This is a genomic window from Halopseudomonas maritima (genome assembly GCF_021545785.1).
GTDB classification, from domain to species: domain Bacteria; phylum Pseudomonadota; class Gammaproteobacteria; order Pseudomonadales; family Pseudomonadaceae; genus Halopseudomonas; species Halopseudomonas maritima.
Genome location: NZ_CP079801.1, coordinates 1,491,322 through 1,545,215 on the forward strand (window position 1 = coordinate 1,491,322; position 53,894 = coordinate 1,545,215).

Here is a 53,894-nt window from a genome sequence, read left to right on the forward strand (position 1 = left end):
CGCCAGACCCGCCGCGGCATCACCCGCGACGGCATGGGCTCGGGCAACTACGCGCTGTTCCGCTGCGATATCGACGACAGCCAGCTGGTCTTCGGCGCCGCCGCCCGCGAGCGTAACCTGCGCGCGCAGGAGCAGCGCCTGCACGATCTGGATCTGCAGCAACATCAACTGCGCCGCGAACTGGAAGGCCTGCGTGAGCTAGCCCGCCAGCTGGGTCAGATTGCCCCGCTCGATTACGCCGCCCGCGCCAGCGAGCTACTCGACAGCCAGCGCCAGCTGCGCGAGGTAGAGCAACAACTGGAAGCACTCGACCTGGGCGCCCACCACGATCTGGAGACGGAGCAGCAGCGCGTTACCCTGCGCCACCGCGAGCTGGAACTGCACGGCAAGGAGCTGGACGTACAGCTCGGCCGCCTGCAGGAAAAACAAGTCAGCATCGGTCAGCGCATTACCCACTTTGCCGACCAGAGCGACGCCCTGCTCGACGCCCGCGACAAGGCCGAACAATACCTGCTGGATGCGGCTGCTCAGGTGCCGGGCCTCGACCCACAGGCGCGCCTGGAGCAACTCGACGCCATGCTGGAGCAGCGCGGCGGCCAGTTCGACTTCATCGCCGACGCCCAGGCACTGACCAGCAGCCTGCACCGCCAGGTCGCCGACCTGCAGCGCGCCATCGAGCACTACAACGAGCAGGCCCAGCCCGCCGATCAGGTGCTGGCCGACACCCCGGCGGAGCTGCACAGCCTGGCGTTCTTCCGCCACGTTGGCGCACTGCATCAGCAGCTCGACAACCTGCACAACCGCCTGCGCAACAACGTGCTGCTGGCCAAGCAGGAGCAGCTCGCCAGCCTGCGCGACAGCTTCAACACCACCTTTGTCAGCGACCTGTGCCACGAGATTCATCAGGCCATCAACGACGGCCGTCGCACACTGGAGCAGCTGAACAAGGAGCTGGAGCACCACCGCTTCGGTGCCGACCGCGAGCGCTTTCAGTTCGACTGGGACTGGCTGCCCGAGTACAAGGCCTACTGGGAGTTCTTCCGCGAACTGATCCAGATGCCGAATCTGGGCGACGGCACCAGCCTGTTCGACGATACCCTGTCCGAGCGCTCGACCGAGGTCCGCGACCAGCTACTCGCCCTGCTGCTGGACGGCGACGAACAGCAGGCCCTACGCGAGCTGGAGCGCATCAGCGACTACCGCCGCTATCGCCGCTACGACATCCTCAAGCACCCAGAGGGCAAGTCTGCCATCCGCCTGAGCGAATACGGCACCGGCTCTGGCGGCCAGCTGGAAACCCCGGCCTACATCATCCGCGCCGCCGCCGTGACCAGCGCCTTCCGCTTCAACGAAGGCGACAGCCACCTGCGCATGGTGATCGTCGACGAAGCCTTTATGCACATGGATGAAATCCGCTCGCGTGAAGTCATCGCCTACCTGACCGAAACCCTCGGCCTGCAGCTGATCTTCATCATGCCGACCAGCAAGGCCGGCCCCTTCCTGGAACTGGTCAGCAACCAGTTTGTGTTCAGCAAGGTGCCCAGCAGCCAGCAGGTCGGCGAGCTGAACACCCGCGTACTGCTCGACCGCCAGCAGCTCAACCGCGAGCGCGTAGCCGAGCTGTGGGCCCAGCATCGCCGGGTGATCCGCCAGCAGGGCGCGCTGGAGTTTATGGAGGACGTGATCTGACCGGTGAACGCGTTGCCGGCCACCCCGGCAACGCATTGCACCAGCAGATGCCAAACGCCGCACATTCACCCGAATAGTCGATTGCCCGACCTGCCAACACCCCGCAGGATCAGCGCAGGCACACCTGCAGCCAGAGGGAATTGGCATGTCCGGCAAACCCGCCGCACGACTCGGCGACCCCATACAATGCCCACAGACCGGCCACGGCGCCCGCGCCATCGCCAGCGGCGCCCCCAATGTGCTGTTCAACGGCAAACCCGCCGCACGCCTGGGCGACAGCACCACCTGCGGCAGCACACTGGCCGGGCAGGTTATCCCCAATGTGCTGATCAACGGCCGCCCCGCAGCAGTGCTCGGCAGCACCGGCAGCCACGGCGACGCCGTGATCGCCGGCTCCGGCAATATCTTCATCGGCACCACCACCGGCGGCGCCAGCACAGCAGTGCAGGCCGTCGACGCCCTGGTGCGTACCCTGCAAGCGCTGTTCGGCGCGCCACTGGCCACCCGCGCTAACATCGCCAACGCCGCCCCGCTAGAGCGCGAGGAAGAAGAGGAGGAAGAAGAAACTGAACTGCCGCAAAAACAGCGCATCACCCTGCGCGTCGGCATGTTCTTCGACGGCACCCTCAACAACCTGCCCAACGCCTCGCTCACCGCCCAATGCCGCCGCGAAGACCTGGCCCAACTCGGCCCCGACGGCCTTGAAACCGTCACCCGCTTCTGCCAATCCCACGGCTACAACGACAGCAACGGCGATGCCTTTTTTGATCAGCGGCCTGATAACAGTTATGGGAATGAGTTGAGCAATGTGGCGTTGTTGTTTCGGTTGTACCGGGATCAATCGAGAATCACCCTCCCCCCCGACGCCAGGGAGGCATGCATCCCTGTCTATATCGAAGGATCTGGCAGCAAAGCCGGCAAGGAAGACGCAACAATGGGCATGGCGTTCGGCCAAGGTGAAACAGGTGTCGTCGAGCGAGTAAGACGTAGCCCCGCTGCAATTCTGGCCAAGCTGCGCCTCTTGCTAAGCAGCAACCAGAACTTTCTAATTGACCAAATCGAATTCGATTTATTTGGTTTTAGTAGGGGGGCAGCAGCCGCACGCCACTTCGCTAATGAGATCGCTAAAGGCAGCAAGGGTGTTCTAGGAGAAGAAATTGACGCTGATGTCCCCGGGCTCGCAGAAGGATTCAGCTGGGACTCAAACACTCAGATCAACTTTATCGGCTTGTTCGACACCGTCGCAGCCATTGGCGCTCCCACGCAAGGACATTTAAGCGTCGGAGACGACTACAACCCGGGCGTCAATCTTTACCTAGATAAAGCCTGCGCCCGCAAAGTTCTGCATCTGACCGCAGCTGACGAGCATCGTCACAACTTTAGCCTGAACGAGGTTAGCGATACTCACGAGCAAGTCGCACTGCCCGGCGTCCATTCGAACTTGGGAGGGGGCTACCCTGCCCTCAGTTATGAAAGGTTGGTGATTGGAAAGCCTCGTCTCTATCGCGGCAACCACTACGCAATGGATGGAGCAGCCCACCAGCAGCTAATCCGATCATACGCCTGGCGGGCTCGCGAATGGGAGGAAGGTGTATTCAGAGACCGAGGCCTTCCGGGCGACGGCAGACTCATTAAGCATGAAACACCAGTTGAAAGATCACCAAACTCAGACATCCTGCTCACATTATCGATTGAGCGTAGCGTTCGAGGGGAGCTCTCTCGCATTCCATTGCGCCTGATGCACATAAAAGCAACGGCACACGACGTTCCGTTCGAGACCATGAGCAGCGGGGCCCCGGAATTCATCATCCCTGCGGACTTGCAAGCCATTGCAGATAAATTGATATCTGCGGTCTTAAACCAGCAGTGTCCAGCGCTGACTGAAAGCGAATACCGTTTTTTACATGCACGCTATATCCACTGTTCAGCAAACTGGGTACCAGTTAAAGGCTTTCTTGCGAACAAGCCGCGCAGCAAATTCCGCAGAGCAATCTATCCAGACACAGATCCACAGGAGGCCGGAAAGTGATCTGGCGCAGCACGTTAACCATCTTGCTACTAGCGCTGGCATCCTGCAGCCAACAGCCTCCCGGCGAGCACATGCCCGCACCAGCCAATCTACCGTTTGAGCGCTGGTATGTCGGCATGTTTGCGCCCGACTACATGGAAGTATGGGTAGAGCAGATTGATGTGACAGATAGGCAAGGGTTTACCTATTACAACGTGCATGGCGGTGTAGCTGCGATCAATACACCACCCGACAACAAAGGAGATCCGACGGGGTGGCCTGACAGAATCAGTTCAGGGAAGACCATGCCAATGATCAATATAGACTTGCCCGCCGGAGTGTCGATTGCGTGGCAGTCTTTGGCCGAGCCACAAGCTTATTACGTGGAGATAGCCATCCCTGAGTGGGTAAGAACCGAGATGCTCACAGAGCGTGAGGCATTTTGCGTATTTGACGGGAAAAATGTGCGCCAGCACCGCGACATTATTTCTATAGGACTAGCGCCAGGAGGTATCGCTAAAGCCTGGCTGGTCGGCCCATGCCTGCGGGCCATTGAGATTACTCGAGTACAGGCCAAAGTCAGAGAGTTCGGCCCCTACAACGGCAAATCCAACGGCGAGTTCTACCGCCCACCCAGCCCAAACGCCCAGCGCTATATCGACACCCACGGCATACCATTTGGCAGCTGGTAAGCGTGCTCAGCCCTTTTTGCCCGGGCGCTGGTCTTTTACCAATAACAGGTTGTTTTCGCGTCGCAGGGTAAACAGGCCGATCCCTTCCACCAACCCGCTGAACTTGCTGTAGCCGTAGTTGCGCGGGTCAAACTCGGGCATCTGCTTGGCCAACTGGCTGCCCACCGGGCCAAGGTTGGCCCAACCTTCGTCGTCAGACGCCGCCTCAATAGCTTGGCGCAGGAGATTGCACAGCTTGGTGTCCTGACGCAGTTCCTGTGCCGAGCGACGCTGAATAACCGTCTCCGCGTTCTCGGGGTGCTGGGTAAAGATTTCGGTGTAGATAAAGCGGTCGCAGGCGGCAACAAAAGGCTTGGGCGTTTTCTTCTCGCCAAAGCCATACACCACCTTGCCCGACTCACGCAGACGCGCCGCCAGCCGGGTGAAATCGCTATCGCTGGAAACAATGCAAAAGCCGCCAAGGTCTGCCGAATACAGCAAGTCCATGGCATCGATGATCATCGCGCTGTCGGTCGCGTTCTTGCCGGAGGTGTAGGCAAATTGCTGAATCGGCTGAATCGAGTGCTCCAGTAGTGAGGCTTTCCATTTACCCAGACTGGGCGTAGTCCAGTCGCCATAAATGCGCTTTACGCTCGCCACACCCAACTTGGCTACCTCGGCCAGCAAGCCTTCAACAATCGCCGGATTGGCGTTGTCGGCATCAATCAACACGGCCAACCGTGTCGGCTCCATCTGTGCTGCCATCGATTCACTCCCCTGTGTGTGCAGCCGACATCTTGGCAGGGGCCCCTGCACGGCGACAAGCCTCTCAGTGGCTTACCAGTTCGCAGAGCTGCCCCACCCCCTCAACAATCGCCGGCGTCGGGCGCACCAGCAGGTCGCTGTCCAGCACGTACAGACGTTGCTGTTCGACGGCGGCCAGTTGTGGGAAGCGGCGCCATTCGTCGAGCCAGCGCTCGGCGGAGATGCCGGCGTCGGCCACGGCAATGATGGTGTCGGGGTTGGCGACCAGCACGCCTTCGCGGCCTACCTGCGGGGCCAGGCCGGTTAGGTTGGCGAATACATTGTCCGCGCCGCAGAGGCTGAGGGCATCCGATAGCATTTGGTCGCCAGCTACGGTGTACAGCGGGTTGTCCCACAGTTGCAGGAACACGCGGGGCTGGTTGACGCTGCGCTGCTGCCGCAATTGATCAAGCTGACTGTTGAAACGGCTGGCCAGTGCGGCCGCTTGTGGCTTGCGCTCTAGCAGCTCGCCCAGCTGTAGGGTCATGTCGTCGATATCATCAAGCCGCTGGGGGTCAAACTCGGCAACCTGAATGTTCCAGCTGCGTAGACGCGCCAGCAATTCGGCAGGGTTGCCGCTGCTCCAGGCAAGAACCAGATCAGGTTTGGTGGCGACAACTCGCTCAGCCGACAGCGTACCGTAGCTGCCGACGCGCGCGACCTTGTCTAGCTCACCGGACAGCTGGCCATCATCCAGCACGCCAACCAGCTGACTGCGGGCATCCAGCTGCAACACCATATCGGTAAGAAAGGGGGCAATGCTAACCACCCGTTCGGCGGCGCTCAGCGGCGCAGCCAGCCAGCACAGCAGGCCAAGGCTGGCCAGCAGGCGCATTCAGTCGACCCAGGCCGCCGGGGGACGGTACAGCAGCATGACGCCAAGACTGACGACTACCAGCAGTACCAGAGGGATAACCTCACCTACGCAGAAGTAATGCACCAGCGCGACCAGCGCTGGCAGGGCCGCAGCACTCAGGCCCAGGCTCTGCAAGCGGTGCAGGCTGGCCCAGGCGCCAGCCGCCTCATCGCTGGTGCCCAGGGCATCGACGCGAATCAGCGCGCGCTTGTACAAGCGGAAGCGCCACAGCGTTAGCAGCAGTGTGGTCATGCCAATGGCGAACAGCGGCACGGCAGCGGCGTCGAACAGGCCGTTCCAGTCACCCAGTACCACCACCAGCAGAATCGGCAGCAGCAATACGGTCAGGCTGAGCATGCGCCAGACGCTGCGCAGGGTGCGCCAGTGGGGCTTGGGGTCAAACATCATCGGGCTCGGTTTCTGCCTGATGCAGCTGGCCCAGCATGTGGCCCAGCTTGCCGGCCTTGGTGGCCAGGTACTTGGTGTTGTGCGGGTTTTTGCCAAACTGCAGCGGCAAGCGTTGGGCCACCTCAACGCCAAAGCCCTGAATCGCTTTGACCTTGCGGGGGTTGTTGGTCAGCAGCTTGAGGCTGGTGATACCCAGGTGATCGAGCATCGGTTTGCAGATGCCGTAGTCGCGCTGATCGGCGCCAAAGCCCAATAGCTCGTTGGCTTCGACTGTATCGGCGCCGCCATCTTGCAGGTGATAGGCGCGAATCTTGTTCATCAGACCAATGCCACGGCCTTCCTGGCGCAGGTACAGCAGCGCGCCACGGCCTTCGTCGGCGATCGCCTTGAGCGCAGCTTCCAACTGAAAGCCGCAGTCACAGCGCAGGCTGAACAGGGCATCGCCGGTCAGGCATTCGGAGTGCAGGCGCCCGAGGACCGGCTGGCCGTCGGACACATTACCCATCGTCAGCACCACATGCTCCTTGCCGGTCGCTTCTTCCAGGAAGCCGTGCATGGTGAATGTTCCCCACTGGGTGGGCAGCTGAGATGAAGCAACAAAGGTGACTGTCACACCGGTCTCCTGTACAGCCTTTGCAAAAAGGGCTGACATATTAGCAGGAGAAGCCCTCGCGGGCGATCTGTGCGTTGCCTGGATAGCTGCGGTGAATGCTCAAGACTGCGCTGAACCGAGCCGGCTCTTGCTTCAGAACTTGCGCTCAAGCAGCAGCAGGTTGTCGCGCTCATCCATACGCACACGGCTGAGCCAGCTCATGCCCAGCAGTACATCCAGGGGATAAGCCCCGTCGAGCACCACGCCCTGCACATTGGTCAGCTCGATTTCGCCCACCTTGACCCGCGCCAGCGAGACCCGGTAGCCATCAACCGCGCCGCTGGCGGTGGTGGCGCGAATCGGCGTGCCGATCAGCTGGTAATCAATGCCCATGCGCCGCGCCTGATTGGCATTCATGGCGACGCTGGTGGCGCCGGTATCGACCATAAACACGGCGTGGTGACCGTTGATGGAGCCGGTCACCCGGAAGTGTCCACCCTCGCCACGGGGGATGCTCACCTGCTGCCGTTCGGCCTGGGCAAAGCCTTCGGTGTACTCGCGCTGCAGGCCGAACTGACGCGTCTGGCCGTCGATACGCAGGGTGGCAGTGTTACTGTCGGCAGCGACCAGCTCAACGCCCTGTACCGCGGGTTTGCCGACACGCAGCATGTGACGTGCGCCATCGATATTGACCACCGCGGCATTGGGGAACAGACCCACAACGCGGACATCGGACGCCGCCTGCAGCGCACTGGCGCCCAGCAGCATGGAGCCGGCCAGCAGGGCCGCCAAGGGAGAAAACCTGCGTTGTTCAGCCATTGAGATGTCCTTTCCGCAATGCCAGAGAAGGGCTACACCATAGCCAATAGCCATTCGCCCAGCAACAGCACCAGCAGCGCCATGACGCCGGCAATCACATCGTCGAGCATAATGCCCAGGCCACCGCCAACCCGGCGATCAACCCAGCCAATCGGCCAGGGCTTCCAGATATCGAACAGGCGAAACAGCACAAAGCCGGCGAGCAACCAGGCCCAGCCGGTTGGCGCCAGCCAGAGCGCAATCCACAAACCGACAAACTCGTCCCAGACGATACCGCCGTGATCGTGCACACCCAGATCCGCTGCCGTGCGATGGCACAACCAGATACCCAGCAGCGTAGAGAGCAGAATAACCAGCGCATAGCCGCCCAGCGGCAGCTGCTGCCAGAGCAGCACAAAGGGCAGCGCCGCGAGTGTGCCCCAGGTGCCCGGCGCGGGCCGAATGGCGCCGCTGCCAAAACCAAAGGCAAGAAAGTGTATGGGGTTGCGCCACACCGAGGCGGGGGTGGATTCGTGCGTGTCAGTCATCCTGACTCCTGAAATGTTGATAGCCGCCGGGGCCGTCTACCGGCCGCATGCCGAGCCCCAGATCCAGCTGCACGCCCTGCCCGGCTTGCACCTGACCAATCACGCTGACCCGCTGCCCGGCTTGGCGCCAGCGCTCGATCTGCCCCCGCGCCGCACGCGGCAAGGTAAAGAGCAGTACGTAATCATCCCCGCCGCGCAGCATCCAGTCCAGTTGCTGAGGTTCTGGCCAGCTGCGCAGCGCATCGGACATGGGCAGTTGCGGGCCGTTGATCTGCAGGCACACGCCGCTGGCCTTGGCGATATGCGCCGCATCGGCCAGCAGCCCGTCGGAGACGTCCAGCCCGGCACTGGCGTGGCCGCGCAGCATGGCGCCCAATGCCAACTGCGGTAGCGGGCGCCAGAAGCGCCGGTGCAGATAGTTCTGCTCGGCAATGGGCAGGCCAGCAGGTAACGACTGGCGCAGTACCACCGCCAGCCCAGCCGCACCATCACCCAGCCGGCCGCCGACGCAGAGCAGGTCACCGGGCCGTGCGCCACTGCGGGTCAGCGCCTGGCCGACCGGCACCTGACCAAACACTGTCACGCCGATATTCAGCGGGCCGCGCGTGGTATCGCCACCGATCAGATTGATACGGCAATCATGGGCAGCATCGCCCAGGCCGGCAGAAAACGCCTGTAACCAGCCCGGTTCGGCCTGCGGCAGGGTCAGCGCTAGGGTAAAGCCCAAGGGTTCAGCGGCCATGGCAGCAAGGTCGCTGACAGCCACGGCAAGGGCGCGGTAACCCAACTCGGCGGGGGGGCAATTAACGGGGAAGTGAACACCCTCGACCAGGGTGTCGGTAGAAATGACCAGCTGCTGACCAGCCGCTGGTTGCAGCAGCGCGGCATCGTCACCGATGCCCAGGGCGACCGCCCCGCTGGCTGCGGCCCGCTGCAGTCGCTCGGTGCGAAAGTAGCGGGCAATCAGGTCAAACTCGTCCAGCGCCATGGCCGGGCGATCAGCGTCCCTTGCGAGCGGCGTTGACCTCAGCCTTGCGCAGACGCGGCGCCAGCTTGTCGAGGATGCCGTTGACGTACTTGTGACCGTCAGTCGCGCCGAAAGACTTGGCCATCTCGATGGCTTCGTTGATGACTACGCGGTAGGGCACGTCGATGCGCTTGAGGAGCTCATAAACGCCGATACGCAGCACCGCCAGTTCGATGGGGTCCAGCTCCTTGATGTCGCGATCCAGCACGACGCCCAGCTCGCCGTCGATGTCGCCGAGATTACGCGGCACACCGGTCAGCAGCTCGTGGAAGTAGGCACCGTCCACCTTGCTGAAGTCGTTGTCGGTGCGAAACTGCGCCTCGATGTCCGATACCGGCAGATCAGCCATATGCCAGGCGTACAGCGCCTGCAAAGCCAGACTGCGAGCCTTGCGGCGGGCCGATGCCTTCGGGCGACCGGCGGTGCCAGAACTCTGCTGACCGTCCATCAGGCCTCCAGCTGCTTGATCACGCTGACCATTTCATAGGCAGACATGGCCGCTTCTGCGCCCTTGTTGCCGGCCTTGGTGCCGGAACGCTCGATGGCCTGCTCGATGCTGTCGACGGTCAGTACGCCGAAGGCGACCGGGATACCGTATTCCAGCGATACCGCGCCAACGCCTTTCACGCACTCACCGGCTACGTATTCAAAGTGCGGTGTGCCGCCACGGATAACCGCGCCCAGGGTAACAATGGCGTCGAACTTCTTCAGATCAGCCACTTTCTTGACCATCAGCGGAATTTCAAACGCGCCGGGTACGCGGATGATGGTGATGTCGGACTCGTTTACGCCGTGGCGCTTGAGTGAATCTACAGCGCCCTCGACCAGGCTCTCGACGACAAAGCTGTTGAACCGGCCAACAACCAGTGCATAGCGGCCTTGGCCAGTTACAAAATCGCCTTCGATGGTACGGATAGCAGTCATGGGCACTCTCTCTCAATTAAAGAACCGGCAGCGCGCTAAGGCGCTGTCGTGAATCAATGCGTTTATTCGCAGGGCAAGTATTCTACTACTTCCAGGTCAAAGCCGGATATGGCGTTGAACTTCATCGGTGCCGACAGCAGGCGCATCTTGCGTACGCCCAGATCACGCAGGATCTGAGAGCCGGCCCCTACCGTATTGTAGGTCGACGGGCGGCGTGGCGCCGATTTGCCCTGACCCAGGTTGGCTACGTGGTCAAGCAACGCCTGCGAATCCACCTGATTACCCAGCAGCAGCACCACACCGCGACCTTCAGCCGCCACCCGGCGCATGGCCTCCTGCAGGCTCCAGCGGCCCGGCTCGGGTACCAGGAACAGATCACGCAGCGGGTCGACATTGTGTACCCGCACCAGCGTCGGCTCCTCGGGCTGGATGTCGCCCAGGGTCAGCGCCATGTGCACCACATCGTCGGTGCGGTCGCGGTAGGCCACCAGGTTGAACTCGCCCAGCTCGCTGCTCAGCAATTTCTCTTCGGCGCGCTCTACCGTGCGCTCATTAAGCAGACGGTAGTGAATCAGGTCGGCAATGGTGCCAATCTTGATGTTGTGCTGCTTGGCAAACTCTTCCAGCTCCGGGCGACGCGACATGCTGCCATCGTCGTTCATGATCTCGCAGATCACAGCCGACTCGCCAAAGCCGGCCATACGGGCCAGGTCACAGGAGGCTTCGGTATGACCGGCACGCGCCAGCACGCCACCGGGCTGCGCCATCAGCGGGAAGATATGGCCGGGGCTGACGATATCTTCGGCCACGGCATTGGCAGCCGCAGCAGCCTGCACTGTGCGTGCGCGGTCGGCAGCGGAAATGCCGGTGCTGACGCCAACCGCCGCCTCGATGGATACGGTGAACTTGGTACCAAAACCCGAGCCATTGCGCTGCACCATCAGCGGCAGCTTGAGGCGCTCGCAGCGCTCCAGGCTCATCGGCATGCAGATCAGGCCACGGCCGTAGCGTGCCATGAAGTTGATGTGCTCGGCCTGGCAGGCCTCGGCGGCCATGATCAGATCGCCTTCGTTCTCGCGGTCTTCGTCATCCATCAGGATGACCATCTTGCCGGCGCGAATATCTTCGATCAGTTCTTCGATGCTGTTGAGTTTCATCCGGCCCTCCGGGGGCAGGTTAATCAGGATTTGAGGAAACCGTTCTCGGCCAGAAAGGCCATGCTGATGCCACCAGCGGTCGGCTCTGCGGCCTTCTCACCGAGCAGCAAACGCTCCAGATAGCGGGCAATCAGATCCACTTCCAGATTGACGATGGTGCCGGGCTGGTAATCGCCCATGACGGTTTCCTGCAGGGTGTGCGGAACAATGTTCAGGTGGAAGACCGCGCCTTCCACGGCGTTGACGGTCAGGCTGGTGCCGTCCACGGTGATCGAGCCTTTTTCGGCGATGTACTTCGCCAGCTCGGCCGGTGCTTCAACGCGGAAGTGCCAGGAGCGGGCATCCTGGTGCAGCGACAGCACCTTGCCGACGCCGTCGACGTGGCCGCTGACCAGGTGACCACCAAGCCGGGTGGTCGGCGTCAGGGCCTTTTCCAGGTTGACCCGACTGCCCGGCTTCAGCGACGCCAGAGCGGTACGGCGAATGGTCTCCTGGCTAACATCAGCCCAGAAGCCGTCACCGGGCAATTCAATAGCCGTCAGGCAGACGCCGTTGACCGCGATGCTGTCGCCCAGTTTGACGTCGCCCAGATCCAGCTTGCCGGTACGCACGTAGAGACGCACGTCACCGCCCTGGGGCTGCATGCTCTGAATCTGGCCAACCGCTTCGATAATACCGGTAAACATGAATTGCCTCGTTTTTGCCGTTGCCGGTCAGGAGACCAGCAGACCCAGACCATAAACAGCGACAAAGCCGAAGGCAAAGGCCATCAGCAACAGTCCAAAGCTGCGCAGGTAGGTCATGAATGTCAGGCCGGGCATCTTGCTCATGGCAACGATACCGGCAGCGGAGCCAATTATAAGCAGGGAACCACCCACACCAACAGCGTAGGTCAGCCCCATCCACTCGGCGATGGTCATCTGCAGGTCGGCCTTGAGCAAGGCGGCGGTCAGCGGCACGTTGTCGATCAGCGCCGAGAGCATGCCCATCAGGAAGTTGGCGGCCATCGGTGGCATCAGGTCGTACAGTGACGTCAGGCTCTGCAGGGTGCCGATGTACTGCAACATGCCGACCAGCAGCAACACGCCGAGGAAGAACAGCAGCGTCTCGAACTCGATGACCCGGATGTATTCCAGAATCGGGTCGTTGTCGATGTCTTCGTTGAAAAAGCGGGCGATCAGGAACATCAGCGCCAAGCCGGTCAGGAAGGTCAGCACCGGCGGAATGGCAAAGAACAGGCTGAGCAGAATGGTCGCCAGAATAGTGACCAGAAACAGCCCGCCGATGACCTGATCGACGCCGCGCAGCTCGTGCAGCTCATTGCGCTCGATGACAACCTCGTCGCCCATGCCGATCGACAGCAGCGCCGCCAGCAGCAGCACGGCCAGCAGTGCCGGCAGGCTCAGCAGCAGCAGATTGGTGATCTCGACCTTGTCGGCCATAAAGATCATCAGCGTGGTCACATCACCGGTGATCATCGCCACACCGCCGGAGTTGACCGCAAACACCACCAGCGTGGCGAAGCGCAGCATCTTGCGCAGCTCAAGGTTCAGGCTGAGTACCAGCGCCACCGACACCAGGGTGGCGGTGATGTTGTCGGCAATTGAGGAGAACACAAAGCAGAAGCCGCCGGTCAAGAACAGCAGTTTGCGCTCGGTAATGCGCCCAGGAAGGATGCGGTAGATGACGTTTTCGATCAGCCCCTTCTTGTTCAGGTAGGCAACGAAGGTCATGGTCGCCAGCAGGAACAGCCAGAGACTGGCGATATCGGTGATGTTCTCGTTCAGCGCCTCATGTACCTGCTCGCGTACCGCCTCGCTGGGCGCGGCGATAAACAGCACCAGCCAGGACAGGGCGCCGAACAGCAGCACCACCTTGGCCTTGTTTACATGGATAACTTCTTCAAGCACCACGCCCAAAAAGGCGATCACTGCCATCGCCAGGAGCAGTATCTGTACGCTGCTTTGCATTGGTTAACACTCTCAGGAAGGGAAAATCGGGCGTGCAGTGATGCGCCAATCCTGGCCTATGGCTCGCATATCGGTGATGGCGACGTCCATCGCCTCGCTCATGCTCTCGAAGGGGAGCTGCATCAGGGGGCGCGCCTGACTGCCCAAGAGGCGCGGCGCCATATACACAATCACTTCATCAACCAGGCCGGCACGCCAGAAGGCGCCCGACAGCCCGGCACCGGCTTCGACCAGTACCTCGTTGCAGCCGCGCGCGGCGAGGGTCTGCAACACGGCCTGCAGATCGACTTTGCCGTCTGCACCGGGGACCGCCAGCAATTCGCTGCCAACGGCCAGATAATCATCGGCGGCCTGCTCAGCGCTGGTGCTGATCACCAGCGTGGGGCCTGCCTCACGGAAAAAACGCTGCTCTAACGGCACCCGGCGCAGGCTGTCGACCAGCACGCGCAGGGGTTGTCGGGCCGCCGCGGCGGCCGCTTCATCATCCGGCAGCCCTAGTTCACTGGCGCGCACGGTCAGCGCCGAGTCATCCAGCAGCACGCTGTCGGCACCGCTCACCACCGCGCCGCTGCGCGCCCGCAGGCGCTGCACATCGGCCCGGGCAGCCGGGCCGGTAATCCACTTGCTTTCACCGCTGGCCATGGCGGTGCGGCCATCCAGGCTCATGGCCAGCTTGACGCGCACCCAGGGCAGACCCTGCTGCATGCGCTTGATAAAGCCGGGGTTAAGCGCCCGTGCCTGCTCTTCCAGCAGCCCGCACTCAACCGCAATACCGGCTTCGCGCAGCCGCTGCAGGCCGTTGCCAGCCACCAGGGGGTTTGGGTCCTGCATGGCGGCGACCATGCGCGACACACCGGCCTTGATCAGCGCATCGGCGCAGGGTGGGGTCTTGCCAACGTGGCTGCAGGGCTCAAGGGTGACGTACGCCGTGGCACCACGGGCTCGCTCGCCGGCCTGTGCCAGGGCGTTTACCTCGGCGTGACCTTCACCGGCACGCACATGCCAACCCTCACCGACCACCTCGCCATCGGCGACCAGCACACAACCCACGCGCGGATTGGGTTCAGTGGTGTACAGGCCGCGCTCGGCCAGCATCAGCGCCCGGCTCATCCAGCTGCGGTCGGCAGCGCTCCACTCAGGCATCGCTGTCGTCCTGCTCGCGGCGCGACAGTCGCTCGATTTCTTCGCGGAACTGATTCAGGTCCTGGAAGCGGCGATACACGGAGGCAAAGCGGATGTAGGCGACTTCATCGAGCTGCTTGAGCTCACGCATCACCATCTCGCCGACAGTCATGGCCTTGACCTCGCGCTCGCCGGTGGCGCGCAGGCGGTGCTTGATATGGCCGATAGCGGCTTCAATCTGCTCAACGCTGACCGGACGTTTTTCCAGCGCGCGCTGAAAGCCAGCCCGCAGCTTGTCTTCGTCAAAGGGCTGGCGACGCCCGTCCTGCTTAATTACCCGGGGCAGCACCAGCTCAGCCGTTTCAAAGGTGGTGAAGCGCTCCTGGCAGGCCAGGCACTCGCGGCGCCGACGAACCTGATCGCCTTCGGCGACAAGGCGCGAGTCGATCACCTTGGTGTCATGGGCGCCACAGAACGGACAATGCATGCAGGTTTTCCCGAGCGGATATAAAAGCGGCCTACATAGTACTCCTTTGTAGGCCGCGGATAAAATGTATCCTTATGTTACCCCTCCCGCCGCAAAACGGCGGGAGGGGGCACTCAGGCAGACGCTTGCAACCAGCTGTCACGCAGCCGACGCTTGGCCACCTTGCCGTTGTCGTCACGCGGCAGCGTCTCGACTACCTCAACCCGCTTTGGCACCTTGTAGCCAGCCATCTGCTCGCGGATAAAGGCCTGCACCTGCTCGGCTGTCACCTTGCCTTCCGGGCTGGCTACCACGGCCATCAACGACTCACCGTACTCGGCATCCGGCACACCGAACACCGCGCAATCAGTGACACCCTCCAGGGTGATCAGCACATGCTCGATCTCGGCCGGGTAGATGTTTACGCCGCCGGAGATGACCATGTCCGACTGACGGTCACAGACATACAAATAGCCCTCGGCATCCAGATAGCCGATGTCGCCAACCGTGGCCAGATCATCCAGCCCGGCCTTGCTGCGCGCGGCGTCGTTATTCAGGTAGGTAAAGTCCGGCACCATGGGCTGGCGCACATAGATCACGCCCGGCTCGCCCACACCACACTCGCGACCGTCTTCGCTGACAATACGAATTCGCGTATCGGCAATCGGCCGGCCCACACTCCCCGGCTTGCGGCGTGCGGACTGCGGGTCCTGCAGGGTGACCATGCCGGTCTCGCTGGAGGCGTAGGTTTCAAAGATTACATCGCCCCACCAGTCGAGCATTGCCTGCTTCACTTCCGGCGCGCAGGGCGCGCCGGTGGAGGCGACAAAGCGCACCGACGAGATATCGTACTTGGCCCGAACCTCTTCCGGCAGACGCAGCAAACGCACATACATGATGGGCACCAGATAGACCACCTCGATACGGTGCTGCTCAATCAGCGCCAGCGTCTGCTCGGCATCGAAACGCGGCATTACCACCAGGGTCTCGGCCTGCTGAATCGCCTGCTGGGTGAAGGAGGTCGGCGCGCTGTGATACAGCGGCGCGGTGACCAAGGCCCGAACACCGGGTGTAATACCCCAGGCGATGCGGCACAGCTCGCGCATGCCCTCAGCCATTCGCTCACGCAGCTCCGGCGGCGGCAGCAGACGCACCACTCCCTTGGGCCGCCCTGTGGTACCCGAGGTGTACGCCATATGGGCGCGTGGCGTGCGCTCCGGGCCGTCATAAGGCGCTTGCCGCGCAAGCCAGCTTTCGTAATCGCAGACATCATCCGCGCCAGCGCCGACCACCAGCACCTGCACACCCGCCGGAATGGCGCCGTCCAGCGTCGCCAGCAGGTCGGCTTCGACGATCAGTACCTTGGCCGCCGAATCGTTCAGCAGGTAGGCCACCTCGTCGGCCTTGAAATGCCAGTTGACCGGGCAGTAATAGCAGCCAGCGGTCAGACAACTCTGGATCGCATCGATAAATACCGGGCCGTTGCGCAGCATCACGGCGATCACATCGCCATCTTCAACGCCCAAACGCGCCAGGCCACCGGCCAGCCGCAGCGCGCGGTCGGCCACCTCATCACCGCTGCGGCGCAGCTCGCCACAGATGAGTTGTGCAGTCATCAGCGTGCTCCAAAGGGCTGGGTGATGCGCGCCATGCGCTCCTGCGCCTCGTGGTACTCGCGCTCCAACTGGGCAACCGCCTCGGCGGTCGAGCTCACCTTGCCAATGCTGCCGACACCCTGGCCAGCGCCCCAGATGTCGCGCCAAGCCTTGCTCTTGCTGCTGCCGCCAGAGCCGAACTTCATGCTGCTTTTGTCACCCTCGGGCAGGTCGTTCGGGTCCATGCCGGCGTTGACGATGCTGGGCTTGAGGTAGTTGCCGTGCACCCCGGTAAACAGGTTGCTGTAAACAATGTCATCGGCGCTGGTATCCACCAGCATCTGCTTGTAGGCCGGATCGGCGTTGGCTTCGTGGGTGGCAATAAAGCGCGTACCCATATAGGCCAGATCGGCGCCCATGGCTTGTGCGGCGAGGATCTGCTCGCCCTTGGCAATGGAGCCGGAAAGGATGATCGGGCCGTCGTAGAAGGCGCGAATTTCAGACACCAGCGCGAACGGGCTGAGCTGACCGGCGTGGCCGCCAGCGCCAGCGCAGACCAGAATCAGGCCGTCAACGCCGGCCTCAATGGCCTTCTTGGCGTGCTTGACGTTGATCACATCGTGGAACACCAGACCGCCGTAGCTATGAATCGGCCCGACCACCTCGTTGGGCGCGCGCAGGCTGGTGATGATGATCGGCACCTTGTACTTCACACAGAGGTCGACGTCGTGCTGCAGGCGGTCGTTGCTGCTGTGCACGATCTGGTTGACCGCAAAGGGCGCCACCTTGGCCTCAGGGTTGGCGGCCTGGTACTCGGCCAATTCAGAGGTGATGCGCTGCAGCCATTCATCCAGCAGCTCGGCCGGGCGCGCATTGAGCGCCGGAAACGAACCGACGACGCCAGCTTTGCATTGGGCGATAACCAGATCCGGGTTGGAGATGATAAACAGCGGGGAACAGATGACCGGCAAACTCAGATTGCCTTGCAGAACGGCGGGCAGACTCATGCGTGCGCTCCTGAATATTGTGCTAGGTGTTGTGGTTGTTCACCGACTATAAAAGCCCGCCTTCTGCTCTACAATGTCCGCACCCAAGCCCAAACTGTTTACTAATAGGCAACAATGTGGACATTAAGACCCTGCAGTATTTCAGCGCCATCATAGAAGCTGGCAGCATGAGTGGCGCGGCACTCCGGCTTGGCACCTCCCGCTCGCATATCAGCCGGCGGCTGAAGGCGCTGGAGCAGGACCTGGAGGTGCAGCTGCTGCGGCGTACTACCCGACGCATCGAACCCACGCAAATCGGCTGGGCGCTGTACGAACACGCCGCGCGCATCAGCCAAGAGTTGAACGCGCTGCAATCCACCGTCGACAATTTAGGCCGCAACCTGCGCGGCCACCTGCGCCTGAGTGTGCCCTCAGCCCTCGGCCAACAGGTGATCGGGCCGCTGCTGCTGGAGTTTGCCAACGCCTATCCGGACGTCAGCCTGCAGCTGACGTTCAGCAACCGCATCTTTGACCTGGTAGCCGAGGAAATCGACCTGGCCATCCGCGTCACCAACACGCCACCCGACACCCTGGTGGCCCGCGACCTGGGCCCGATCGACTGGACCTTGTGCGCCAGCCCCGGCTATTTGCAGCGGGTTGGCGCGCCGCTGCATCCAGAAGACCTGCTGCGCTGCGACATGGTCAGCGTCAAGGTACCGGACCTGCGCTTGCCGCTGGAGCTGTCTGATGGCAAACACAAGCAGGTCCTGACCCTGCGCCCACGCGTGCAGACCGACGATATGCTGTTTCTGCGCCGCGCGGCTGAACAGGGCGTGGGCTGTGTTCTGCTGCCCTACTACGCCGTACGCGAGCAGCTGGAAAGCGGCCAACTGCAGGTCGTGCTGCCCGGTTACCGGGCACGGGTCGACGCCTGGGGCGACCACCTGTATCTGTTGACCGCCCCCAACCTCTACCCCACGCTGGCCACCCGCGCGTTGATCGAGTTTCTGCGTAGCCGGCTGGCGGACATTCCGCTGACACCCAGGCAGCCGCTTGGCAAAATGTCCGACTGAGCCAGGAGCCGACCATGACACTGCAGACACTCACCAACGCCCTTCACCAAGTCCTGCCCGATGCCGAATTGACGCCCACCCGGGTGCCCGGCCTGCCCGAGCTGGAACTCTGGTTGCTGGACCCGGCCAATCTCGACCGCGCCTTCGCCGCCGAGGAAACCCGGCGCCTGCTCGAACACCCGCCCTACTGGGGCTTCTGCTGGGGCAGCGGGCTGGCCCTGGCGCGCTGGGTGCTGGACCACCCCGCCGAGGTGCGCGGCAAGCGTGTGCTGGACTTTGGCGCAGGCTCTGGCGTGGTTGCCCTGGCCTGCCGCATGGCCGGCGCCAGCGAGGTCATCGCCTGCGATCTGGACGCCCCGGCCCTGGAGGCCTGTGCCCTCAACGCACGACTCAATGACATGCGCCTCACCCTGTCGGACGACTACTTTGCGGTCAGCGGTGAAATTGACCTGCTGATCGCCGCCGACGTGCTCTATGACGTCGAAAACCGCCCGCTGCTGGAGCACTTTGCCGGCCGCGCCAGGCAGGTGTTGATCGCCGACTCGCGGGTGCGCGACCTGGTGCACCCCCGTTACCAGCGCAGCGCCGTCCTGCGAGGCCAGACCTGGCCGGATCTGGGCGAGCCGCTGGAGTTTCGCGATGTCAGTCTGTATCAGCTCACCCCTTGACCCCGGCGCCAGCGCCCCCATATAAAGCAGTCCCCCACACTCGCTGCGGAATCGCCTTATGTCCTCGCCTTACCTGTTTGACGCCACCACCGACACCTTCGACCGCTATGTGCTCGAAAACTCCTTCCACAAGCCGGTACTGGTGGATTTCTGGGCTGACTGGTGCGCGCCCTGCAAGGCGTTGTTCCCAGTACTGGAGAAGATTGTCGACAGTTATCAGGGCGAACTGCTGCTGGCCAAGGTCAACTGCGATACCGAGGTGGGCCTGACCGAACGCTTTGGCATCCGCAGCCTGCCCACCGTGGTGCTGTTCAAGGACGGCCAACCGGTCGAGGGCTTTGCCGGCATCCAGACCGAAAGCGCCATCCGCGAGTTGCTGGCCCCGCACGTCGCCGAACCGCAGCCCGAGGAAGAAGCCGCTCCAGAAGCCGATCTGGCCAGCCAGGCCCAGACCCTGATCGACGCAGGCCAGCCGCAGGAGGCGATTGCCCTGCTGCAGCCCGCGCTGCAGGCCGAAACCGATGACGCCCTGCTGCTACTGCTGGCCCGCGCCCTGCTGGCCGACGGCCAACTGGATGACGCCGACCAGGTCATCAATGCCGTACAGAATAAAGACAGCCACAAACAAACGCTAAGCGCGCTCAAGGCGCAGCTCAGCTTTGCCCGTCAAACCACCGATTTCCCGCCACGTGACAGCCTCGGAGCGCGCCTGGCCAGCGATGCGGCCGACAGCGAAGCGCAATATCAACTCGCCTTGCTGGACCTGACCGCCGGCGCCAGCGAGTCGGCACTGGCCGCCCTGCTTGACCTGCTGCAACGCGACCGCAGCTGGGGTGACGGCGCCGCCCAGAAAACCCTGCTGCAGGTTTTCGACCTATTGGGCGGCGACCACCCACTCACCGTGCAATACCGCCGCAAGCTGTACCAGGCGCTCTATTAAGAAAACACGGGGTGATGTAGCGCCCCGCAAGGGGCACCGCAGTCAAGGCAGGGTTGCCATAACGCAAAAATGAAATAAGATAACATTTTCTTATTTCAGCCGGAGTCTCGCCATGCGCCGCACCCTGCTTGCCCTCAGCCTTGCCCTGCCCTTCAGCCAGCCGTTGTTTGCCCACGAGCACCATGACCATGAACACGACAGCCTGGGCGCCCACGAGCACGGCGTTGCCAGCCTCAATCTGGTGGTCGACGGCAACCAGGTCAGCCTGGAGCTGGATAGCCCCGCCGCCAACCTGGTGGGGTTTGAATACCAACCCAGCACAGAAGCAGACCTGGCCACCGTAGCCCGCGTAAAAAGCGAGCTGCAGCAGGCCAACGGCCTCTTCACCTTGACACCCGCCGCTGGCTGCCAGCTGCAACAGGTCGAGCTGGACAGCCCGCTGTTTGCCGCGCATGACCATGACGAGCACGAAGGTCATGATCATGCCGACGATGACCAGGACGGGCATGCCGAGCACGCAGACATCCAAGGTCGCTTTGACTATACCTGCGATGCCCCCGAGCACCTTGAAGCCCTGACCCTGCCATTGTTCAATACCTACCCGGCGATGCAGCGCATTCAGGTGCAGGCCATCACCGCCAGCGGCCAGCACGGCGCCGCGCTGAGCGCCGACCAACCCACCTTGCCACTGGACTGAATCAAGCATGACCACACCACTGCTGCAGGTCAGTGACCTGCAGTTTGCCTGGCCGGGCCAGCCCCTACTGCTGGATATCCCGGCCTTCAGCCTGGAGACCGGCGAGCGCCTGTTTCTCAAGGGGCCGTCCGGCAGCGGCAAGACCACCCTGCTGGGCCTACTCGGCGGCGTGCACCAGCCGCAACAGGGCGCGGTCAGCCTGCTGGGTCAGTCACTGCGACAGCTGTCGTCGCTGCGCCGCGACCGCTTTCGCGCCGACCACACCGGCTACCTGTTCCAGCAATTCAACCTGCTGCCCTACCTCTCGGTGCTGGACAACGTCACCCTGCCCTGTCGCTTCTCCGCCCTGCGGCGTGAACGTGCCCTGCGCCAGCAGCCGGATCTGAATAGCGCCGCCGAACACCTGCTGCGTGAGCTGGGCCTGAGCGACGCCACCCTGCATCAGCGCAGCGCCGGCGTCCTGTCGATCGGCCAGCAGCAGCGGGTAGCCGCCGCCCGTGCGCTGATCGGCAGCCCCGAGCTGGTGATTGCCGACGAGCCCACCTCAGCGCTCGATGCCGACAGCCGCGACGCCTTTCTCAAGCTGCTGTTCGATGAGTGCCAGCAGATGGGCAGCAGCCTGCTGTTTGTCAGCCATGACACCAGCCTGGCAACCCGCTTTGATCGCGCCCTGTCACTGGCCGAACTCAACCGCGCCAGCAAGCCGGAGACACTCTGATGTACCTGTTGCGTCTCGCCCTGCAAAGTCTGGCCAACCGCCGCTTTTCTGCCCTGCTGACGGTGCTCGCCATCGCCCTGAGCGTCACCCTGCTGTTGTCGGTCGAACGGGTGCGTACCGAAGCCCGCGCCAGCTTTGCCAGTACCGTCAGCGGTACCGACCTGATCGTCGGCGCCCGCTCCGGCTCGGTTCAGCTGCTGCTGTATTCGGTATTCCGCATCGGCAATGCCACCAACAATATTCGCTGGGACAGCTTTGAGCAGATCAGCCATCAGCCAAAGGTCAAATGGGCCATCCCCCTGTCGCTGGGCGACTCGCACCGCGGCTTTCGGGTGCTGGGGACCAACCAGGCCTATTTCGAACACTATCGTTTTGGCCGCGATCAGGCGCTGCAACTCAGTGAAGGACAGCCCTTCTCGGACCTGTACGATGCCGTGCTGGGGGCCGATATCGCCCGCGAGCTGGGTTACCAGCTGGGCACCGAGCTGGTGTTAGCCCATGGCGCCGGTGCCGTCAGCTTCGTCAAACATACAGACAAGCCCTTCCACGTGGTTGGCATCCTGGCCAAGACCGGCACGCCGGTAGACCGCACCATCCATATCAGCCTGGAAGGCATGGAGGCGCTGCATGTGGACTGGCAGCAGGGTATGCCGGCTCGCGGCGCCGGCCAGGTCAGCGCCGAGCAGGCGCGCCAGCTGGACCTTACACCCAACGCCATCACCGCCTTCATGCTGGGCCTGGAGCGGCGTATCGACACCTTTGCCCTGCAGCGGCAAATCAATGAATTCAGCGGCGAGCCGCTGCTGGCTATCCTGCCCGGCGTTGCCCTGCAGGAGCTGTGGAGCCTGTTGAGCGTGGCGGAAAAGGCGCTATTGCTGGTCTCGGTATTCGTGGTACTGACCGGGCTGGTCGGTATGCTGACGGCGATTCTCAGCGGCCTGAACGAACGCCGCCGGGAGATGGCCGTGCTGCGTTCGGTCGGTGCCCGGCCGCTGCATATATTCAGTCTGCTAGTACTGGAGGCGGTCAGCCTGACCCTGGCCGGCATCGCGCTGGGTCTGGCACTGCTGTATGCTGGCGTGGCCGCCGCCCGGCCCTGGCTGGAGCAGCAGTATGGCCTGTTTCTGCCGCTTGCCTGGCCAACGCCGAGCGAGCTGAAGCTGCTGGGCGGTATACTCGCTGCCAGCCTGCTGATGGGCTGCATCCCGGCCTGGCGTGCCTATCGACAGGCGCTGCTCGACGGCCTGTCCATCCGCTTGTAATCACCGAGACGACCGATGCATCTGATTCGCCTGTTTGCCCTGTGCCTGGGCCTGCTGCTGACCCTGCCGGCCTGGGCCGCCCGAGAGCTCAGCTGGGATGACCTGGTGCCCGCTGGCAGCGGGCATCTTTACGGCATGCCCCAGGCGCAGCACGACGGCCTGACCTCAGAAGACCAGGCGGCCGGCAACCCGATGGCACAGAGCATGACCAACGCGCCCACGGTCGCCGCACTGGATGGCCAGGAGGTCAAGTTACCCGGCTATGTGGTGCCGCTAAGCGTGGACCCCAACCAGCGCGTCACCGAGTTTCTGCTGGTGCCCTACTTCGGCGCCTGCATCCACGTACCGCCGCCGCCGTCCAACCAGATCGTGCTGGTGCAGAGTGAAATTGGTATCGCGCTGGAAGAGACCTACGTGCCTTACTGGATCAGCGGCATCATGCGCGTCGAGCAAAATAGCAGTGAGCTGGCCAGCGCCGGCTACCGGCTGGAAGCGCTGGAAATCGAGATATTCAGCTACTAGGGCCGGCCGGCGGCTCTTCCGGCTTGGGCAGGGCCGCCTCGGCTGCCAACCTGAGGCTGTGCAACTGACGACGCTGCTGGGCGTTGGCCGGTTGCACGGTTTGCAGGGTGTCCAGAGCAGCCTGCCACTGGCGCTGGTGATACTGCAGCCAGGCCAGCTGCAGACGGTCAGCGCTGCTGCCGTTGCGCGCCACCTGGCCCCAGGCCGCCAGTGCACGCTGGTGATCACGCGCGGTTTGCCACAGGTAGGCCAGACGACGCAGGCGATCAGCACTCCTACTCAGCAGCCCCTCATCCAGCAGCGCCTGCATCAGGCGCGCCGCCTGCCAGGGCGCACCGCTCTGCGCGTGCAGAGCGATCAGGTTTTCCATATCGGTAGTATCCAGCTTAACGCCAGCCTCGCGGGCCAAACGCAGGGTCGCGGCGGCCGCCAGCTGTTCACCCGCCAGGCTTTGCACGCTGGCCAGCTGACGCCAGTTGTCGGCCTGCTCCGGTGCCCGCTGCAGCAATACCTGCTGCCAGCGCACCGCCTGATCAAAGCGCTCCAGCTCGTAGTTCATGCCCACCAGCAGGCGGTACCAGATGTCATCCGCCCCCGGGGTCTCGCGCACCACCTGCTCGGCCAGTGGAATGGCCTTGCGGAATTGCCCCAACTGACGATAAGCCTGTACCAACAGCTGGCGGTTGTTATCGGAACGCGGCAAGGCTTCCAGCTCCTTGACCGCCTCGGGGTAGCGCTGCTCCTGCATCAGCAGGCGGGCCAGGTTTTGTCGGTCCTGCAGGGCGGCGGCGTCTTCCAATTTTTGCTGAGCCAGCGCCTCGCGCAGCCAGTCGATGGCTTGGGTGTTGCGCTGGCCGGCGATGGCGAGATACGCCAGCCGCTGGGTCAGCAGAGCGCGCTCCAGGGTTCCGTTGCCCGCCTGCGGCAGGGCCGCTTCCAGCAGTTGTCGCGCCTTGGCCACCTCGCCTGCGGCTTCTGCCTCGGTGGCGCCCTGAATGGCCCGGTACACCTCGGCGTCGATCTGCTCCGCCCTGACCGGGGCACTCAGCAGGCACAGCAGCAGCAACCAGCGCAGCATCAGCGACGACCCTCCAGGCGAAAATTCATGGTCTTGCTCACCTCACGTGAAACAGCCACACCGTTTTCCCGGCGCGGGGCAAAGCGCCAGCGGCTGACCGCGCGGCGCGCCGCCCGCTCGAATACGCCGGGCGGTTCGGCACTGAGCACGCGAATGTTTTCCACCCGCCCATCGGCGTTGACCGTGAACTGCAGGGTCACCTGTCCCTCAATGCCTGCTGCCAGCGCGCGGCGCGGGTATTCGGGCGGGATATCCACCAGCGGGCTCACCTCTTCGGCGCTGCCAGGCGGCGGCGCGCTGACCGGGGCCGGCGGGCTGGGTGCGGGCGCAGGCGGTGCAGCAGCCTGCAGCGGGGGCAACGCCGGGGCGGCGCCCATGTCGATGCGGGTATTGAGCTGGGGTACCTGGATATTCAGATCCAGTGCCGGCACCTGTGGGCTCACCTGCGGCTGCGGAGTAACGTCCGGCGGCTGCTCGGGGGGCGTCGGACGCTCCGGCGGCTGCAGAGGGTCAGCGGGCTCTGTGCTGCTCTCCTGCACGCTGCGCGCAACACCCACGCGCAGTAGCTCCGCGGGCTGATCCGGCGGATGGCTGGGCGGCATAATCAGCGCCAGCATCAGACCAAACAGCAGCAGCGCCACCAGCAGCGCGCCAATAAAGCTTCCCAGTAGCCGCATCAGCGCCCCGCCGTCGCAGCCAGCGCCACATCTTCGACGCCCGCCAGCCGCGCCTGATCCATCACCCGGATCACCAGCCCGGTACGTGCATCGGTATCGGCCTGCACCACGACCGTGCTGTCGGGCTGGTCAACGCGCATGCGCTCGACCGCCGCGCGCACAGCGCGGATATCCACCGGTTTGTTATCCATCCAGATCTCACCGTCGGCACTGACCGCAATCAGAATGGTGCCCTTGGGTTTGTCGACCGCACTGTCGGCCGACGGCCGCTCAATGTCGATGCCGGTTTCCTTGACGAAGGAGCTGGTGACAATAAAGAAGATCAGCATGATGAAGACGATATCCAGCATCGGCGTAAGGTCGATACCGGCCTCATCATCAGCGTTGGCGTGGTGCCTGCGCATGCGCATCGCAATTTCTCCTAGTCGTGCTGCAGGCGGTCAGATAGCCGCTGCAGCGCTCGCCGCGACTGCTGATCGAGTCGCGCCAGACAAAACAGTCCACTGATGGCAATTACCATACCGGCCATGGTCGGCACCGTGGCACGGGACACGCCCGCCGCCATGGCGCGCGGGTTGCCGTTGCCGCTGATGGCCATTACATCGAATACCTGAATCATGCCGCTGACCGTGCCCAGCAGGCCCAGCAGCGGGCACAGCGCTATCAGCACCCGCACCATCGGCAGATAGCGATTGAGCTGCGCCTGCGCTTGCGCCAGCCAGGCGGTGCGGATATGCCGCGCGGCAGCACTGCGCCGCTCACCACGCGCCTGCCAGCCGTCGCAATAGCCTTCGGCGCGGCGCGGAAACACCAGCGACAGATACCACAGCCGTTCCAGCATCAGCGTCCACAGCAGCACCGTGGCGCCAAGAATGGTCCACAGCACCCAGCCGCCGCTGTCGAGAAAGTCCGGCAGCCGCCACAGGACCTCAGTCACTGCGCCGCTCTCCACCCAGGTGCAAGGCGATCAAACCGGCGCTCTGCTGCTCCAGTAGCTGAATCAACGCCTTGCTGCGCGCTGCCACCAGGCTGTGCATAAACAGCAACGGAATCGCCGCCACCAGACCCAGCACCGTGGTCACCAGCGCCTGTGAGATGCCGTCGGCCATCATTTTCGGGTCGCCGGTGCCGTATTGGGTGATGGCCTGGAAGGTGGCAATCATGCCGGTCACCGTGCCCAACAGACCGAGCAGCGGCGCCACCGCAGCGAGCAACTTGATCAGCCCCTGCCAACGCTCCAATGCCGGCGTTTCGCGCAGGATGGCCTCATCCAGCTTGAGTTCCAGCGTATCCAGCTCTTCCAGCCGCGGACGACTGCCAATGACGCTCAACACCCGCCCCAGCGGGTTGCTGTCAGCCAGCTGGTCGAGGTTGTCGATCTGCCGGTCTACACGGCGCTGTACCAACTGCAGCCAAACCAGTCGCACCAGCGCCAGCAAGATACCCAGCGCGCCCAGGGCCACAATGACGTAGCCAACGATGCCGCCCTGTGACAAACGCGTCAGCAGATCCGGCGTGCGCTGCAATTGCTCGATTACCTGACCGCGTGCCGGGTCGATGGCAATATCGGCTACCGCATCACGCGGCGCCACAAAGGCGTCCAGCAGATCCGCACCGCTCGGCTGGCGATCAGCCACCTGCAGTGCCTGACTATCGGGCTGGTAGAGCAGGTACTCGCCGTCAGCACTGGCCACGAAGGGGCCAACAGCCACCACGGACCGGGCCTGCTGGCCACCCTGGCGATCAATCACCTGGGCCTGGAAGCGCGCCACTTCACCGCTGGCATTCATGTCCTGCTGCAGCCGATACCAGAACTGCTCCAGCACCTCGACGCTGGGGATGCGGCTGCTTTGCGACAAGGCTTCCAGCTCGCTCTGACGCTCCGGGTAACGGGCATTGAGCAAGGAGTCCTGCCATTGGCTGAGGGTATCGCCAGCGCCCTGACGCACTACCCCAAACAACTCGCCGAGGTTGCCACTGCGCTCGGTCAACTCCTGACGCAACTGCGCCAGCTGCTCGGTCTGCGCCTTGAAGCGGGTATCCAGCTCGTCGGCCCGCGCCTGCGCACTCGCCAGCTCGGCCCGCGCCTGCGAGAGGCGCCTCTGCTGCTGATTGCGCTCACGCAGGAAGGTTTGCTCGCGTTCGCGCATCGCGGCCTGCTCAGCGCTGCGGGTCTCGCGAATCCGCTCCAGCAGCGCTTGCTTGTCCAGCGACTGCGCCTGCACCAACGGCGTCAGGCAGCACAGCATCAGCATCCAGGAAAGTCTTTTCATTGGGCGACCTCCGCGCTGACTGGCGGCATGGGCAAGGGCAACAACTGTGGCGACTGCTCGTTGCGAGCGATGGCGATGCCGTCACTCAGCGTGCGGCGGTAGCTGGCCGGCAGCGTTTGCCAGCTACCCGCGGCGGCGTCCCAGTAACCCTGTTCCTGACCATCAAGGCTTTGATAAAAGAGCATCAGACGGCCGATGCGCAAGAACTCGACCACCCGCTCCTGCTCGCCAGCGGGCAGCTGGCCACGCCAGGCCTCCAGGGTGCGACCGTAATCACTCTCGATCTGATAGGCCTCCAGTACGCGCCGGTAAAGCTCGGCGACACTGACCTCGGGGTCAATCAACAGATCTTGCAGGCGAGCAATACGGTCTTCGCGCTCATCCAGCAGAAAGGGCATATCCAACGCGACAAAGGCCTCCAGCGACTCGATCATACGGCGTATCAGCGGCAACATCTCGCGCTGGGTATCGGCCAGACTGTCGATCTGCTGCTGCAAACTGATCAGCTCCTGCGCCTGCGCCTCCACCATCAACTGCAGGCGCTCGCTGTACTCGTTCAGCGCGACGGCCTGGTCCTGCGCCCTGGTGTATTCCTGCAGGGCCGACTGGGCGGCATCGTCAAGGCTGTCGATGCGCTGTTGCGTGGCAACCGCCTCGGCGGTCAGTTCGCGGCTTTCCTGCTGCGCCTGCTGCAACGCCTGCTGCGCCTGCACACTAAGCGGCGCGGCAAGCATAGCGACCAGCCAAACTGCTTTCATTCGCTGTTCCCCCGGCGAAGGCTGGCCTGACCAGCCCGTCAAAAAGAGAATGATTATCATCTTTATACTGGAACTTCTGCAACCTCTGCGCAGCTGCGGCAGCCTGCCGCATCCGTCTGCGTCGGCTAGTTGCTCCAGATCAATAGTCCACCTGAGACCGGTCCGTAGAGTAGCAACAGCTCAACACATCAGGAGATAAATCATGTCCGCTTTTGCATCCCGCCTCGGCCTCACAGCGCTTTTTGCCCCCGTTCTGCTGGCTGCGTCGGTCACCGCTCAGGCTCACCAGGCTGGCGACATCATCGTGCGCGCCGGTGCCGTTACCGTTGACCCGAAAGAGGATAGCAGCCGCGTCAAGGTTGGCGGTGCACCGCAGGCCGGCACTGCCGCCACCCTCAACAGCGACACCCAACTGGGTCTGAACCTGGCGTACATGCTGTCCGACAACTGGGCTGTTGAAGTGCTGGCTGCGACCCCGTTCGAGCACGACATCGGCACCAAAGGGCTGGGCGGTTTGAAGCTGGGCTCCACCAAACACTTGCCGCCGACTGTCAGCGTGTTGTACTACCCGATGGCCAGCAGCTCCGCTTTCCAACCGTACGCGGGCCTGGGTATCAACTACACGTGGATGTTCGATGACAAGCTGAGCAGCGAAGCAGAAGCCGCCGGTTTCAGCGGTCTGGATCTGGATGACTCCTGGGGTCTGGCAGCGCAGCTGGGCATGGATTACATGCTAAGTGACAAGGTAATGCTGAACGCTCAAATCCGTTACATCGACATCGAAACCACCGGCACAACCTATGCAGGCCCGACCAAGGTCTCCGTTGATGTCGACATCGACCCACTGGTTTACATGGTCGGCCTTGGCTACAAGTTTTAAGCCAACCCTCACTCACGGCTGCACTTCCCCCTGGGGCCTTCGTGGTCTCAGGTTTTTTTTATTCAGGGCAACGCAAACAGCGCCTACATCTGCGGTCAGCGGCTCAGTGCGCCCCCAGCAAAGCCGTCAGGCTGACACGCCAGGTCCGCGGTTTGATACCAAACGCATAGAGCAGACGACGACCACTGAGCACCGCGTTGCGCGGCTCCAGCGACGCTGCCGGCTGACTTTCGAAAGGCACCGGCTCGACCCCTGGCTCGCGCTCCAGCAGGCCGTTGTGCACCAGCTCCTGGGCCAGGGTACGGGCAAAGCTGATCCAGCTGGCCACCTCAGCGCTGGCGTAGTGGTAACAGCCGTATAGCTCACTACCACAATCCATCTGCTTCAGCGCTGCCAGGGTCACCCGCGCCATATCGTCCAACGGCGTCGGTGTACCGCGCCACTCCTCCGCTAATGCGACGCTGTCACCTGAGTGCAGCTGCTGCAGCAGGCGCTGCAGCATGCCCTCGGGCGAGCTGTCCAGCACCCAGCCAAAACGCAGCAGCAGGTGACGGCGACATTGGCTCTCCAGCAACTGATCCAGCTCCGCCTGCAACCCACCATGCGCACCCACCGGCGCCAGCACATCCTTTTCGGTGTAGGGTTGGCCCTTGGCGCCGTCGAATACTCGCGTACTGGACAGTCGGCACAGTAGCAGCTGACGCTGGGCACACTGGCCAATCAACTCTTGCACGAAGCGACGCTCCGCCTCGAGCCCGTCTGCCGCCGGGTCGAGCACCTGAAACTGCTGATGATAGAAGCTAAGGTCCAGCACCGCGTCGGGCTGCAACGTATCGAGCCAACCCGCTACCTGCGCCGGCTGCCAGCAGGCTGATGACTCGTCGACCTGCAGAAACTCGATATCTTCTTGCGCCGCCTGGGCTATCAACGCTTGCCCCAGCAGGGACGTCTTGCCCAGCAGCAACACCCGCATTCGCATGCCTTGATGATCCTTGAATCAGAAACAGGCAATTATTGTGCAGCCTTTATGCCACTGTCGTCACCTGTCACATGCAGACTCAGCACTTGGGAAGCACTGCTTAATTCCACATGCCCTCTGGCGTTCAGGTTGGGCCGCATCCGGCTGGGCTGCAATCAAGGCGTGGTTTCGAAGGCATGTCGGGACCTGTCGAGAAATCACAACGCAGAGTGCGGCCCAGACTGGACGCCCCGCAGGGCGAGCCCTCAAGCATGCATCTGCTGCGTTGCGCTGCTTACCAATAGAACCACTATTGGCTGCACATCGCGCCTTGCATCTGCACGCTTGAGCACTCGCAGAGGGCGTGTGGAATTGATCAGTGCTTCCCTTGCTCAGGTGTAGGTAATCAGCTCGCGCCGCTCGGGGCTGTCCAAATGCGGAACCGCATTGAACCCGGCCAGGCGCATTGCCCGCTGGTTAAACACGCATTGAATCAAGCCGGTATTGCGGGTCTGCAGGTTCAGCTCAACCATGGTTTTGCTAGGCGCCTCCAGCAACTGGCGCACCAGCATGGCAATCGCGCCACCGGAGCTGACCGCCAGCACCCGGCTGCCCTTGAAGTTGCTCATGATGTGCTCGCGGGCGCTGAGGATGCGCTGCTCAAACTCGGCCCAGGTTTCCGGCAGCTCGCCCTCAAGCTCACCCTCGGACCAGAGCACGATGCCCTGCTTCAGGCGCTTGAAAAAGTCGGCCACCACCGGCTTTTCCGGTAGTGCCTGTTCCGGATGCTGCGCCAGAAAGGCGTGCAGGATGGAGTGAAAGTCAAACTCGTTGAGTTCGGCAAAGACCTGAAAGCCGGTCGGCTCGATACCCATGCCGGCGCAGATGCCCTCGGCAGTTTCACGATGGCGCACCATATCGCCGGTCAGGATGTGATCAAACTGCATCTGCTGGCTGGCAAAATACTCACCCAGCAGACGCGCCTGCAGGTGGCCCTTTTCGGACAGCTGATCGTAGTTATCGCTACCGAACGAAGCCTGACCATGACGCACAAAATACACTTCTGACATCTGAACCTTCCCGTACTGGAGTAACTGGGCAACCCGCCGGCCCAGGGTGATACGGGCACTTTCACGAGCCATAAAAAAACCCGGCAGACCGGGGATGGGAAAATCCTAGGTCATGCCGGGTTGCGGCGACAGCTACATTTTAGAACGGAATGTCATCATCAAAGCTGTCGTAATCCGGCGCCGACTGCTGCGGCGCCTGCTGTTGCGGAGAAAAAGCTTGGCTCTGTATCCGGGTCGCTAGTAACCACACAAAACTGCGCTATTTTTTCCAAATCAGCGGCTTGGATTACTTATGAACCGTTCATTAACAGAGGTAAAGAAGCCAAGCGCAACAACAAACCCATCACACAAACCCAATAAATTGAGAAACATCACTTCTACAGGTGAAAAGACACCAACGCCATAGGCTAACGAAAGCACAGGCGTTGCCAACACCAGCAAGACATGCAAGGTTCTTGCAGGCCGAAATAGGAAAATCATTCCGATATAGGCAAGGAAATAAAGCCCTACCGAAATCAGCATCGATATCACCATCACTCCATAGCCCATACGAGCGCCATAGCCTGACCAGTAAATAGCATCGATAGCGTCAGGGAAGAGCCAAGAGAACCACGGGACAAAAACCCACAGCCCGTGAAGCACCAGCATCGCAATTAACATGCCCCTATACAGCTTCAACATACCCCCCCCTATTCGACCAGCCTAATTTCTTCCCGAAAAATACACATTGGATCTTGCTCTGCCGGCAACCTAATCTCACTAGCGTTTATAGGGCAAACGTTATTCTCAGACCGGAACCATGAGCAGTTTTTAACATTCCTTTTGCCGACAATTACGCAACTCCCCCCCGAGCCCCGGGTAAGGCCTTGGCTTTTGCCTAACCTGCCCGGCCGCGCCATCGACTGCGAGTGTGTGTGGGTCAAGCCTTGCCTTTTGTCACGCTGACGTCCGATTCACCCAAAATTAGTGCAGGCCCGAGAAACAAGGCTGCCGATAAACTCCGCGACCAAAGACCTCTGATGCAGGACAGGCAAAAGGCCGGGGCTGCCCCCCAGACTTTCCTAGAAGGTTTCACAAGCCACAAAAAAACCCGGCAGACCGAGGATGAGAAAATCCTGGGTCATGCCGGGTTGCGGCGACAGCTACATTTTAGAACGGAATGTCATCATCAAAGCTGTCGTAATCCGGCGCCGACTGCTGCGGCGCCTGCTGTTGCGGCTGAGCGGCCGGCTGGGCTTGCGGCGCGGGGCGCTGCGGACGGGATTGCCCCATACCCTGCTCACCACCACCGCCCTGACGGCTGTCGAGCAGCTGCATCTGGCCGCCCATATCCACAACCACTTCGGTGGTGTAACGCTTGACGCCGTCCTTCTCCCACTCGCGGGTCTGCAGGCGACCTTCGATATAGAGCTTGGAGCCCTTGCGCGCATACTCGCCAACCACCTCGGCGATACGACCGAAAAACACCACGCGGTGCCATTCGGTGCGCTCCTGCATCTGGCCGGTCTGCTTGTCCTTCCAGCTGTCGCTGGTGGCCAGCGTCACGTTGGCTACGGCGTTGCCGTTGGGCAGATAGCGCACTTCCGGATCACCACCGACATTACCGATCAAAATTACCTTGTTTACGCCTCTGGCCATGCCATTCTCCTGCTGTACCTGGTGATCAAACGGGTGCTGCGACCCGGTTAAGTGCCTCACGATCCAATATCTTAGCGTCCACTTTCAAGTAGGCTGCTGCCTCCTCGGCAACAATCACGACTTCTGTCACACCTGCAACGGCCTGCAGGCGGGTGGCCAGCGCGGCATCGTCAAGACAGGCGGGGGACAACGCCAGGCGATAACTGGTCACATAAGGCGGTTCGCGCATGGTACCACCAATGATCAGCCACGACAGCGCCAGCAGCGCGCAACCGACGAATACACCGCCCAACCCGAAGTGGGCGAACAGCCAGCCACCAAACATGCCGCCCAGCGCCGCGCCGGCGAACTGGCTGGTGGAGTAGACGCCCATTGCTGTGCCCTTGCCCCCGGCAGGCGCAATCTTGCTGAGCAGCGACGGCAAAGTTGCTTCCAGCAAGTTGAAACCAACAAAGAACAGAATAATCGCCGCCACCAGCCAGGGCAGACTGTGCTGGCTCAACCAGAACAGCGGCTGCACCAAAGCCAGCACAGCAACAGCACCCAGCATCACGCGCTTCATCTGGCGCTGTCGCTCGGCGTAGATGATAAAGGGCACCATGCCAAAGAATGACAGCAGCAGCGCCGCCAGATAGACCCACCAGTGATCTTCCTTGGCCAGCCCCGCCTGCTGCTGCAACGCCAGCGGAATGGCCAGAAAGGTCGCCATCAGAATCGCGTGCAAACAGGCGATGCCATAGTTCAACCGGAGCAGCTGCCCATTGGTCAGCGCTGGCCACAACGCCCCCCGCACCACGCCGGCATCACGATGGGGCTGCGTGTGGCGCGGTGTCGGCACGGTCAGCAGCACCAGCACAACACCCAGCAGCGCCAACGCCGAGGTCGATAGAAACACGCCGCCGAGCCCCGCCATACGCGCCACCACCGGGCCGGCCACCATGGCCACAGCAAAGGCAACGCCAATGCTCATGCCGATCATCGCCATGGCCTTGGTACGATGCTGCTCACGCGTAGAGTCGGCCACCAGCGCCATCACTGCCGCAGCAATAGCGCCGGCGCCCTGCAGCACCCGCCCGGCGATTACCTGGCCAATACTGTCAGCATCGGCTGCGACCAGCCCGCCGGCGGCAAACAGCAACAGCCCGAACACAATCACCGGCTTGCGGCCAATACGGTCGGATAACATGCCAAAGGGAATCTGCAAAAATGCCTGGGTCAGACCGTAGGCGCCGATCGCCATGCCAATCAGAAAGGGGGTTGCCCCCTGTAACTGCTGACCCCAGGTCGCCAGCACCGGCAACACCATGAACAGGCCCAGCATACGAAAGGCAAAGACCAGCGCCAGCGACACAGAGGCGCGGCGTTCCTGGGGGCTCATGGAGTCAACCTGATGCATGACAGCTCCGGGTAAAAGCGCGGATATTACCATGCCTGCCCCCAGCCCGGGACGCGCACTGTGCGGGTGCGCCACTTTGCCGCCGACCCGGCGTAAGCCGTATACTTGTACGCTTTGCCGGCCGCGAGGTGAGAGTACAGTGGATACCATTCAGATCCGGGGTGCGCGCACGCACAACCTGAAAAATGTCGACCTCGACCTACCCCGCGACAAGCTGATCGTGATCACCGGACTGTCCGGCTCCGGCAAGTCGTCACTGGCCTTCGACACCCTGTACGCCGAGGGTCAGCGCCGCTATGTCGAGTCGCTGTCGGCCTACGCGCGACAGTTCCTGTCGATGATGGAAAAGCCCGATGTCGACCATATCGAGGGGCTGTCTCCGGCCATCTCAATCGAGCAGAAGTCGACGTCGCACAACCCGCGCTCCACCGTTGGCACCATCACCGAAATTTACGATTACCTGCGCCTGCTGTTTGCCCGGGTGGGCACCCCCATGTGCCCCGACCACGACCTGCCACTGACCGCCCAGACCGTCAGCCAAATGGTCGACCAGGTACTGGCCATGCCCGAGGGCAGCAAGCTGATGCTGCTGGCCCCGGTGCTGCGCGACCGCAAGGGTGAGCACCTGGCATTGATCGACGAACTGCGCGCCCAGGGCTTTGTCCGCGCACGCATCGATGGCCGCATCTATGAGCTGGATGAGGCGCCGACGCTCGACAAGAAGCGCAAGCACAGCATTGAGGTGGTGGTTGACCGCTTCAAGGTGCGCGAAGATCTGCAGCAGCGCTTGGCCGAGTCCTTCGAAACCGCCATTGGCCTTGCCGACGGTATCGCCATTATCGCCCCTATGGATGGCGAAGACGGCGAGGAAACCACCTTCAGCGCGCGCTTCGCCTGCCCCGAGTGCGGACATTCGATCAGCGAGCTGGAACCGCGCCTGTTTTCCTTCAACAACCCCGCCGGCGCCTGTCCGACCTGCGACGGCCTGGGCGTTAAGCAGTTTTTTGATGCGCGGCGCCTGGTCAACGGCGAGTTGACGCTCGCCGAAGGCGCAATCCGCGGCTGGGATCGCCGCAACGTGTACTACTTCCAGATGCTCAGCTCGCTGGCCGAGCATTTCGGCATCGATCTGGACCTGCCCTTTGACCAAGTCCAGGAAGAACACCGCAAGCTGATCCTCAGTGGCACCGGCAATGACAAAGTGCCCTTCCGCTACCTGAACGACCGGGGCGATGTCGTCCAGCGCGAACACCCGTTCGAAGGCATCGTGCCCAACCTGGAGCGGCGCTACCGCGAGACCGAGTCCCAGAGCGTGCGCGAGGAGCTGGCCAAGTACCTGAGCACCCAGCCGTGTCCGGATTGCCATGGCACCCGCCTGCGTCGCGAGTCGCGCCACGTGATGATCGACGGCCGCAATTTGCCCGGGCTGACGACCCTGCCCGTTGGCAGCGCGGCCGACTACTTTGAACAACTGACGCTGGAAGGCAGCCGCGGCGAGATCGCGGAGAAGATCCTCAAGGAAATTCGCGCGCGCCTGATGTTCCTGGTCAACGTCGGCCTGGATTACCTGACACTGGACCGCAGCGCCGACACGCTGTCTGGCGGCGAAGCCCAGCGTATTCGTCTGGCCAGCCAGATCGGTGCCGGCCTGGTTGGCGTCATGTACATCCTGGATGAGCCCTCTATCGGCCTGCACCAGCGCGACAACGAGCGCTTGCTGGCAACACTGGTGCACCTGCGAGACCTGGGTAACACCGTGATTGTCGTCGAGCACGATGAAGACGCTATCCGCCTGGCGGACTATGTAGTGGACATCGGCCCCGGTGCCGGCGTACACGGCGGCCGCGTGGTGTCACACGGCACCGCACAACAGGTGATGGACGACCCCGCGTCACTGACCGGCAAATACCTCTCCGGCAAGGTAAAGATCGCCGTGCCCGCCGAGCGTACGCCGCTACGCAAGAACGAGTGGCTGCGCCTCAAAGGCGCCTGCGGCAATAACCTGCAGAAGGTCAATCTGGAGATTCCGGTCGGCTTGCTGACCTGCGTTACCGGCGTCTCCGGCTCGGGCAAGTCCACACTAATCAACAACACCCTGTTCCCGATCACGGCCACCGCCCTGAACGGCGCGACAACGCTGGAGACCGCACCCTACGGCAGCTTCGATGGGCTACAGCACCTCGACAAAGTAGTCGACATCGACCAGAGCCCGATTGGCCGTACCCCGCGCTCCAACCCGGCGACCTATACCGGGCTATTTACGCCAATCCGCGAGCTGTTCGCCGGTACCCAGGAAGCCCGCTCTCGGGGCTACAAGGCCGGACGCTTCTCGTTCAACGTCAAGGGCGGGCGCTGCGAGGCCTGTCAGGGCGACGGCCTGATCAAGGTAGAGATGCACTTCCTGCCCGATATCTACGTGCCCTGCGACGTCTGCAAGAGCAAGCGCTACAACCGCGAGACGCTGGAGATCAAGTACAAGGGCAAGAGCATCCACGAAGTGCTGGAGATGACCATTGAAGAGGCCCGCGAGTTCTTTGATGCTGTCCCGGCGCTCGCCCGCAAGCTGCAAACCCTGATGGACGTGGGCCTGTCCTACATTCGCCTGGGGCAATCAGCAACCACCCTGTCCGGCGGCGAAGCACAGCGCGTCAAACTCGCGCGCGAGCTTTCCAAGCGCGACACCGGCAAGACGCTCTACATCCTCGATGAGCCAACCACCGGCCTGCACTTTGCCGACATTCAGCAACTGCTCGACGTACTGCATCGCCTGCGCGACCACGGCAACACGGTCGTCGTCATCGAGCACAACCTGGACGTCATCAAGACCGCAGACTGGATCGTCGATCTTGGGCCGGAAGGCGGCTCTGGTGGCGGCCAGATCATTGCCGCCGGCACACCAGAGCAGATCGCGGCCGAGGCGGCCTCGCACACCGGGCGCTTTCTTGGCCCGCTGCTGGAGCGCGACCGCGCCTGATCTCGAATAGGGAGCCGCCCCACGGCGGCTCCGCACTTCATTCAGCACATCCGCCACCAAATCGCAGACACAAAAAAACCGGCCTAAGCCGGTTTTTTTGTTCGTGCCTGACTAACTTACTCGTCAGCTGCAGCCGCTTCAGGGCGGTCAACCAGCTCAACGTAAGCCATCGGGGCAGCATCGCCAGCGCGGAAGCCGCACTTCAGGATGCGCACATAGCCACCCGGACGGGTTGCATAGCGCTTGCCCAGGTCGTTGAACAGCTTGCCGACAGCAGCTTTGCTGCGAGTGCGGTCAAACGCCAGACGACGGTTGGCTACGGTGTCTTCCTTGGCCAGGGTGATCAGCGGCTCGGCAACGCGGCGCAGTTCCTTGGCTTTCGGCAGAGTAGTTTTGATCAGTTCGTTCTCGAACAGCGACACTGCCATGTTCTGGAACATGGCCTTGCGGTGTGCGCTGGTGCGACTCAGGTGACGACCACTTTTACGATGACGCATCTCTCAATTCCTCGGTGTCAAGACGATCAGGCCGAAACCTTGTCGTCCTTCTTCAAGCTTGCAGGCGGCCAGTTGTCCAGACGCATACCCAGAGACAGACCACGCGAAGCCAGAACGTCCTTGATCTCGGTCAGGGACTTCTTACCCAGGTTCGGGGTCTTCAGCAGCTCTACTTCGGTACGCTGGATCAGATCGCCAATGTAGTAAATATTTTCAGCCTTCAAGCAGTTGGCCGAACGGACAGTCAGCTCAAGGTCGTCCACCGGACGCAGCAAAATCGGATCGATCTCGTCTTCCTGCTGCTCAACAACCGGCTCCTGGTCGCCCTTCAGATCGACGAAGGCAGCCAGCTGCTGCTGCAGGATGGTTGCAGCGCGGCGAATGGCTTCTTCCGGATCCAGAGTACCGTTGGTTTCCAGGTCGATAACCAGTTTGTCCAGGTTGGTACGCTGCTCAACACGCGCACTTTCCACCACGTAGGCCACGCGGCGTACGGGGGTGTAAGTGGCGTCCAGCTGCAGACGGCCAATGGAGCGGGTTTCGTCCTCATCGGACTGACGCGCGTCGGCCGGCTCGTAACCGCGGCCACGGGCCACAGTCAGCTTCATGGTCAGCTCGCCGTTGTCGGACAGCGTGGCAATCACGTGATCCGGATTGACGATTTCGACTTCGTGGTCGAGCTGAATGTCGGCAGCGGTGACAACGCCCGGGCCTTTCTTGGAAAGGTTCAGGGTTACCTGGTCGCGACCGTGCATGTTGATCGCCAACCCTTTCAGGTTGAGCAGGATCTCGATGACATCTTCCTGGACGCCTTCGATAGCGCTGTACTCATGCAAAACGCCATCGATTTCGGCCTCTACCACGGCACAGCCGGGCATGGACGAGAGCAGAATGCGACGCAGCGCATTGCCCAGGGTATGACCGAAACCACGCTCCAGCGGCTCAAGAGTAATCTTGGCACGCGTGGGCGAAGTTTCCTGTACGTCGATATGACGCGGAGTTAGAAACTCGGTAACCGAACTCTGCATGTGGGGCACCTTTATGCTGTCTGTCGCTTACTTGGAGTACAGCTCGACGATCAGGTTTTCGTTGATGTCGGCATACAGATCGCTGCGAGCCGGGATGCTCTTGAAAACGCCTTCTTTCTTGGCGCTGTCTACTTCAACCCACTCTGCACCGCCACGCTGAGCAGCCTGCTCCAGAGCGCTGTTGATGCGCAGCTGGTTCTTGGCTTTCTCGCGAACAGCGACCACGTCGCCCGGGGCTACCGAGTAAGACGCAATGTTGACGGTCTTGCCGTTGACGCTGATCGACTTATGCGACACCAGCTGACGTGCTTCTGCGCGAGTAGCGCCAAAGCCCATGCGATAAACGACATTGTCCAGACGACGCTCCAGCAGTTGCAGCAGGTTCTCACCGGTAGCACCCTTCAGACGGGCAGCTTCCTTGTAGTAGTTGCTGAACTGACGCTCGAGAACGCCATACATACGACGGACCTTCTGCTTTTCACGCAGCTGAGTACCGTATTCTGAAAGACGACCACGGCGTTGGCCGTGAACACCCGGAGGAGTTTCCAGTTTGCACTTGGAGTCGAGAGCGCGCACGCCGCTTTTCAGGAACAGGTCAGTACCTTCGCGACGAGATAGCTTGCACTTGGGACCAATATAACGAGCCATTTTACCGTCTCCTGATTAAACGCGACGCTTCTTGGGCGGGCGGCAGCCGTTGTGGGGAATGGGGGTGACGTCGGTGATGCTGCTGATCTTGTAACCACAAGAGTTCAGCGCACGCACAGCAGACTCACGACCCGGGCCGGGGCCTTTGACGCACACGTCCAGGTTCTTCAGGCCATACTCGAGGGCAGCCTGACCGGCACGCTCGGCCGCTACCTGGGCAGCGAACGGGGTGCTTTTGCGCGAACCACGGAAGCCGGAACCACCGGAGGTAGCCCAGCTCAGGGCATTACCCTGACGGTCTGTAATGGTGATGATGGTGTTGTTGAAAGACGCGTGGATGTGGGCAACCCCATCAACGACTGTCTTTTTTACTTTTTTACGTACACGAGCAGCTGGCTTAGCCATATCTGTAGATTCCCTCGCAATTACTTACGGATCGGCTTGCGCGGACCCTTACGGGTGCGGGCATTGGTCTTGGTGCGCTGACCGTGGACCGGAAGGCCACGACGGTGACGCAGGCCACGATAGCAGCCGAGATCCATGAGGCGCTTAACGTTCATATTGATCGTACGGCGCAGGTCACCTTCGGTAGTGCTCTTGGCGACTTCATTGCGCAGGGTATCAATCTGCTCTTCGCTCAGATCCTTGATCTTGACACTGGGCTCAATGCCAGTGGCGGCACAGATCTGTTGTGCCTTGGTCTGACCAATACCAAAGATATAGGTCAGAGAGATAACAGTGTGCTTGTTATCCGGGATGTTGACGCCTGCAATACGGGCCATCCAATTTACTCCGTCTGACAGCTACCTGACTCAACCCAAAGAGGTTGCTCGAAAAAGGGTGCAGTAGGGTAGCGCTAACAAAAATAAAATTCAACCACCTGACCAAAAAATGGCCAGGTGGTGGTTATCCTGAGACGTAGTCTTAATTCAGAACCGGGAATTAACCCTGGCGCTGCTTATGACGGGGCTCAGCACTGCAGATTACACGTACGCTACCATTGCGACGGATAACCTTGCAGTTACGGCAAAGCTTCTTAACTGATGCTGCAACTTTCATAGCCGACTCCTATAACCCGAATACTCAGCGGAGCATGCCGCTGCCGTAACCCTTCAGGTTAGATTTCTTCAAAAGAGACTCGTACTGCTGAGAAACGAGGTGCGATTGTACTTGCGACATGAAGTCCATAACAACCACTACGACGATCAGCAACGACGTCCCACCCAGATAGAAGGGCACATTCGCCGATACCACCAGGAACTGCGGCAGCAAGCAGACCGCGGTCATGTACAAGGCACCGAACAGGGTGAGGCGGGTCAGCACGCTATCGATATAGCGAGCAGATTGCTCACCGGGACGGATACCCGGAATGAACGCACCGGACTTCTTGAGGTTTTCCGCAACATCCTTCGGATTGAACATCAAGGCTGTATAGAAGAAGCAGAAGAAAATGATCCCTGCACTAAACAGAATGATATTCAGCGGCTTACCCGGCCCAATTGCCTGCGCAAAGGTTTGCAGCCACTCCATGTTGTCGCCCTGGGCGAACCAGGTACCCAGCGACGCCGGGAACAACAGGATACTGCTGGCGAAGATGGCCGGGATCACACCCGCCATATTGACCTTGAGAGGCAAATGGCTGGTCTGCGCGGCAAACACCTTGCGACCTTGTTGACGCTTGGCATAGTTGACCGTGATTCTGCGCTGGCCACGCTCGACAAACACCACGAACGCGATCAGGGCGATGGCCACCAGGCCGACACCAATCAACGCAAAAATATTGATGGTACCCAAACGGGCACCTTCGAAGGACTGACCAATGGCTGCCGGCAGACCGGCAACAATACCGGCAAAAATCAGCATCGAAATACCGTTACCGATACCGCGTTCGGTGATCTGCTCACCGAGCCACATCATGAACATCGCCCCGGCAACAAACGTGGTCACAGCGACAAAATAGAAGCTGAAACCGGCGCTGAAAGCGACACCCTGACTAGCCAGACCAACGGACATACCGATGGCTTGAATAAACGCCAGCACCAACGTCAGATAACGCGTGTACTGACTGATCTTCCGGCGACCGGACTCCCCTTCCTTCTTCAACTGCTCCAGCGACGGCGTAACCGCCGTCATCAGCTGCATGATGATGGATGCAGAGATGTACGGCATGATGCCCAGAGCGAAAATACTCATCCGCTCCAGGGCACCGCCGGAGAACATGTTGAACAGGCTAAGGATCGTCTCTGAATTCTGATTGAACAGATCGGCCAGACGATCAGGGTTTATCCCGGGAACCGGAATATGCGCCCCGATACGGTAAACGATGATCGCGAGGAACAGAAAGCGCAGGCGCCCCCAGAGTTCACTCAAGCCACCTTGATTCATTCCAGAAAGAGCGCCTTGCTTAGCCATTTAGTCCTCGATCTTGCCACCAGCTGCTTCGATCGCTGCACGTGCACCTTTGGTCACGGCCAGGCCTTTGACGGTAACCGCTTTGGTCACGTCGCCGGACAGGACGATCTTTGCACGTACAAACTTGTTGCCAATGATATTGGCATCTTTCAGCGCCTGCAGGTCAACGACCTCAGCGTCAACTGCGTTCAGTTCGCTGGTGCGAATCTCAGCAGTGACCATAGCCAGTTTGGAAGTAAAACCAAACTTCGGCAGACGACGGTGCAGCGGCTGCTGACCACCCTCGAAACCGGGGGCAACGCTGCCACCGGAACGAGAGGTCAAACCTTTGTGACCGCGGCCAGCAGTCTTACCCAGACCGCTACCGATACCACGACCGACGCGCAGCTTTTCACGGCGTGCACCCGGCGCGGAACGCAGATCATTCAGTTTCATGTCTTATTCCTCTACCCGAACCATGTAGGAGACCTTGTTGATCATCCCACGCACAGACGGAGTGTCTTCGACTTCAACGGTGTGACCGATGCGACGCAAGCCCAGGCCTTTAACACAAGCCTGGTGCTTCGGCAGACGACCAGCGACACTCTTGAACAGAGTCACCTTGATTTTTTCGTTTGCCATGTCCACTTACCCCGTGATGTCTTCAACGGTCTTGCCGCGCTTGGCCGCTACAGACTCGGGAGACTGCATCGACTTCAGACCCTTGTAGGTAGCCTGAACGACGTTAACCGGATTGGTGGAACCGTAACACTTGGCCAGTACGTTGTGTACGCCAGCGGCTTCCAGAACGGCGCGCATTGCACCGCCTGCGATGACACCGGTACCTTCGGAGGCCGGCTGCATGAACACCTTGGACGCGCCGTGAGCGGCACGAACAGGGTACTGCAGAGTGGTTCCGTCCAGGTCAACCTGAATCATGTTACGACGTGCAGCCTCCATGGCCTTCTGGATGGCGGCTGGCACTTCACGTGCCTTGCCGCGACCGAAGCCCACGCGACCTTTGCCATCACCGACAACAGTCAGTGCGGTGAAAGCGAAGATGCGGCCACCCTTAACTACTTTGGCAACGCGGTTAACCTGGACCAGCTTCTCGATGTAACCTTCGTCGCGCTTTTGATCGAAATTAGCCATAACTCTACCCTTAGAATTCCAGCCCGCCTTCACGAGCGGCGTCGGCCAGCGCTTTTACGCGACCATGGTACTTGAAGCCGGAACGGTCGAAGGCGACCTGAGTTACACCGGCGGCCTTGGCACGCTCTGCGACCAGCTGGCCAACTTTCTTGGCTGCTTCGATGTTGCTGGTGGAACCAGCGCGCAGCTCGGAGTCCAGAGTGGAGGCGCTAGCCAGCACTTTGGCGCCATCTGCCGAGATGACTTGTGCGTACATGTGCTGCGAAGAGCGGTGCACGCACAGACGAACGGCTTCCAGATCGCGCAGCTTCAGGCGCGTACGGCGAGCGCGACGGAGACGAATAACTTTTTTATCGCTCATTTGCTATGCCCTACTTCTTCTTGGCTTCTTTACGACGCACTACTTCATCGGCGTAGCGGACACCCTTGCCCTTATAGGGCTCCGGACGACGGAAATCACGAATTTCCGCGGCTACCTGGCCGACCAGTTGCTTGTCGATGCCTTTGATGATGATGTCAGTCTGGCTGGGGGTTTCAGCGGAAACACCCTCAGGCAGCTGGTAGTCGATCGGGTGGGAGTAGCCCAGCGCCAGGTTCAGAACCTGACCTTTAGCCTGAGCCTTGTAACCTACGCCAACCAGCTGGAGCTTACGCTCAAAACCTTGGCTGACGCCGATGACCATGTTGTTGACCAGAGCGCGGGTAGTACCGGCCATGGCCATGTTCGGGCTGCCGGCACGGGCTGCGAAACGCAGCTCGCCGTCTTCCTGAACAACTTCAACAGTCGGATGCAGGTTCAGTTCCAGGGTGCCTTTGGCGCCCTTGATCGACAGAGCCTGACCGTCCAGTTTGATTTCTACACCCTGCGGCAATTTGACAGGGTTCTTGGCGACGCGAGACATCGTTAACCCCCTATCAGAATACGGTGCAGAGAACTTCGCCGCCGATACCGGCAGCGCGAGCAGCGCGATCAGTCATCACACCTTTGTTGGTGGAGACGATGGAAACGCCCAGACCACCTTTAACTTTCGGCAGTTGCTCAACGGACTTGTACTGGCGCAGGCCGGGACGGCTCACGCGCTTCAGCTCTTCGATAACCGGCTTGCCTTCGAAGTACTTCAGTTCGATAGACAGGGTCGGCTTAACGTCGCCAACCACTTCGTAACCGGCAACGTAACCTTCTTCCTTAAGTACCTTGGCGACAGCCACCTTCAGCTTTGCCGAGGGCATGCTGACGTTGGACTTCTCAGCCATCTGGGCATTACGGATACGGGTCAGCATATCTGCCAACGGGTCCTGCATACTCATGGGCTATGTGCTCCTGAAACTGAGTAATAAAAGTCTGGATTACCAGCTGGCCTTGACCAGACCGGGCACATCACCGCGCATTGCTGCTTCACGCAGCTTGATGCGGCTCAGACCAAACTTGCGGTATACGCCGTGCGGACGACCAGTGACGCGGCAGCGGTTACGCTGACGGACCGGGCTGGAATCGCGCGGCAGTTTTTGCAGGGCTACCTGAGCAGCCCAGCGATCTTCTACAGAGGCGTTAACGTCACCGATAGTCGCTTTCAGCGCTGCACGCTTGGCAGCAAATTTGGCGACCAGGCGAGCGCGCTTGGCCTCACGGTTTTTCATACTGACTTTTGCCATTGTCCTGACTCCTAGTTACGGAACGGGAAGTTGAACGCGCGCAGCAGCGCACGACCTTCGTCGTCGGTCCGCGCAGTAGTAGTCAAGGTGATGTCCAGACCACGCAGGGCATCGATCTTGTCGTAATCGATTTCCGGGAAAATGATCTGTTCCTTGACGCCCATGCTGTAGTTGCCACGGCCATCAAAGGACTTGGCATTCAGGCCACGGAAGTCACGGACGCGCGGCAGGGAAATCGACAGCAGACGATCCAGGAATTCGTACATCTGCTCGCGACGCAGGGTAACCTTGACGCCAATCGGCCAGCCGTCGCGGATCTTGAAGCCAGCGATGGACTTGCGTGCGTAGGTTACGATGCCTTTGCGACCAGTGATCTTTTCCAGGTCAGCCAGTGCGTTTTCGATGACTTTCTTGTCACCGACTGCTTCGCCAAGGCCCATGTTCAGGGTGATCTTGGTGATTTTCGGCACTTCCATCACGTTCTTCAGGCCCAGTTCTTCCTGGAGCTTGGGAACGATGTTAGTGCGATAGGTTTCTTTCAATCTCGCCATGGTAAGCACCTAGATTCTCAAGCGTCGACGGCTTTTTGCGTCGACTTGAAAATACGAACCTTCTTACCGTCTTCGACCTTGAAGCCGACGCGATCGGCTTTGTTGGTCTCGGGGTTGAAGATAGCCACGTTGGAGACGTGGATCGGCGCCTCCTTCTCAACAATACCGCCCTGAGCACCAGCCATCGGATTGGGCTTGGTGTGGCGCTTGATAATGTTGACACCGGAAACCAGCAGGCGGGCATCGTCACCAACTTTCAGGACTTTGCCGCGCTTACCCTTGTCTTTACCGGCAATGACGATTACGTCGTCGTCGCGTTTGATCTTTTGCATGACCTGGCTCCTTACAGCACTTCGGGCGCGAGGGAAACGATCTTCATGAACTGCTCATTACGCAGCTCACGAGTCACCGGCCCAAAGATGCGGGTACCGATCGGCTCATTCTTGGTGTTGAGCAGAACGGCGGCGTTGCCATCGAAACGGATCAGCGAACCGTCGGTACGGCGTACGCCGTGACGGGTACGCACGATGACCGCGTTGAGCACCTGGCCTTTCTTTACTTTGCCGCGCGGAATCGCTTCCTTCACGGTCACTTTGATGATATCGCCAATGCCGGCGTAGCGACGGTGAGAACCGCCCAGAACCTTGATACACATAACGCGACGTGCACCACTGTTGTCAGCCACATCCAGCATGGATTGAGTCTGAATCATAACTTTCTCCGACCCTTAAATAATCCGCTAAGTTGCGCGGGCTTAAACTTGCGCCGCGCGCTCTTCGATCTGAACCAGTGCCCAGCTCTTGGTTTTGGCCAAGGGGCGGGTCTCACGAATGGTCACCAGATCGCCGATGCGGCATTCGTTGTTCTCGTCGTGCGCCTTGAGCTTGGTAGAGCGCTTCACGTACTTACCGTACAGAGGGTGCTTTTCCTGACGCTCGATGAGCACAGTGATGGTTTTATCCATCTTGTCACTGACAACACGGCCAGTAACGCTACGAACTGTTTTGTTCTCGGCCATGATCAGTTACCACCCTTCTGATTGAGCACAGTCTTGACGCGAGCGATGTCGCGCTTTACCTGGTTCAGCAGATGCGTTTGACCGAGCTGACCGGTTGCTTTCTGCATGCGCAGGTTGAACTGATCGCGCAGCAGGGTGAGCAGCTGCTCGTTCAGCTGCTCAGCAGATTTTTCACGAAGTTCTGTCGCTTTCATTACATCACCGTCCGCTTAACAAAGGTGGTAGCGAGAGGCAGCTTGGCTGCGGCCAGAGCGAATGCTTCGCGGGCCAGCTCTTCGGAAACACCTTCAATCTCGTAAAGGACCTTGCCCGGACGAATCTGGGCTACCCAGTACTCGACGTTACCCTTACCTTTACCCATCCGCACCTCGAGAGGCTTCTTGGAGATAGGCTTATCCGGAAACACACGGATCCAGATTTTACCGCCACGCTTAACGTGACGAGTCAGGGCGCGACGAGCCGCTTCGATCTGACGAGCAGTCAGACGACCGCGACCTACGGCTTTGAGCGCGAACTCACCGAAGCTCACCTTGCTACCACGATGCGCCAGACCACGGTTGTGGCCGGTCATCTGCTTGCGGAACTTCGTACGCTTAGGTTGTAACATGTGCGTACCCCTTACTTAGCAGCTTTTTTCTTGGCCGCGACGGCTTTGGTTTCTTCCTGGAGACCACCGATGATCTCGCCTTTGAAGATCCAAACCTTCACACCGATCACACCGTAGGTGGTGTGGGCTTCAGCTGTCGCGTAGTCGATGTCGGCACGCAGGGTGTGCAGTGGCACACGGCCTTCACGATACCATTCGGTACGGGCGATCTCGGCGCCGCCAAGACGGCCGCTAACCTGGATCTTGATACCCTTGGCACCAATGCGCATGGCGTTCTGTACGGCGCGCTTCATGGCACGACGGAACATCACACGACGCTCGAGCTGCTGAGCAACGCTTTGTGCAACCAGGGCACCGTCGAGCTCCGGCTTGCGGATCTCTTCGATGTTGATGTGCACCGGCACGCCCATCTGGCTGGTCAGGTCCTGACGCAGCTTCTCAACGTCCTCACCCTTCTTGCCAATCACGATACCCGGACGAGCAGTGTGAATGGTAATGCGGGCTGTCTGAGCCGGGCGCTGGATATCAACGCGGCTGACAGAGGCGCTTTTCAATTTGTCCTGAATGTACGCACGTACTTTCAGGTCGGTGTTCAGATAGTCAGCGTAGTTGCGACCATCTGCGTACCACACCGAAGTGTGTTCTTTAACGATACCGAGGCGAATGCCTACCGGATGTACTTTCTGACCCATTTGATCGACTCCTACTTGTCAGCAACCTTGACCGTGATGTGGCAAGACCGCTTGATGATGCGATCAGCACGGCCTTTGGCACGCGGCATGATGCGCTTCAGGGAGCGACCTTCGTTGACAAACACGGTGGAGACCTTCAGGTCATCCACGTCTGCGCCATCGTTGTGCTCGGCGTTCGCAATAGCGGACTCGAGAACTTTCTTGATGACGGCAGCGGCCTTCTTGTTGCTGAATGCCAGCAGGTTCAGGGCCTCATCCACCTTCTTACCGCGGATCTGGTCGGCGACCAAACGCGCTTTCTGGGCAGAGAGTCGGGCGCCCTTATGAGTAGCGGCTACTTCCATCTTCTAACCCCTTAGCGCTTGGCTTTCTTGTCTGCAGCGTGACCACGGTAGGTACGCGTAGCAGAGAATTCGCCCAACTTGTGACCGACCATGTCTTCGCTAACGATTACTGGGACATGCTGGCGACCATTGTGTACAGCGATGGTCAGACCGACCATCTGCGGCAGAATCATGGAACGGCGCGACCAGGTCTTGATCGGCTTACGGTCGTTCTTTTCTACTGCCACTTCGACCTTCTTCAACAGGTGAAGATCGATAAAAGGACCTTTCTTCAGAGAACGCGGCACTGTCGTATCCCCTCTAATTACTTGCTGCGACGACGGACAATCATCTTGTCAGTGCGCTTGTTGGACCGAGTCTTGGCACCCTTAGTCGGGAAGCCCCACGGAGAAACCGGATGACGACCACCGGAGGTACGACCTTCACCACCACCATGCGGGTGATCTACCGGGTTCATGGCAACACCACGAACAGTCGGACGAACACCGCGCCAGCGTTTGGCACCGGCTTTACCCAGCGAGCGCAGGCTGTGCTCACCGTTGGACACTTCACCCAGAGTCGCGCGGCATTCGCCAAGGACTTTGCGCATTTCGCCGGAACGCAGACGAACGGTGACGTAGGCACCTTCGCGAGCAACCAGCTGGACAGCAGCGCCAGCACTACGAGCTACCTGAGCACCTTTACCAGGCTTCAGTTCGATCGCGTGAATAGTGCTACCTACCGGGATGTTGCGCAGCGGCAGAGAGTTACCGGCCTTGATCGGCGCATCGGCGCCAGAGACCAGTTGATCGCCAGCAACAACGCCTTTGGGGGCGATGATGTAGCGACGCTCACCGTCGGCATACTTCAGCAGAGCAATATGAGCAGTACGATTCGGATCGTACTCGACGCGCTCTACAACAGCGGGGATGCCGTCCTTGTTACGACGGAAGTCCACGATGCGGTAGTGTTGCTTATGTCCGCCCCCACGATGACGCGTGGTGATGCGGCCATTGTTGTTACGACCACCAGACTTGCCTTGCTTCTCAAGCAGCGGTGCGTGCGGAGCACCTTTGTGCAGGTCAGCGTTAACGACCTTGACTACGAAGCGGCGGCCAGCGGAAGTAGGTTTACATTTAACAATTGCCATGATGTACCCCTGTCTTATTCAGCGCTGGCGAAGTCGATGTCTTGACCGGCTTCCAGGCTAACGTAGGCCTTCTTCCAGTCATTACGCTTGCCCAGGCCACGAATGGTGCGCTTGGTCTTGCCTTTGACATTCAAAGTCGATACCGCCTTGACCTTGACGTTGAACAGCTGCTCAACGGCCTTTTTGATTTCCAGCTTGGTCGCAGTGGTATCCACTTTGAACACGAACTGGTTCTGACCGTCGGCCAGCACGGTTGCCTTTTCGGACACATGCGGGCCAAGCAGTACCTTGAAAATGCGCTCTTGGTTCATCCCAGCATCTCCTCGAACTTCTTAACAGCAGGCACTGTGATCAGCACCTTGTCGTAAGCGATCAGGCTAACCGGGTCAGAACCTTGAACGTCGCGCACGTCGACGTGCGGCAGGTTACGCGCTGCCAGGTACAGGTTCTCATCAACGCCTTCGGTAACGATCAGCACGTTCTGCAGATCGAGTTCCTTCAACTTGCCGGCCAGAGCCTTGGTTTTCGGTGCGTCAACGGAGAAGCTCTCAACAACGACCAGACGGTCCAGGCGTACCAGCTCGGACAGAATGGAACGCAGTGCGCCGCGGTACATCTTGCGGTTCAGCTTCTGCTCGTGATTTTGCGGACGGGCAGCAAAGGTAGTACCACCGGAGCGCCAGATCGGGCTGCGGATGGTGCCGGCACGGGCACGGCCGGTACCTTTCTGACGCCAGGGCTTCTTGCCACCACCGGAAACGTCGGAACGGGTCTTTTGCTGCTTGGTACCCTGACGAGCACCAGCCATGTACGCGACAACGGCTTGGTGAACCAGGGTTTCGTTAAACTCGGTTGCAAAGGTCAGATCGGAAACTTCGATCGCGCTTGCACCAGCTACATTCAGATTCATGGTAACTCCCCCTTAACCCTTGGCCTTGACCGCCGGGCGAACGATAACGTCGCTACCGGTAGCGCCAGGCACGGAGCCCTTGATGAGCAGCAGGTTACGCTCAGCGTCAACGCGAACGACCTCAAGAGTCTGCACGGTTACCTGCTCGGCACCCATGTGACCAGACATCTTCTTGCCCTTGAATACACGGCCCGGGGTCTGACACTGACCGATGGAACCGGGTACACGGTGGGAAATAGAGTTACCGTGGGTAGCGTCCTGGCCGCGGAAGTTCCAGCGCTTGATGGTACCGGCAAAGCCTTTACCCTTGGACTGACCAGTTACATCCACCTTTTGACCTGCTTCGAACAGGCCAACAGTCAGCTCGGAGCCAGTTTCGTACTGGGAGCTGTCTTCCAGGCGGAACTCGAGCACCTGGCGACCGGCAGCAGCGTTGGCTTTGGCAAAATGCCCAGCCATCGGCTTGGTCACGCGATTGGCACGACGCTCACCCACAGTCACCTGAATGGCTTGATAGCCATCGGCTTCCAGGGTCTTAACCTGAGTGACGCGGTTCGGTTCTACTTCTACAACCGTAACCGGAATAGATACACCATCTTCAGTGAAAACGCGGGTCATACCGCATTTCCGGCCGACTAAACCAATAGTCATTTTGTAAACCTCATGAGTGCACGGGGCTATTACCCGCTATGGCCGCCCAACACAGGGCGTTACACGACCTTTAGCCCCCGTTGTGGGGCTATCAGCCGAGGCTGATCTGAACCTCTACACCTGCGGCCAGGTCCAGCTTCATCAGCGCATCGACAGTCTTGTCGGTGGGCTGAACGATATCCAGCACCCGCTTGTGGGTACGGATTTCATACTGATCGCGCGCGTCTTTGTTGACGTGCGGCGAAATCAGAACAGTAAAACGCTCTTTACGAGTCGGCAAAGGGATCGGACCACGCACCTGAGCCCCAGTACGCTTCGCGGTATCCACGATTTCCTGGGTAGATTGATCGATCAGGCGATGGTCAAAAGCTTTCAACCGAATACGGATCTGTTGGTTCTGCATTTGACCAGAAACTCCAAGCAACTGATTTCAGGCGCAGCCGAACTCCGGATGCACCCGTCCAAGGGAGGCGCAATTCTACTGATGCACCTCATCACTGTCAACCAAAAGAAAAGCCCCCGCGATGCGAGGGCTTTTCCCTTGTACAACTCAGATCATCATTCGATGATCTTGGCTACTACGCCGGCACCAACAGTACGACCGCCTTCGCGGATCGCAAAGCGCAGACCGTCTTCCATCGCAATCGGAGCGATCAGAGTGACGTCCAGCTTGACGTTGTCGCCCGGCATAACCATTTCCACGCCTTCCGGCAGTTCGCAGGAACCGGTTACATCAGTAGTACGGAAGTAGAACTGCGGACGATAGCCCTTGAAGAACGGAGTGTGACGGCCGCCTTCGTCCTTGCCCAGCACGTATACTTCAGCTTCGAAGCGAGTGTGCGGAGTGATGGTGCCCGGCTTGGCCAGAACCTGACCACGCTCAACGTCTTCACGCTTGGTACCACGCAGCAGTACACCAACGTTCTCACCAGCACGGCCTTCGTCCAGCAGCTTGCGGAACATTTCAACGCCAGTACAGGTAGTCTTGGTGGTGGCCTTGATACCAACGATCTCGACTTCTTCACCAACCTTGACGATACCACGCTCTACACGACCGGTTACTACAGTACCGCGACCGGAGATGGAGAATACGTCTTCGATCGGCATCAGGAACGGCTTGTCGATAGCACGCTCAGGCTCAGGGATGTAGGCATCCAGAGTCTCAACCAGCTTACGAACGGCAGTGGTGCCGATTTCGTTGTCGTCTTTGCCTTCCAGCGCCATCAGCGCGGAACCGATGATGATCGGAGTGTCATCGCCCGGGAAGTCGTAGGTGCTCAGCAGGTCGCGAACTTCCATCTCGACCAGCTCCAGCAGCTCTTCGTCATCAACCATGTCGGCCTTGTTCAGGAACACGACGATGTAAGGAACGCCAACCTGACGGGACAGCAGGATGTGCTCGCGGGTCTGCGGCATCGGGCCGTCAGCAGCGGAGCAAACCAGAATAGCGCCGTCCATCTGGGCCGCACCGGTGATCATGTTTTTCACATAGTCGGCGTGACCAGGGCAGTCAACGTGCGCGTAGTGACGAGTCGGAGAATCGTACTCTACGTGCGAGGTGTTGATGGTGATACCACGAGCCTTTTCTTCCGGCGCGTTGTCGATCTGGTCGAAAGCGCGGGCAGCACCGCCGTAAACTTCTGCGCATACACGGGTCAGTGCAGCAGTCAGAGTGGTTTTACCATGGTCAACGTGACCGATGGTGCCTACGTTCAGGTGCGGTTTGCTACGTTCAAATTTTTCTTTAGCCACGGTTGATAACCTCTTTAATTAGCCTAGGTTCAAGTTAGCCTTGCTTCTTGATGATTGCTTCGGCGATGTTCATGGGTGCCTCGGCGTATCTCGAAAACTCCATGGAGTAGCTCGCACGTCCCTGGGACATGGAGCGAACATCCGTGGCGTAACCGAACATTTCACCAAGCGGAACCTCAGCGCGGATCACCTTACCGGAAGGAGAGTCTTCCATACCCTGGACCAGGCCGCGACGACGGTTCAAGTCGCCCATTACGTCACCCATGTAATCCTCAGGGGTGACAACTTCGACTTTCATCATCGGCTCGAGCAACACGGCGCCGCCCTTCTGGGCCAACTGCTTGGTGGCCATAGAGGCAGCAATCTTGAACGCCATTTCGTTCGAGTCGACATCATGATAGGAACCGTCGTAGACGGTTGCCTTAAGGCCAAGCAGCGGATAGCCGGCGAGCACGCCGTTCTGCATCTGCTCCTCGATACCCTTCTGGATCGCCGGGATGTATTCACGCGGAACCACACCACCGACAATTTCATTAACGAACTCAAGCTTCTCGTCACCCGCCTCGGTCGGCTCAAAACGAACCCATACGTGACCATACTGACCACGACCGCCAGACTGACGCACAAACTTGCCTTCGATCTCACACTTGTTGCGAATCGCTTCGCGGTAAGCCACCTGCGGCTTGCCGATATTGGCCTCGACGCTGAACTCGCGCTTCATGCGATCAACGATGATATCCAGGTGCAGCTCACCCATACCGGAGATAATGGTCTGACCCGACTCTTCATCGGTACGCACACGGAAAGACGGATCTTCCTGCGCCAGCTTGCCCAGAGCGACACCCATCTTTTCCTGGTCGGCCTTGGTGCGCGGCTCCACCGCTACCGAGATAACCGGCTCAGGAAACTCCATGCGCTCAAGAATGATCGGCTTGTCGATAGCGCACAGGGTGTCACCTGTTGTCACATCTTTCATACCGATCAGCGCGGCGATATCACCCGCGCGCACTTCCTTGATCTCTTCACGGGAGTTGGCGTGCATCTGAACCATACGGCCAACGCGCTCCTTCTTGCCCTTGACCGAGTTCAGCACGGCATCACCGGACGAAAGCACCCCGGAATACACACGGGCAAAGGTGAGCGTACCGACAAAGGGGTCAGTCGCGATCTTGAACGCCAGAGCCGCAAAGGGCTCGGCATCATCGGCGTGACGCTCGTCGGAACGCTCTTCGTCGTTCGGGTGCACACCCTTGATCGCCACCACCTGATCCGGCGCAGGCAAAAAGTCGATAACCGCATCCAGCACCAGCGGCACGCCCTTGTTCTTGAAGGACGAGCCACAGACCGCCGGCACGATCTCGCAAGCCAGGGTGCGCTGACGCAACCCTGCCTTGATATCCTCGACGGAGAGCTCACCCTCCTCAAGGTATTTGTTCATGAGGTCTTCGTTGGCTTCAGCAGCCGCCTCGACCATCTGTTCGCGATACTCGTTGGCCTGATCAAGCAGCTCAGCGGGAATCTCTTCCTCAACAAAGCTCATACCCTGATCTTCGTCATTCCAACGAATCGCCTTCATGCGCAGCAGATCGATCTGCCCCATGAAGTTTTCTTCAGCACCGATGGCCAACTGCACGGGCACGGGCGTATGACCAAGACGCTTCTTGATCT

At 60.6% G+C, this 53,894-nt stretch carries 69 protein-coding genes (2 of these 69 only partly in view); 12 read left to right on the forward strand and 57 right to left on the reverse strand.

Translation table 11 applies throughout. From position 1 onward, the window contains the following. The 3 genes from HV822_RS06725 to HV822_RS06735 all read left to right on the forward strand — a co-directional run. Positions 1-1,689, forward strand: the end of a protein-coding gene (locus HV822_RS06725) for an ATP-binding protein (RefSeq protein ID WP_238872964.1). Its footprint begins 1,947 nt before the window's first position; the window shows 1,689 of its 3,636 coding nt (coding positions 1,948-3,636); its start codon lies beyond the left edge, outside the window; its stop codon occupies positions 1,687-1,689. Positions 1,690-1,834: 145 nt separating this feature from the next. Continuing rightward, positions 1,835-3,718 (forward strand): PAAR domain-containing protein, encoded by a 1,884-nt coding sequence (locus HV822_RS06730; RefSeq protein WP_238872965.1) that lies wholly within the window; start codon positions 1,835-1,837, stop codon positions 3,716-3,718. Further along, the gene (locus HV822_RS06735; RefSeq protein ID WP_238872966.1) at positions 3,715-4,389 is read left to right on the forward strand and encodes a DUF2931 family protein; all 675 of its coding nucleotides are present in this window, start codon (positions 3,715-3,717) and stop codon (positions 4,387-4,389) included. Before HV822_RS06730 ends, HV822_RS06735 begins: the two co-directional genes overlap by 4 nt. Positions 4,390-4,395: 6 nt before the next feature. Here the strand turns inward: HV822_RS06735 and HV822_RS06740 are convergent, their stop codons facing one another. From HV822_RS06740 to HV822_RS06815, 16 genes are all read right to left on the reverse strand, one after another. Then, the gene (locus HV822_RS06740; RefSeq protein WP_238872967.1) at positions 4,396-5,133 is read right to left on the reverse strand and encodes an NYN domain-containing protein; all 738 of its coding nucleotides are present in this window, start codon (positions 5,131-5,133) and stop codon (positions 4,396-4,398) included. A gap of 64 nt (positions 5,134-5,197) precedes the next feature. Then, a complete protein-coding gene (locus HV822_RS06745) occupies positions 5,198-6,007 on the reverse strand; it encodes a cobalamin-binding protein (protein ID WP_238872968.1) in 810 nt (269 codons plus the stop codon). Then, positions 6,008-6,433 carry an MFS transporter gene (locus tag HV822_RS06750; RefSeq protein ID WP_238872969.1) on the reverse strand — a complete coding sequence of 142 codons (426 nt, stop codon included), beginning with the start codon at positions 6,431-6,433 and terminating at the stop codon, positions 6,008-6,010. After that, positions 6,426-7,049, reverse strand: a complete 624-nt coding sequence (ribA, locus tag HV822_RS06755; RefSeq protein ID WP_238872970.1) for a GTP cyclohydrolase II — start codon at positions 7,047-7,049, stop codon at positions 6,426-6,428. The genes HV822_RS06750 and ribA overlap by 8 nt, the downstream gene beginning before the upstream one ends. Before the next feature lie 132 nt (positions 7,050-7,181). Further along, the gene (locus tag HV822_RS06760; RefSeq protein WP_238872971.1) at positions 7,182-7,847 is read right to left on the reverse strand and encodes a retropepsin-like aspartic protease family protein; all 666 of its coding nucleotides are present in this window, start codon (positions 7,845-7,847) and stop codon (positions 7,182-7,184) included. 32 nt (positions 7,848-7,879) lie between these two features. Beyond that, complete coding sequence (locus HV822_RS06765; RefSeq protein WP_238872972.1) at positions 7,880-8,374, reverse strand: phosphatidylglycerophosphatase A family protein; 495 nt, start codon at positions 8,372-8,374, stop codon at positions 7,880-7,882. Continuing rightward, positions 8,367-9,356 (reverse strand): thiamine-phosphate kinase, encoded by a 990-nt coding sequence (thiL, locus tag HV822_RS06770; protein ID WP_238873562.1) that lies wholly within the window; start codon positions 9,354-9,356, stop codon positions 8,367-8,369. The genes HV822_RS06765 and thiL overlap by 8 nt, the downstream gene beginning before the upstream one ends. A 16-nt stretch (positions 9,357-9,372) precedes the next feature. Continuing rightward, the gene (gene nusB, locus HV822_RS06775; RefSeq protein ID WP_238872973.1) at positions 9,373-9,849 is read right to left on the reverse strand and encodes a transcription antitermination factor NusB; all 477 of its coding nucleotides are present in this window, start codon (positions 9,847-9,849) and stop codon (positions 9,373-9,375) included. Further along, the gene (gene ribH / locus HV822_RS06780) at positions 9,849-10,325 is read right to left on the reverse strand and encodes a 6,7-dimethyl-8-ribityllumazine synthase (protein WP_238872974.1); all 477 of its coding nucleotides are present in this window, start codon (positions 10,323-10,325) and stop codon (positions 9,849-9,851) included. The genes nusB and ribH overlap by 1 nt, the downstream gene beginning before the upstream one ends. 62 nt (positions 10,326-10,387) lie before the next feature. Continuing rightward, positions 10,388-11,482, reverse strand: a complete 1,095-nt coding sequence (ribBA, locus tag HV822_RS06785) for a bifunctional 3,4-dihydroxy-2-butanone-4-phosphate synthase/GTP cyclohydrolase II (protein ID WP_238872975.1) — start codon at positions 11,480-11,482, stop codon at positions 10,388-10,390. Between the two features lie 23 nt (positions 11,483-11,505). Further along, positions 11,506-12,168 (reverse strand): riboflavin synthase, encoded by a 663-nt coding sequence (locus HV822_RS06790; protein ID WP_118131972.1) that lies wholly within the window; start codon positions 12,166-12,168, stop codon positions 11,506-11,508. A 27-nt stretch (positions 12,169-12,195) separates the two neighbouring features. Then, entirely contained in the window at positions 12,196-13,452 is a 1,257-nt protein-coding gene (gene nhaD, locus HV822_RS06795; RefSeq protein ID WP_238872976.1) for a sodium:proton antiporter NhaD, read from the reverse strand. Positions 13,453-13,464: 12 nt separating this feature from the next. After that, positions 13,465-14,595, reverse strand: a complete 1,131-nt coding sequence (gene ribD / locus HV822_RS06800; protein WP_238872977.1) for a bifunctional diaminohydroxyphosphoribosylaminopyrimidine deaminase/5-amino-6-(5-phosphoribosylamino)uracil reductase RibD — start codon at positions 14,593-14,595, stop codon at positions 13,465-13,467. After that, positions 14,588-15,061, reverse strand: a complete 474-nt coding sequence (gene nrdR / locus HV822_RS06805) for a transcriptional regulator NrdR (RefSeq protein WP_083728108.1) — start codon at positions 15,059-15,061, stop codon at positions 14,588-14,590. Before nrdR ends, ribD begins: the two co-directional genes overlap by 8 nt. 113 nt (positions 15,062-15,174) lie before the next feature. Next, positions 15,175-16,656 carry an AMP-binding protein gene (locus HV822_RS06810; RefSeq protein WP_238872978.1) on the reverse strand — a complete coding sequence of 494 codons (1,482 nt, stop codon included), beginning with the start codon at positions 16,654-16,656 and terminating at the stop codon, positions 15,175-15,177. Next, positions 16,656-17,642, reverse strand: a complete 987-nt coding sequence (locus HV822_RS06815) for an NAD(P)H-dependent flavin oxidoreductase (RefSeq protein ID WP_238872979.1) — start codon at positions 17,640-17,642, stop codon at positions 16,656-16,658. Before HV822_RS06815 ends, HV822_RS06810 begins: the two co-directional genes overlap by 1 nt. A gap of 116 nt (positions 17,643-17,758) precedes the next feature. Between HV822_RS06815 and HV822_RS06820 the strand changes: the two genes are divergently transcribed. The 7 genes from HV822_RS06820 (at position 17,759) to HV822_RS06850 (ending at position 23,501) form a co-directional block, all read left to right on the forward strand. Next, positions 17,759-18,694 (forward strand): LysR family transcriptional regulator, encoded by a 936-nt coding sequence (locus HV822_RS06820; protein WP_238872980.1) that lies wholly within the window; start codon positions 17,759-17,761, stop codon positions 18,692-18,694. 14 nt (positions 18,695-18,708) lie between these two features. Further along, the gene (locus HV822_RS06825; RefSeq protein ID WP_238872981.1) at positions 18,709-19,362 is read left to right on the forward strand and encodes a class I SAM-dependent methyltransferase; all 654 of its coding nucleotides are present in this window, start codon (positions 18,709-18,711) and stop codon (positions 19,360-19,362) included. A 58-nt stretch (positions 19,363-19,420) separates the two neighbouring features. Further along, entirely contained in the window at positions 19,421-20,302 is an 882-nt protein-coding gene (gene trxA, locus HV822_RS06830; protein WP_238872982.1) for a thioredoxin, read from the forward strand. Between the two features lie 112 nt (positions 20,303-20,414). Then, positions 20,415-20,999 (forward strand): DUF2796 domain-containing protein, encoded by a 585-nt coding sequence (locus HV822_RS06835; RefSeq protein ID WP_238872983.1) that lies wholly within the window; start codon positions 20,415-20,417, stop codon positions 20,997-20,999. Between the two features lie 7 nt (positions 21,000-21,006). Continuing rightward, entirely contained in the window at positions 21,007-21,717 is a 711-nt protein-coding gene (locus HV822_RS06840) for an ABC transporter ATP-binding protein (protein ID WP_238872984.1), read from the forward strand. After that, on the forward strand, positions 21,717-22,979 hold the full coding sequence (locus HV822_RS06845; RefSeq protein ID WP_238872985.1) for an ABC transporter permease: 1,263 nt from the start codon (positions 21,717-21,719) through the stop codon (positions 22,977-22,979). Before HV822_RS06840 ends, HV822_RS06845 begins: the two co-directional genes overlap by 1 nt. Positions 22,980-22,994: 15 nt before the next feature. Beyond that, the gene (locus tag HV822_RS06850) at positions 22,995-23,501 is read left to right on the forward strand and encodes a DUF3299 domain-containing protein (RefSeq protein WP_238872987.1); all 507 of its coding nucleotides are present in this window, start codon (positions 22,995-22,997) and stop codon (positions 23,499-23,501) included. Here the strand turns inward: HV822_RS06850 and HV822_RS06855 are convergent. Genes HV822_RS06855 through HV822_RS06880 form a run of 6 tightly spaced genes read right to left on the reverse strand, consistent with a single transcriptional unit; the run spans position 23,491 to position 28,287 of the window. Then, the gene (locus HV822_RS06855; protein ID WP_238872989.1) at positions 23,491-24,579 is read right to left on the reverse strand and encodes a tetratricopeptide repeat protein; all 1,089 of its coding nucleotides are present in this window, start codon (positions 24,577-24,579) and stop codon (positions 23,491-23,493) included. The two genes, HV822_RS06850 and HV822_RS06855, sit on opposite strands and share 11 nt — an antisense overlap. Then, positions 24,579-25,256 (reverse strand): energy transducer TonB, encoded by a 678-nt coding sequence (locus HV822_RS06860; protein WP_238872990.1) that lies wholly within the window; start codon positions 25,254-25,256, stop codon positions 24,579-24,581. The genes HV822_RS06855 and HV822_RS06860 overlap by 1 nt, the downstream gene beginning before the upstream one ends. Next, on the reverse strand, positions 25,256-25,666 hold the full coding sequence (locus HV822_RS06865) for an ExbD/TolR family protein (protein ID WP_238872992.1): 411 nt from the start codon (positions 25,664-25,666) through the stop codon (positions 25,256-25,258). Before HV822_RS06865 ends, HV822_RS06860 begins: the two co-directional genes overlap by 1 nt. Positions 25,667-25,677: 11 nt before the next feature. Next, positions 25,678-26,193, reverse strand: a complete 516-nt coding sequence (locus HV822_RS06870; protein ID WP_238872994.1) for a MotA/TolQ/ExbB proton channel family protein — start codon at positions 26,191-26,193, stop codon at positions 25,678-25,680. Continuing rightward, positions 26,186-27,529, reverse strand: coding sequence for a MotA/TolQ/ExbB proton channel family protein (locus HV822_RS06875; RefSeq protein WP_238872996.1), 1,344 nt, complete (start codon positions 27,527-27,529; stop codon positions 26,186-26,188). The genes HV822_RS06870 and HV822_RS06875 overlap by 8 nt, the downstream gene beginning before the upstream one ends. Further along, positions 27,526-28,287: a DUF3450 domain-containing protein gene (locus tag HV822_RS06880; protein ID WP_238872998.1), complete on the reverse strand. Its 762-nt coding sequence runs from the start codon at positions 28,285-28,287 to the stop codon at positions 27,526-27,528. The genes HV822_RS06875 and HV822_RS06880 overlap by 4 nt, the downstream gene beginning before the upstream one ends. A gap of 202 nt (positions 28,288-28,489) precedes the next feature. Between HV822_RS06880 and HV822_RS06885 the strand changes: the two genes are divergently transcribed. Beyond that, positions 28,490-29,167 carry an OmpW/AlkL family protein gene (locus HV822_RS06885; RefSeq protein ID WP_238873000.1) on the forward strand — a complete coding sequence of 226 codons (678 nt, stop codon included), beginning with the start codon at positions 28,490-28,492 and terminating at the stop codon, positions 29,165-29,167. A gap of 103 nt (positions 29,168-29,270) precedes the next feature. On the opposite strand, the gene HV822_RS06890 is transcribed toward HV822_RS06885, so the two are convergent. The 5 genes from HV822_RS06890 to HV822_RS06910 form a co-directional block, all read right to left on the reverse strand. After that, complete coding sequence (locus HV822_RS06890) at positions 29,271-30,146, reverse strand: sugar nucleotide-binding protein (protein WP_238873002.1); 876 nt, start codon at positions 30,144-30,146, stop codon at positions 29,271-29,273. Positions 30,147-30,517: 371 nt separating this feature from the next. Then, positions 30,518-31,195 (reverse strand): histidine phosphatase family protein, encoded by a 678-nt coding sequence (locus HV822_RS06895; protein ID WP_238873003.1) that lies wholly within the window; start codon positions 31,193-31,195, stop codon positions 30,518-30,520. Between the two features lie 273 nt (positions 31,196-31,468). After that, the gene (locus tag HV822_RS06900) at positions 31,469-31,876 is read right to left on the reverse strand and encodes a hypothetical protein (RefSeq protein WP_238873005.1); all 408 of its coding nucleotides are present in this window, start codon (positions 31,874-31,876) and stop codon (positions 31,469-31,471) included. Between the two features lie 468 nt (positions 31,877-32,344). After that, positions 32,345-32,833, reverse strand: coding sequence for a single-stranded DNA-binding protein (gene ssb / locus HV822_RS06905; RefSeq protein ID WP_238873007.1), 489 nt, complete (start codon positions 32,831-32,833; stop codon positions 32,345-32,347). A 25-nt stretch (positions 32,834-32,858) separates the two neighbouring features. Continuing rightward, positions 32,859-34,229 (reverse strand): MFS transporter, encoded by a 1,371-nt coding sequence (locus tag HV822_RS06910; RefSeq protein WP_238873009.1) that lies wholly within the window; start codon positions 34,227-34,229, stop codon positions 32,859-32,861. A 139-nt stretch (positions 34,230-34,368) separates the two neighbouring features. Between HV822_RS06910 and uvrA the strand changes: the two genes are divergently transcribed. Continuing rightward, entirely contained in the window at positions 34,369-37,203 is a 2,835-nt protein-coding gene (gene uvrA, locus HV822_RS06915) for an excinuclease ABC subunit UvrA (protein ID WP_238873011.1), read from the forward strand. Positions 37,204-37,319: 116 nt separating this feature from the next. Here the strand turns inward: uvrA and rplQ are convergent, their stop codons facing one another. The 30 genes from rplQ to fusA form a co-directional block, all read right to left on the reverse strand. After that, a complete protein-coding gene (gene rplQ / locus HV822_RS06920) occupies positions 37,320-37,700 on the reverse strand; it encodes a 50S ribosomal protein L17 (protein ID WP_083728619.1) in 381 nt (126 codons plus the stop codon). A 26-nt stretch (positions 37,701-37,726) separates the two neighbouring features. Continuing rightward, the gene (locus HV822_RS06925; protein ID WP_083728620.1) at positions 37,727-38,728 is read right to left on the reverse strand and encodes a DNA-directed RNA polymerase subunit alpha; all 1,002 of its coding nucleotides are present in this window, start codon (positions 38,726-38,728) and stop codon (positions 37,727-37,729) included. 27 nt (positions 38,729-38,755) lie between these two features. Beyond that, the gene (gene rpsD, locus HV822_RS06930; protein WP_083728621.1) at positions 38,756-39,376 is read right to left on the reverse strand and encodes a 30S ribosomal protein S4; all 621 of its coding nucleotides are present in this window, start codon (positions 39,374-39,376) and stop codon (positions 38,756-38,758) included. 15 nt (positions 39,377-39,391) lie between these two features. After that, positions 39,392-39,781 (reverse strand): 30S ribosomal protein S11, encoded by a 390-nt coding sequence (gene rpsK / locus HV822_RS06935; protein WP_083728622.1) that lies wholly within the window; start codon positions 39,779-39,781, stop codon positions 39,392-39,394. A 20-nt stretch (positions 39,782-39,801) separates the two neighbouring features. After that, positions 39,802-40,158, reverse strand: coding sequence for a 30S ribosomal protein S13 (gene rpsM, locus HV822_RS06940; RefSeq protein WP_238873012.1), 357 nt, complete (start codon positions 40,156-40,158; stop codon positions 39,802-39,804). A gap of 160 nt (positions 40,159-40,318) precedes the next feature. After that, on the reverse strand, positions 40,319-40,435 hold the full coding sequence (rpmJ, locus tag HV822_RS06945) for a 50S ribosomal protein L36 (protein WP_074781302.1): 117 nt from the start codon (positions 40,433-40,435) through the stop codon (positions 40,319-40,321). Between the two features lie 24 nt (positions 40,436-40,459). Beyond that, positions 40,460-41,788, reverse strand: coding sequence for a preprotein translocase subunit SecY (gene secY, locus HV822_RS06950; protein WP_238873014.1), 1,329 nt, complete (start codon positions 41,786-41,788; stop codon positions 40,460-40,462). Continuing rightward, the gene (rplO, locus tag HV822_RS06955; protein WP_238873015.1) at positions 41,789-42,223 is read right to left on the reverse strand and encodes a 50S ribosomal protein L15; all 435 of its coding nucleotides are present in this window, start codon (positions 42,221-42,223) and stop codon (positions 41,789-41,791) included. 3 nt (positions 42,224-42,226) lie between these two features. Then, complete coding sequence (rpmD, locus tag HV822_RS06960; protein ID WP_065335992.1) at positions 42,227-42,409, reverse strand: 50S ribosomal protein L30; 183 nt, start codon at positions 42,407-42,409, stop codon at positions 42,227-42,229. A 6-nt stretch (positions 42,410-42,415) separates the two neighbouring features. Then, positions 42,416-42,919, reverse strand: coding sequence for a 30S ribosomal protein S5 (gene rpsE, locus HV822_RS06965; protein ID WP_083728626.1), 504 nt, complete (start codon positions 42,917-42,919; stop codon positions 42,416-42,418). Between the two features lie 10 nt (positions 42,920-42,929). Next, on the reverse strand, positions 42,930-43,280 hold the full coding sequence (rplR, locus tag HV822_RS06970; RefSeq protein ID WP_083728627.1) for a 50S ribosomal protein L18: 351 nt from the start codon (positions 43,278-43,280) through the stop codon (positions 42,930-42,932). A gap of 10 nt (positions 43,281-43,290) precedes the next feature. Beyond that, the gene (gene rplF, locus HV822_RS06975; RefSeq protein WP_238873016.1) at positions 43,291-43,821 is read right to left on the reverse strand and encodes a 50S ribosomal protein L6; all 531 of its coding nucleotides are present in this window, start codon (positions 43,819-43,821) and stop codon (positions 43,291-43,293) included. Between the two features lie 13 nt (positions 43,822-43,834). Beyond that, complete coding sequence (rpsH, locus tag HV822_RS06980) at positions 43,835-44,227, reverse strand: 30S ribosomal protein S8 (protein ID WP_238873018.1); 393 nt, start codon at positions 44,225-44,227, stop codon at positions 43,835-43,837. A gap of 39 nt (positions 44,228-44,266) precedes the next feature. Further along, a complete protein-coding gene (rpsN, locus tag HV822_RS06985; RefSeq protein WP_083728630.1) occupies positions 44,267-44,572 on the reverse strand; it encodes a 30S ribosomal protein S14 in 306 nt (101 codons plus the stop codon). An 11-nt stretch (positions 44,573-44,583) separates the two neighbouring features. After that, a complete protein-coding gene (gene rplE, locus HV822_RS06990) occupies positions 44,584-45,123 on the reverse strand; it encodes a 50S ribosomal protein L5 (protein ID WP_083728631.1) in 540 nt (179 codons plus the stop codon). Between the two features lie 17 nt (positions 45,124-45,140). After that, entirely contained in the window at positions 45,141-45,455 is a 315-nt protein-coding gene (gene rplX, locus HV822_RS06995) for a 50S ribosomal protein L24 (RefSeq protein ID WP_088277355.1), read from the reverse strand. A gap of 11 nt (positions 45,456-45,466) precedes the next feature. Beyond that, entirely contained in the window at positions 45,467-45,835 is a 369-nt protein-coding gene (gene rplN, locus HV822_RS07000) for a 50S ribosomal protein L14 (protein WP_083728633.1), read from the reverse strand. A 42-nt stretch (positions 45,836-45,877) separates the two neighbouring features. Further along, positions 45,878-46,141 carry a 30S ribosomal protein S17 gene (gene rpsQ / locus HV822_RS07005; protein ID WP_238873020.1) on the reverse strand — a complete coding sequence of 88 codons (264 nt, stop codon included), beginning with the start codon at positions 46,139-46,141 and terminating at the stop codon, positions 45,878-45,880. Positions 46,142-46,143: 2 nt separating this feature from the next. Next, positions 46,144-46,335, reverse strand: a complete 192-nt coding sequence (gene rpmC, locus HV822_RS07010; protein WP_083728635.1) for a 50S ribosomal protein L29 — start codon at positions 46,333-46,335, stop codon at positions 46,144-46,146. After that, a complete protein-coding gene (rplP, locus tag HV822_RS07015) occupies positions 46,335-46,748 on the reverse strand; it encodes a 50S ribosomal protein L16 (protein WP_083728636.1) in 414 nt (137 codons plus the stop codon). The genes rpmC and rplP overlap by 1 nt, the downstream gene beginning before the upstream one ends. An 11-nt stretch (positions 46,749-46,759) precedes the next feature. After that, the gene (gene rpsC, locus HV822_RS07020; protein ID WP_083728637.1) at positions 46,760-47,440 is read right to left on the reverse strand and encodes a 30S ribosomal protein S3; all 681 of its coding nucleotides are present in this window, start codon (positions 47,438-47,440) and stop codon (positions 46,760-46,762) included. Positions 47,441-47,451: 11 nt separating this feature from the next. Continuing rightward, complete coding sequence (gene rplV / locus HV822_RS07025; RefSeq protein WP_065335991.1) at positions 47,452-47,784, reverse strand: 50S ribosomal protein L22; 333 nt, start codon at positions 47,782-47,784, stop codon at positions 47,452-47,454. Between the two features lie 11 nt (positions 47,785-47,795). Next, complete coding sequence (rpsS, locus tag HV822_RS07030) at positions 47,796-48,071, reverse strand: 30S ribosomal protein S19 (RefSeq protein WP_083728638.1); 276 nt, start codon at positions 48,069-48,071, stop codon at positions 47,796-47,798. 17 nt (positions 48,072-48,088) lie between these two features. Beyond that, positions 48,089-48,913, reverse strand: coding sequence for a 50S ribosomal protein L2 (rplB, locus tag HV822_RS07035; protein ID WP_118131989.1), 825 nt, complete (start codon positions 48,911-48,913; stop codon positions 48,089-48,091). A gap of 14 nt (positions 48,914-48,927) precedes the next feature. Next, positions 48,928-49,224, reverse strand: a complete 297-nt coding sequence (gene rplW, locus HV822_RS07040) for a 50S ribosomal protein L23 (protein ID WP_238873021.1) — start codon at positions 49,222-49,224, stop codon at positions 48,928-48,930. Continuing rightward, positions 49,221-49,823: a 50S ribosomal protein L4 gene (gene rplD / locus HV822_RS07045; RefSeq protein ID WP_096006255.1), complete on the reverse strand. Its 603-nt coding sequence runs from the start codon at positions 49,821-49,823 to the stop codon at positions 49,221-49,223. The genes rplW and rplD overlap by 4 nt, the downstream gene beginning before the upstream one ends. Before the next feature lie 12 nt (positions 49,824-49,835). After that, positions 49,836-50,474: a 50S ribosomal protein L3 gene (rplC, locus tag HV822_RS07050; protein WP_083728642.1), complete on the reverse strand. Its 639-nt coding sequence runs from the start codon at positions 50,472-50,474 to the stop codon at positions 49,836-49,838. 91 nt (positions 50,475-50,565) lie between these two features. Further along, the gene (rpsJ, locus tag HV822_RS07055) at positions 50,566-50,877 is read right to left on the reverse strand and encodes a 30S ribosomal protein S10 (RefSeq protein ID WP_044501102.1); all 312 of its coding nucleotides are present in this window, start codon (positions 50,875-50,877) and stop codon (positions 50,566-50,568) included. Positions 50,878-51,032: 155 nt separating this feature from the next. After that, positions 51,033-52,226, reverse strand: coding sequence for an elongation factor Tu (gene tuf, locus HV822_RS07060; protein WP_238873023.1), 1,194 nt, complete (start codon positions 52,224-52,226; stop codon positions 51,033-51,035). A gap of 34 nt (positions 52,227-52,260) precedes the next feature. Beyond that, positions 52,261-53,894 carry the 3' portion of an elongation factor G gene (gene fusA / locus HV822_RS07065; protein ID WP_238873024.1) on the reverse strand. 469 nt of this gene lie beyond the right edge of the window, so only the last 1,634 of its 2,103 coding nucleotides appear in the window; its start codon lies off the right edge, out of view — the gene reads right to left on this strand; it ends in the stop codon at positions 52,261-52,263.

Excerpts from the sequence above, each read along its gene's own strand:
- nhaD (WP_238872976.1), bottom strand. The coding sequence starts at position 13,452 with ATGCAAAGCAGCGTACAGATACTGCTCCTGGCGATGGCAGTGATCGCC.
- rpmD (WP_065335992.1), bottom strand. The coding sequence starts at position 42,409 with ATGGCAAACGAAAAAATCAAGGTGACTCTGTTCAAGAGTGTCGCTGGT.
- HV822_RS06745 (WP_238872968.1), bottom strand. The coding sequence starts at position 6,007 with ATGCGCCTGCTGGCCAGCCTTGGCCTGCTGTGCTGGCTGGCTGCGCCG.
- HV822_RS06835 (WP_238872983.1), top strand. The coding sequence starts at position 20,415 with ATGCGCCGCACCCTGCTTGCCCTCAGCCTTGCCCTGCCCTTCAGCCAG.
- rpsH (WP_238873018.1), bottom strand. The coding sequence starts at position 44,227 with ATGAGTATGCAGGACCCGTTGGCAGATATGCTGACCCGTATCCGTAAT.
- rpmC (WP_083728635.1), bottom strand. The coding sequence starts at position 46,335 with ATGAAAGCGACAGAACTTCGTGAAAAATCTGCTGAGCAGCTGAACGAG.
- rpsJ (WP_044501102.1), bottom strand. The coding sequence starts at position 50,877 with ATGCAGAACCAACAGATCCGTATTCGGTTGAAAGCTTTTGACCATCGC.
- HV822_RS06815 (WP_238872979.1), bottom strand. The coding sequence starts at position 17,642 with ATGAGTCTGCCCGCCGTTCTGCAAGGCAATCTGAGTTTGCCGGTCATC.
- trxA (WP_238872982.1), top strand. The coding sequence starts at position 19,421 with ATGTCCTCGCCTTACCTGTTTGACGCCACCACCGACACCTTCGACCGC.
- rplX (WP_088277355.1), bottom strand. The coding sequence starts at position 45,455 with ATGCAAAAGATCAAACGCGACGACGACGTAATCGTCATTGCCGGTAAA.
- nrdR (WP_083728108.1), bottom strand. The coding sequence starts at position 15,061 with ATGCATTGTCCGTTCTGTGGCGCCCATGACACCAAGGTGATCGACTCG.
- rpsQ (WP_238873020.1), bottom strand. The coding sequence starts at position 46,141 with ATGGCCGAGAACAAAACAGTTCGTAGCGTTACTGGCCGTGTTGTCAGT.
- HV822_RS06740 (WP_238872967.1), bottom strand. The coding sequence starts at position 5,133 with ATGGCAGCACAGATGGAGCCGACACGGTTGGCCGTGTTGATTGATGCC.
- rpsE (WP_083728626.1), bottom strand. The coding sequence starts at position 42,919 with ATGGCTAATTTCGATCAAAAGCGCGACGAAGGTTACATCGAGAAGCTG.
- rpmJ (WP_074781302.1), bottom strand. The coding sequence starts at position 40,435 with ATGAAAGTTGCAGCATCAGTTAAGAAGCTTTGCCGTAACTGCAAGGTT.
- HV822_RS06890 (WP_238873002.1), bottom strand. The coding sequence starts at position 30,146 with ATGCGAATGCGGGTGTTGCTGCTGGGCAAGACGTCCCTGCTGGGGCAA.
- HV822_RS06760 (WP_238872971.1), bottom strand. The coding sequence starts at position 7,847 with ATGGCTGAACAACGCAGGTTTTCTCCCTTGGCGGCCCTGCTGGCCGGC.
- rplP (WP_083728636.1), bottom strand. The coding sequence starts at position 46,748 with ATGTTACAACCTAAGCGTACGAAGTTCCGCAAGCAGATGACCGGCCAC.
- HV822_RS06765 (WP_238872972.1), bottom strand. The coding sequence starts at position 8,374 with ATGACTGACACGCACGAATCCACCCCCGCCTCGGTGTGGCGCAACCCC.
- rplN (WP_083728633.1), bottom strand. The coding sequence starts at position 45,835 with ATGATTCAGACTCAATCCATGCTGGATGTGGCTGACAACAGTGGTGCA.
- HV822_RS06880 (WP_238872998.1), bottom strand. The coding sequence starts at position 28,287 with ATGAAAGCAGTTTGGCTGGTCGCTATGCTTGCCGCGCCGCTTAGTGTG.
- HV822_RS06900 (WP_238873005.1), bottom strand. The coding sequence starts at position 31,876 with ATGTTGAAGCTGTATAGGGGCATGTTAATTGCGATGCTGGTGCTTCAC.
- HV822_RS06895 (WP_238873003.1), bottom strand. The coding sequence starts at position 31,195 with ATGTCAGAAGTGTATTTTGTGCGTCATGGTCAGGCTTCGTTCGGTAGC.
- HV822_RS06860 (WP_238872990.1), bottom strand. The coding sequence starts at position 25,256 with ATGCGGCTACTGGGAAGCTTTATTGGCGCGCTGCTGGTGGCGCTGCTG.
- rpsC (WP_083728637.1), bottom strand. The coding sequence starts at position 47,440 with ATGGGTCAGAAAGTACATCCGGTAGGCATTCGCCTCGGTATCGTTAAA.
- rplW (WP_238873021.1), bottom strand. The coding sequence starts at position 49,224 with ATGAACCAAGAGCGCATTTTCAAGGTACTGCTTGGCCCGCATGTGTCC.
- rplQ (WP_083728619.1), bottom strand. The coding sequence starts at position 37,700 with ATGCGTCATCGTAAAAGTGGTCGTCACCTGAGTCGCACCAGCGCACAC.
- HV822_RS06750 (WP_238872969.1), bottom strand. The coding sequence starts at position 6,433 with ATGTTTGACCCCAAGCCCCACTGGCGCACCCTGCGCAGCGTCTGGCGC.
- HV822_RS06840 (WP_238872984.1), top strand. The coding sequence starts at position 21,007 with ATGACCACACCACTGCTGCAGGTCAGTGACCTGCAGTTTGCCTGGCCG.
- HV822_RS06885 (WP_238873000.1), top strand. The coding sequence starts at position 28,490 with ATGTCCGCTTTTGCATCCCGCCTCGGCCTCACAGCGCTTTTTGCCCCC.
- rplO (WP_238873015.1), bottom strand. The coding sequence starts at position 42,223 with ATGAAACTGAATGATCTGCGTTCCGCGCCGGGTGCACGCCGTGAAAAG.
- secY (WP_238873014.1), bottom strand. The coding sequence starts at position 41,788 with ATGGCTAAGCAAGGCGCTCTTTCTGGAATGAATCAAGGTGGCTTGAGT.
- rplV (WP_065335991.1), bottom strand. The coding sequence starts at position 47,784 with ATGGAAGTAGCCGCTACTCATAAGGGCGCCCGACTCTCTGCCCAGAAA.
- rplC (WP_083728642.1), bottom strand. The coding sequence starts at position 50,474 with ATGACTATTGGTTTAGTCGGCCGGAAATGCGGTATGACCCGCGTTTTC.
- rplB (WP_118131989.1), bottom strand. The coding sequence starts at position 48,913 with ATGGCAATTGTTAAATGTAAACCTACTTCCGCTGGCCGCCGCTTCGTA.
- HV822_RS06865 (WP_238872992.1), bottom strand. The coding sequence starts at position 25,666 with ATGCGCATGCGCAGGCACCACGCCAACGCTGATGATGAGGCCGGTATC.
- ssb (WP_238873007.1), bottom strand. The coding sequence starts at position 32,833 with ATGGCCAGAGGCGTAAACAAGGTAATTTTGATCGGTAATGTCGGTGGT.
- rplF (WP_238873016.1), bottom strand. The coding sequence starts at position 43,821 with ATGTCTCGCGTCGCCAAGAACCCTGTCAAATTGCCGCAGGGTGTAGAA.
- HV822_RS06845 (WP_238872985.1), top strand. The coding sequence starts at position 21,717 with ATGTACCTGTTGCGTCTCGCCCTGCAAAGTCTGGCCAACCGCCGCTTT.
- rplR (WP_083728627.1), bottom strand. The coding sequence starts at position 43,280 with ATGAGCGATAAAAAAGTTATTCGTCTCCGTCGCGCTCGCCGTACGCGC.
- HV822_RS06810 (WP_238872978.1), bottom strand. The coding sequence starts at position 16,656 with ATGACTGCACAACTCATCTGTGGCGAGCTGCGCCGCAGCGGTGATGAG.
- rpsK (WP_083728622.1), bottom strand. The coding sequence starts at position 39,781 with ATGGCTAAGCCAGCTGCTCGTGTACGTAAAAAAGTAAAAAAGACAGTC.
- rpsD (WP_083728621.1), bottom strand. The coding sequence starts at position 39,376 with ATGGCTCGTTATATTGGTCCCAAGTGCAAGCTATCTCGTCGCGAAGGT.
- HV822_RS06790 (WP_118131972.1), bottom strand. The coding sequence starts at position 12,168 with ATGTTTACCGGTATTATCGAAGCGGTTGGCCAGATTCAGAGCATGCAG.
- nusB (WP_238872973.1), bottom strand. The coding sequence starts at position 9,849 with ATGGACGGTCAGCAGAGTTCTGGCACCGCCGGTCGCCCGAAGGCATCG.
- HV822_RS06730 (WP_238872965.1), top strand. The coding sequence starts at position 1,835 with ATGTCCGGCAAACCCGCCGCACGACTCGGCGACCCCATACAATGCCCA.
- ribD (WP_238872977.1), bottom strand. The coding sequence starts at position 14,595 with ATGCCTGAGTGGAGCGCTGCCGACCGCAGCTGGATGAGCCGGGCGCTG.
- HV822_RS06850 (WP_238872987.1), top strand. The coding sequence starts at position 22,995 with ATGCATCTGATTCGCCTGTTTGCCCTGTGCCTGGGCCTGCTGCTGACC.
- rpsN (WP_083728630.1), bottom strand. The coding sequence starts at position 44,572 with ATGGCAAAAGTCAGTATGAAAAACCGTGAGGCCAAGCGCGCTCGCCTG.
- ribH (WP_238872974.1), bottom strand. The coding sequence starts at position 10,325 with ATGACTGCTATCCGTACCATCGAAGGCGATTTTGTAACTGGCCAAGGC.
- HV822_RS06825 (WP_238872981.1), top strand. The coding sequence starts at position 18,709 with ATGACACTGCAGACACTCACCAACGCCCTTCACCAAGTCCTGCCCGAT.
- HV822_RS06855 (WP_238872989.1), bottom strand. The coding sequence starts at position 24,579 with ATGCTGCGCTGGTTGCTGCTGCTGTGCCTGCTGAGTGCCCCGGTCAGG.
- rpsM (WP_238873012.1), bottom strand. The coding sequence starts at position 40,158 with ATGGCCCGTATTGCAGGCGTCAACATCCCGGATAACAAGCACACTGTT.
- HV822_RS06925 (WP_083728620.1), bottom strand. The coding sequence starts at position 38,728 with ATGCAGAGTTCGGTTACCGAGTTTCTAACTCCGCGTCATATCGACGTA.
- ribBA (WP_238872975.1), bottom strand. The coding sequence starts at position 11,482 with ATGAAACTCAACAGCATCGAAGAACTGATCGAAGATATTCGCGCCGGC.
- HV822_RS06875 (WP_238872996.1), bottom strand. The coding sequence starts at position 27,529 with ATGAAAAGACTTTCCTGGATGCTGATGCTGTGCTGCCTGACGCCGTTG.
- rplE (WP_083728631.1), bottom strand. The coding sequence starts at position 45,123 with ATGGCGAGATTGAAAGAAACCTATCGCACTAACATCGTTCCCAAGCTC.
- rplD (WP_096006255.1), bottom strand. The coding sequence starts at position 49,823 with ATGAATCTGAATGTAGCTGGTGCAAGCGCGATCGAAGTTTCCGATCTG.
- HV822_RS06910 (WP_238873009.1), bottom strand. The coding sequence starts at position 34,229 with ATGCATCAGGTTGACTCCATGAGCCCCCAGGAACGCCGCGCCTCTGTG.